Origin of the sequence: Megasphaera sp. AM44-1BH, assembly GCF_003467125.1 — a bacterium.
GTDB lineage: Bacteria > Bacillota > Negativicutes > Veillonellales > Megasphaeraceae > Megasphaera.
The window spans coordinates 57,888-115,558 of sequence record NZ_QSFA01000005.1 but is presented as its reverse complement, the minus strand read 5'-3'; the positions used below and the strand labels follow the sequence as shown (position 1 = coordinate 115,558).

At 52.2% G+C, this 57,671-nt stretch carries 54 protein-coding genes and 1 other annotated feature (2 of these 55 cut by a window edge); of the genes, 4 read left to right on the top strand and 50 right to left on the bottom strand.

Annotated features, from left to right (window positions below; genetic code table 11):
* The 4 genes in view from DW949_RS05590 to DW949_RS05575 are tightly spaced (at most 45 nt apart) and all read right to left on the bottom strand, a layout consistent with a single transcriptional unit that may run on beyond the window.
* Nucleotides 1-1,083: the 5' portion of a DUF445 domain-containing protein gene (locus tag DW949_RS05590; protein WP_118022260.1), read on the bottom strand. Its footprint begins 195 nt before the window's first position; only the first 1,083 of its 1,278 coding nucleotides appear in the window; it begins with the start codon at nt 1,081-1,083; the stop codon falls past the left edge of the window.
* Nucleotide 1,084: 1 nt separating this feature from the next.
* A complete protein-coding gene (locus tag DW949_RS05585) occupies nt 1,085-2,359 on the bottom strand; it encodes a DUF445 domain-containing protein (protein WP_118022259.1) in 1,275 nt (424 codons plus the stop codon).
* Nucleotides 2,360-2,404: 45 nt separating this feature from the next.
* The gene (locus DW949_RS05580) at nt 2,405-3,100 is read right to left on the bottom strand and encodes an MBL fold metallo-hydrolase (protein ID WP_118022258.1); all 696 of its coding nucleotides are present in this window, start codon (nt 3,098-3,100) and stop codon (nt 2,405-2,407) included.
* Entirely contained in the window at nt 3,097-4,206 is a 1,110-nt protein-coding gene (locus DW949_RS05575; protein WP_118022257.1) for an ATP/GTP-binding protein, read from the bottom strand. Before DW949_RS05575 ends, DW949_RS05580 begins: the two co-directional genes overlap by 4 nt.
* 496 nt (nt 4,207-4,702) lie before the next feature.
* On the opposite strand from DW949_RS05575, the gene cysK reads away from it, so the two are divergent.
* Nucleotides 4,703-5,641: a cysteine synthase A gene (cysK, locus tag DW949_RS05570; protein WP_118022256.1), complete on the top strand. Its 939-nt coding sequence runs from the start codon at nt 4,703-4,705 to the stop codon at nt 5,639-5,641.
* Between the two features lie 450 nt (nt 5,642-6,091).
* Here cysK and DW949_RS05565 read toward each other — a convergent pair whose 3' ends face one another.
* The 8 genes from DW949_RS05565 to DW949_RS05530 form a co-directional block, all read right to left on the bottom strand.
* Complete coding sequence (locus DW949_RS05565; protein ID WP_118022255.1) at nt 6,092-7,171, bottom strand: hypothetical protein; 1,080 nt, start codon at nt 7,169-7,171, stop codon at nt 6,092-6,094.
* Nucleotides 7,172-7,417: 246 nt separating this feature from the next.
* Nucleotides 7,418-8,395, bottom strand: a complete 978-nt coding sequence (locus DW949_RS05560) for an ABC transporter substrate-binding protein (protein ID WP_118022254.1) — start codon at nt 8,393-8,395, stop codon at nt 7,418-7,420.
* Nucleotides 8,392-9,120, bottom strand: a complete 729-nt coding sequence (locus tag DW949_RS05555; protein WP_118022253.1) for an ABC transporter ATP-binding protein — start codon at nt 9,118-9,120, stop codon at nt 8,392-8,394. Before DW949_RS05555 ends, DW949_RS05560 begins: the two co-directional genes overlap by 4 nt.
* Nucleotides 9,113-9,883 (bottom strand): ABC transporter permease, encoded by a 771-nt coding sequence (locus tag DW949_RS05550; protein ID WP_118022252.1) that lies wholly within the window; start codon nt 9,881-9,883, stop codon nt 9,113-9,115. The genes DW949_RS05555 and DW949_RS05550 overlap by 8 nt, the downstream gene beginning before the upstream one ends.
* A 15-nt stretch (nt 9,884-9,898) precedes the next feature.
* Nucleotides 9,899-11,311 (bottom strand): GDSL-type esterase/lipase family protein, encoded by a 1,413-nt coding sequence (locus DW949_RS05545; RefSeq protein WP_199595765.1) that lies wholly within the window; start codon nt 11,309-11,311, stop codon nt 9,899-9,901.
* A gap of 141 nt (nt 11,312-11,452) precedes the next feature.
* Entirely contained in the window at nt 11,453-12,706 is a 1,254-nt protein-coding gene (locus DW949_RS05540; RefSeq protein ID WP_118022250.1) for a M48 family metallopeptidase, read from the bottom strand.
* A 13-nt stretch (nt 12,707-12,719) separates the two neighbouring features.
* Entirely contained in the window at nt 12,720-13,016 is a 297-nt protein-coding gene (locus DW949_RS05535) for a GIY-YIG nuclease family protein (protein ID WP_233539502.1), read from the bottom strand.
* Nucleotides 12,997-13,473, bottom strand: coding sequence for a peptidylprolyl isomerase (locus tag DW949_RS05530; RefSeq protein WP_118022248.1), 477 nt, complete (start codon nt 13,471-13,473; stop codon nt 12,997-12,999). The genes DW949_RS05535 and DW949_RS05530 overlap by 20 nt, the downstream gene beginning before the upstream one ends.
* A 166-nt stretch (nt 13,474-13,639) precedes the next feature.
* Here DW949_RS05530 and DW949_RS05525 point away from each other — a divergent pair, with 166 nt between their 5' ends.
* Nucleotides 13,640-14,431, top strand: a complete 792-nt coding sequence (locus DW949_RS05525; protein WP_118022247.1) for a carbon-nitrogen hydrolase family protein — start codon at nt 13,640-13,642, stop codon at nt 14,429-14,431.
* A gap of 122 nt (nt 14,432-14,553) precedes the next feature.
* Here DW949_RS05525 and ilvN read toward each other — a convergent pair whose 3' ends face one another.
* The 20 genes from ilvN to glyA all read right to left on the bottom strand — a co-directional run bounded on the left by ilvN (nt 14,554) and on the right by glyA (nt 35,384).
* On the bottom strand, nt 14,554-15,057 hold the full coding sequence (ilvN, locus tag DW949_RS05520) for an acetolactate synthase small subunit (protein ID WP_118022246.1): 504 nt from the start codon (nt 15,055-15,057) through the stop codon (nt 14,554-14,556).
* A complete protein-coding gene (ilvB, locus tag DW949_RS05515) occupies nt 15,054-16,754 on the bottom strand; it encodes a biosynthetic-type acetolactate synthase large subunit (protein ID WP_118022245.1) in 1,701 nt (566 codons plus the stop codon). Before ilvB ends, ilvN begins: the two co-directional genes overlap by 4 nt.
* Before the next feature lie 105 nt (nt 16,755-16,859).
* Nucleotides 16,860-17,100 (bottom strand) — a binding site (T-box leader).
* Nucleotides 17,101-17,260: 160 nt separating this feature from the next.
* Nucleotides 17,261-18,466, bottom strand: a complete 1,206-nt coding sequence (locus DW949_RS05510) for a PLP-dependent aminotransferase family protein (RefSeq protein WP_118022273.1) — start codon at nt 18,464-18,466, stop codon at nt 17,261-17,263.
* Between the two features lie 175 nt (nt 18,467-18,641).
* The gene (locus DW949_RS05505) at nt 18,642-20,111 is read right to left on the bottom strand and encodes a sodium:alanine symporter family protein (protein ID WP_118022244.1); all 1,470 of its coding nucleotides are present in this window, start codon (nt 20,109-20,111) and stop codon (nt 18,642-18,644) included.
* 216 nt (nt 20,112-20,327) lie between these two features.
* Nucleotides 20,328-21,665 carry a gluconate:H+ symporter gene (locus tag DW949_RS05500; protein WP_118022243.1) on the bottom strand — a complete coding sequence of 446 codons (1,338 nt, stop codon included), beginning with the start codon at nt 21,663-21,665 and terminating at the stop codon, nt 20,328-20,330.
* Between the two features lie 41 nt (nt 21,666-21,706).
* The gene (locus DW949_RS05495) at nt 21,707-23,059 is read right to left on the bottom strand and encodes a D-serine ammonia-lyase (protein WP_118022242.1); all 1,353 of its coding nucleotides are present in this window, start codon (nt 23,057-23,059) and stop codon (nt 21,707-21,709) included.
* Nucleotides 23,060-23,097: 38 nt separating this feature from the next.
* Nucleotides 23,098-23,595: a 2-amino-4-hydroxy-6-hydroxymethyldihydropteridine diphosphokinase gene (gene folK, locus DW949_RS05490; RefSeq protein WP_233539501.1), complete on the bottom strand. Its 498-nt coding sequence runs from the start codon at nt 23,593-23,595 to the stop codon at nt 23,098-23,100.
* The gene (gene folP / locus DW949_RS05485) at nt 23,585-24,454 is read right to left on the bottom strand and encodes a dihydropteroate synthase (protein ID WP_118022241.1); all 870 of its coding nucleotides are present in this window, start codon (nt 24,452-24,454) and stop codon (nt 23,585-23,587) included. Before folP ends, folK begins: the two co-directional genes overlap by 11 nt.
* Nucleotides 24,444-25,739: a folylpolyglutamate synthase/dihydrofolate synthase family protein gene (locus DW949_RS05480; protein ID WP_158570642.1), complete on the bottom strand. Its 1,296-nt coding sequence runs from the start codon at nt 25,737-25,739 to the stop codon at nt 24,444-24,446. Before DW949_RS05480 ends, folP begins: the two co-directional genes overlap by 11 nt.
* Before the next feature lies 1 nt (nt 25,740).
* Nucleotides 25,741-26,616, bottom strand: coding sequence for a bifunctional 5,10-methylenetetrahydrofolate dehydrogenase/5,10-methenyltetrahydrofolate cyclohydrolase (locus DW949_RS05475; protein WP_118022239.1), 876 nt, complete (start codon nt 26,614-26,616; stop codon nt 25,741-25,743).
* Nucleotides 26,613-27,224 (bottom strand): cyclodeaminase/cyclohydrolase family protein, encoded by a 612-nt coding sequence (locus tag DW949_RS05470; protein ID WP_118022238.1) that lies wholly within the window; start codon nt 27,222-27,224, stop codon nt 26,613-26,615. The genes DW949_RS05475 and DW949_RS05470 overlap by 4 nt, the downstream gene beginning before the upstream one ends.
* A gap of 14 nt (nt 27,225-27,238) precedes the next feature.
* A complete protein-coding gene (locus DW949_RS05465; protein WP_118022237.1) occupies nt 27,239-28,909 on the bottom strand; it encodes a formate--tetrahydrofolate ligase in 1,671 nt (556 codons plus the stop codon).
* A gap of 120 nt (nt 28,910-29,029) precedes the next feature.
* Entirely contained in the window at nt 29,030-29,320 is a 291-nt protein-coding gene (locus tag DW949_RS05460) for a hypothetical protein (RefSeq protein ID WP_118022236.1), read from the bottom strand.
* The gene (locus DW949_RS05455; protein WP_118022235.1) at nt 29,298-29,501 is read right to left on the bottom strand and encodes a hypothetical protein; all 204 of its coding nucleotides are present in this window, start codon (nt 29,499-29,501) and stop codon (nt 29,298-29,300) included. Before DW949_RS05455 ends, DW949_RS05460 begins: the two co-directional genes overlap by 23 nt.
* Nucleotide 29,502: 1 nt before the next feature.
* Nucleotides 29,503-30,057, bottom strand: a complete 555-nt coding sequence (gene folE, locus DW949_RS05450; protein ID WP_118022234.1) for a GTP cyclohydrolase I FolE — start codon at nt 30,055-30,057, stop codon at nt 29,503-29,505.
* Nucleotides 30,058-30,365: 308 nt separating this feature from the next.
* On the bottom strand, nt 30,366-31,061 hold the full coding sequence (locus tag DW949_RS05445; protein WP_118022233.1) for a response regulator: 696 nt from the start codon (nt 31,059-31,061) through the stop codon (nt 30,366-30,368).
* A 19-nt stretch (nt 31,062-31,080) separates the two neighbouring features.
* Nucleotides 31,081-32,589, bottom strand: a complete 1,509-nt coding sequence (locus tag DW949_RS05440; RefSeq protein ID WP_118022232.1) for a histidine kinase — start codon at nt 32,587-32,589, stop codon at nt 31,081-31,083.
* 12 nt (nt 32,590-32,601) lie between these two features.
* Nucleotides 32,602-33,183: a 5-formyltetrahydrofolate cyclo-ligase gene (locus tag DW949_RS05435; protein WP_118022231.1), complete on the bottom strand. Its 582-nt coding sequence runs from the start codon at nt 33,181-33,183 to the stop codon at nt 32,602-32,604.
* A 46-nt stretch (nt 33,184-33,229) separates the two neighbouring features.
* Nucleotides 33,230-34,042 (bottom strand): formate/nitrite transporter family protein, encoded by an 813-nt coding sequence (locus DW949_RS05430; protein WP_118022230.1) that lies wholly within the window; start codon nt 34,040-34,042, stop codon nt 33,230-33,232.
* A gap of 85 nt (nt 34,043-34,127) precedes the next feature.
* Nucleotides 34,128-35,384, bottom strand: a complete 1,257-nt coding sequence (gene glyA, locus DW949_RS05425) for a serine hydroxymethyltransferase (RefSeq protein ID WP_118022229.1) — start codon at nt 35,382-35,384, stop codon at nt 34,128-34,130.
* A 282-nt stretch (nt 35,385-35,666) separates the two neighbouring features.
* Between glyA and hcp the strand changes: the two genes are divergently transcribed.
* Nucleotides 35,667-37,232 (top strand): hydroxylamine reductase, encoded by a 1,566-nt coding sequence (gene hcp / locus DW949_RS05420; RefSeq protein WP_118022228.1) that lies wholly within the window; start codon nt 35,667-35,669, stop codon nt 37,230-37,232.
* Between the two features lie 223 nt (nt 37,233-37,455).
* Here hcp and DW949_RS05415 read toward each other — a convergent pair whose 3' ends face one another.
* From DW949_RS05415 to queC, 5 genes are all read right to left on the bottom strand, one after another.
* The gene (locus tag DW949_RS05415; RefSeq protein WP_118022271.1) at nt 37,456-38,778 is read right to left on the bottom strand and encodes an S-layer homology domain-containing protein; all 1,323 of its coding nucleotides are present in this window, start codon (nt 38,776-38,778) and stop codon (nt 37,456-37,458) included.
* A gap of 677 nt (nt 38,779-39,455) precedes the next feature.
* Nucleotides 39,456-41,201 (bottom strand): pyruvate kinase, encoded by a 1,746-nt coding sequence (gene pyk / locus DW949_RS05410; protein ID WP_118022227.1) that lies wholly within the window; start codon nt 41,199-41,201, stop codon nt 39,456-39,458.
* 14 nt (nt 41,202-41,215) lie between these two features.
* Nucleotides 41,216-41,608 carry a methylglyoxal synthase gene (gene mgsA, locus DW949_RS05405; protein ID WP_118022226.1) on the bottom strand — a complete coding sequence of 131 codons (393 nt, stop codon included), beginning with the start codon at nt 41,606-41,608 and terminating at the stop codon, nt 41,216-41,218.
* Nucleotides 41,609-41,812: 204 nt separating this feature from the next.
* Complete coding sequence (locus DW949_RS05400) at nt 41,813-43,804, bottom strand: M13 family metallopeptidase (protein ID WP_118022225.1); 1,992 nt, start codon at nt 43,802-43,804, stop codon at nt 41,813-41,815.
* A gap of 30 nt (nt 43,805-43,834) precedes the next feature.
* Nucleotides 43,835-44,524, bottom strand: a complete 690-nt coding sequence (gene queC, locus DW949_RS05395) for a 7-cyano-7-deazaguanine synthase QueC (RefSeq protein ID WP_118022224.1) — start codon at nt 44,522-44,524, stop codon at nt 43,835-43,837.
* Between the two features lie 140 nt (nt 44,525-44,664).
* Between queC and DW949_RS05390 the strand changes: the two genes are divergently transcribed.
* A complete protein-coding gene (locus DW949_RS05390) occupies nt 44,665-45,522 on the top strand; it encodes a DMT family transporter (protein ID WP_118022223.1) in 858 nt (285 codons plus the stop codon).
* An 86-nt stretch (nt 45,523-45,608) separates the two neighbouring features.
* On the opposite strand, the gene DW949_RS05385 is transcribed toward DW949_RS05390, so the two are convergent.
* The 13 genes from DW949_RS05385 to yqeB all read right to left on the bottom strand — a co-directional run.
* Nucleotides 45,609-47,588, bottom strand: a complete 1,980-nt coding sequence (locus DW949_RS05385; RefSeq protein WP_118022222.1) for a YjhG/YagF family D-xylonate dehydratase — start codon at nt 47,586-47,588, stop codon at nt 45,609-45,611.
* Between the two features lie 270 nt (nt 47,589-47,858).
* A complete protein-coding gene (locus tag DW949_RS05380; RefSeq protein ID WP_118022221.1) occupies nt 47,859-48,797 on the bottom strand; it encodes a dihydrodipicolinate synthase family protein in 939 nt (312 codons plus the stop codon).
* 253 nt (nt 48,798-49,050) lie between these two features.
* On the bottom strand, nt 49,051-49,656 hold the full coding sequence (locus tag DW949_RS05375; RefSeq protein ID WP_118022220.1) for a nucleotidyltransferase family protein: 606 nt from the start codon (nt 49,654-49,656) through the stop codon (nt 49,051-49,053).
* Complete coding sequence (gene yqeC / locus DW949_RS05370) at nt 49,647-50,444, bottom strand: selenium cofactor biosynthesis protein YqeC (protein WP_158570641.1); 798 nt, start codon at nt 50,442-50,444, stop codon at nt 49,647-49,649. Before yqeC ends, DW949_RS05375 begins: the two co-directional genes overlap by 10 nt.
* Nucleotides 50,425-51,513, bottom strand: coding sequence for an XdhC family protein (locus DW949_RS05365; RefSeq protein WP_118022218.1), 1,089 nt, complete (start codon nt 51,511-51,513; stop codon nt 50,425-50,427). The genes yqeC and DW949_RS05365 overlap by 20 nt, the downstream gene beginning before the upstream one ends.
* A 20-nt stretch (nt 51,514-51,533) precedes the next feature.
* Nucleotides 51,534-52,574 carry a sulfate/molybdate ABC transporter ATP-binding protein gene (locus DW949_RS05360; RefSeq protein ID WP_118022217.1) on the bottom strand — a complete coding sequence of 347 codons (1,041 nt, stop codon included), beginning with the start codon at nt 52,572-52,574 and terminating at the stop codon, nt 51,534-51,536.
* Between the two features lie 15 nt (nt 52,575-52,589).
* Complete coding sequence (gene modB, locus DW949_RS05355) at nt 52,590-53,246, bottom strand: molybdate ABC transporter permease subunit (protein WP_233539500.1); 657 nt, start codon at nt 53,244-53,246, stop codon at nt 52,590-52,592.
* A 9-nt stretch (nt 53,247-53,255) separates the two neighbouring features.
* A complete protein-coding gene (gene modA / locus DW949_RS05350) occupies nt 53,256-54,098 on the bottom strand; it encodes a molybdate ABC transporter substrate-binding protein (RefSeq protein WP_118022215.1) in 843 nt (280 codons plus the stop codon).
* A gap of 35 nt (nt 54,099-54,133) precedes the next feature.
* Nucleotides 54,134-55,069, bottom strand: coding sequence for an MOSC domain-containing protein (locus tag DW949_RS05345; RefSeq protein WP_118022214.1), 936 nt, complete (start codon nt 55,067-55,069; stop codon nt 54,134-54,136).
* A 1-nt stretch (nt 55,070) separates the two neighbouring features.
* Nucleotides 55,071-56,039 (bottom strand): GTP 3',8-cyclase MoaA, encoded by a 969-nt coding sequence (gene moaA, locus DW949_RS05340; protein WP_118022213.1) that lies wholly within the window; start codon nt 56,037-56,039, stop codon nt 55,071-55,073.
* Nucleotides 56,032-56,529, bottom strand: a complete 498-nt coding sequence (moaC, locus tag DW949_RS05335) for a cyclic pyranopterin monophosphate synthase MoaC (protein WP_118022212.1) — start codon at nt 56,527-56,529, stop codon at nt 56,032-56,034. Before moaC ends, moaA begins: the two co-directional genes overlap by 8 nt.
* A gap of 9 nt (nt 56,530-56,538) precedes the next feature.
* Complete coding sequence (locus DW949_RS05330; protein WP_118022211.1) at nt 56,539-57,558, bottom strand: molybdopterin-binding protein; 1,020 nt, start codon at nt 57,556-57,558, stop codon at nt 56,539-56,541.
* Nucleotides 57,555-57,671, bottom strand: the final stretch of a protein-coding gene (yqeB, locus tag DW949_RS05325; RefSeq protein WP_118022210.1) for a selenium-dependent molybdenum cofactor biosynthesis protein YqeB. The gene runs 738 nt beyond the window's last position; the window shows 117 of its 855 coding nt (coding positions 739-855); its start codon lies beyond the right edge, outside the window; its stop codon occupies nt 57,555-57,557. Before yqeB ends, DW949_RS05330 begins: the two co-directional genes overlap by 4 nt.

Here is a 57,671-nt window from a genome sequence, read left to right as displayed (position 1 = left end):
GACGCCGATGAGGGAGTGTTCGTGTTCCAGGATGACTTCACAGCCCCGGCGGATCTGATCGTCGATCCAGTCTTTGATTTCCGGATACTGGCTGCAGTAGTCGAGGTAATGCATGAATTCCCCTTCCAGGAGGTTCTGCAGCTTGTCTTTTCCTTCTACGCCCGTCGTAAAATAAGCCTGACTGGCGCGCTGGGTCGATGTGAGCCACATTTCTACCGGCAGGGAATCGACAAACTGGTCCTGCCAGCGCTGTACCGTGTAGGTCAGCTGGCCGTTCATGGCATACATCTGCAGTTCCAGCTTCTGGCACAGCCACTGCCGTTCTTTGCCGCCGGCGTGTTCCCACCGTTCCAGCCAGATGATGATGCCTTTCTGCACGTCTTTGGCCACTTTTTGGGTATCGACCATGCCGGTAAATTTATTCAACGTCATGATGAGGTGCGGAGCCGTCCGGGATTCGGCCATCCATTCGTCGAGAGCCTTGACGAGGACGGCTTCAAATTCCTTGCTGCGCACGCAGTCCTTGATGAGGCCGATGATGTCGGTCAGCATCTGGCTGTCCGGGTCTTCCAGCATGGTGATCATGCGGTCCTGGAGAAAGCTCAGGAGAGGCTGCCGCTTGAGGTAGGCCCGGATATGGGCTGCGATATACTGCTGATTCTTGCTCTGGCGGCCATATTCATAGGCCTGCTGGGCGACTTCATACAACAGGGCCCGGAATTTTTCCCGGCCGCCGCTGGCCAGCCAGTTCGTAAATTTATCTACGAAGGAGACGGTATACAATTTGTCTTTCCACATGCCCGGCTGCAGAAGTTTTTCTGATACGACATGGGTCATGCCGTCTATGATCTGCGTGCGGTGGCTGTAGACCAGTTCCGTGTGATAGGGGAATCCCAGAGGCCGTTCGAAGAGGGCCGTCACGGCGAACCAGTCGGCAATGCTGCCGATGAGGGCCGACTGGATGACGAAAAACAGAAGTTCTCCCAGAATGCCCACTTCATGGCTGTACCACCACCAGAATACCAGGACAAAGCACAGGAAAGATAAGGCCAGGATGGCATTTGCCCGCTGACGGTATGTCATATTACCAGCCTCCTTTCAACGCGTACATGGCAAGGAAGATGCAGGCCCCGAGGACGGCGCCTACCAGCGACCCGTTGACGCGGATCATCTGCAGGTCGTACCATACGCGGCTTTCCAGTGCATCGGCCAGTTCCTGGGCATCATAGGCCAGGATTTCTTTTTCTGCCGTCGCGCCGAACCATGTCTGGAGCCGTTTCAGTTCCTTTGCTGCCAGAGCCAGGACCATGCGGTTCATCTGTTCTACCTGCAGGTCGCTGCTCTTCCAGCCTTCGAGGCGTTCGATGGCATAGGTCGCAGCGGTACGGCAGATCCGGTTCTGCCGGTCCGGGTCCTGTACGTAGCGCTGCCACGCTTCTTTCATGTCCGGACGGGAAACGACATGGTGGAACAGGCGCATCTTATAGCTTTCCAGCCGTTCCTGCCATGCCGGATTGACTTCCAGCTGTTCAGCCTGACGCCAGATGAACTGCATGGCTTTTTTGCGTTCTTCCGAATCGGGTTTCTTCGCTTCCTGCAGCACCGCCAGGAATTTTTCCTGCAAGTTGGCTGCCACCCGTTCGGGACTGAACATATCACTGGCCAGTGCCGCCTTGACGATGAGGGCATAGACGAAATTCCGGTGTTCATACTGGCGCAGGGATTCGCGGTAAATATCGGCGATGTACCGTTTGGCCGTTTCGCTTTTTGTCATCGATTCCAGGGTGCAGATGAGAAAATCCAGGAAATCATTTCCCGATTCCCCGACCAGGCCGGTCTGGAGAGCCTTGCCCATAATCGGTGCTACGCGGATTTTTTCAATGGCATCGGCGCCCATATCGGAAAAGGCTTCGACGATTTTTTTCATGTCCAGGGTATACAAAAACGTGTTGAGGACGTGCCCCAGGACGCGTTCTGCCGACTGGAATCCCTTTTCCGTGTGCAGGTACGAAAGGCCTGCTTCCAGGACGGGATGATGCTTCAGTACCTGGTACATATTGGGGACGGTCAGGATTTCACTCTCGATCATATGCCGGGCCGTTTCGGCGATCCGTTCCTTGCTGCTGGGGATCAGTGCCGTTTTGAAAGAAATCCCCAGGGGCCGGCGGAACAGGGCCGTCACGGCATACCAGTCGGCCAGTCCCCCGATGAGGGCCGCACCGGACAGGTGCATGATGAGGCCTCCCCAGAACAAGTCCCGGAAAGGATAGGAAAAAAGCAGGAGCAGCGCCGCGATAATCAGTATATAATTGGCAATATGACTCCGCGCCTGCCCTGTCGTTGTCTCAAATTGGGTCATTATCGTTCCTCCTCCGGCTCATGCCGGTCGTGTAGTGTACCTGTGTTACCACAGTATTTTTGTATCTCCGCTATGGACAGGAATCCACAGTGGCTGATCCGGCCAGGCCTTACGGAATGCCTCCGACGGCTGCCAGGGAGCGCCAAAATAGTGCATGGGGACCAGACAGAGCTTGACCGTCACGTGCTTCAGAAATTCCGACACGCCCCATTCCCGGGCCCGTTCGAGGCGGGCATCGACGGGGAAAAAGGCCACATCGACGGTGAGTCCGTCCAGTTTCTGCATTTCGGCGTCAAACATGCGTTTTGCGTTTTCGTTATTTTCATCGGTATCGCCATCCCAGTGCCACCAGTTCAGATCTCCGGCATGGAACAGGCTCAGCCCGTCCGTGCGGACCAGGAAGGAACCGCCTTCGTCGGTCGAGCCGAACTGGGTCACGATGGCATCGTCGATGCGCCGCGTATCATAGACTTCCATAGAATACAGTTTGTCTTCCGGGGCCTGCCGGAACGGTACGTCCTTATTGACGATATAGGCCTGTGCTTTATGGGAAAAATCGATGATATGGCGGTTGAAATGGTCGCCGTGCCAGTGGCTGACAAAGAACCACAACGGCTTTTCACCGTCGGCATAACGGCGCACGATGCGCTGTTCATCCTGATAATAATCAAATACGAGCACTTTCGTCGCTGTCTCCACAGCAAACCCGCTGTGAGCCAGATAGGTTATCTGTATACTCATCGTACCGCCTCCTGAAACGGGTATGTATTGAATTCTCCTTTGATGTATGCGTCATAGAGCCGGCGCCGTTCACTGCGCAGATGATAGGCACTGATGGGCCACATCTGCGTCCTGCCCTGAGGGCCGCGCCGGGCGATCCAGAGCTGTTCCGGATGGAACAGGTCGTTATCCAGGAGCAGCAGGTCATGGGTCACACCCAGCAGCTGGCCCCTGTTTTCTTTCTGATGGACGAAATCGCGGATGAGATGCTGCAGGACCGGTGTCATCCAGTAGGCATCGAGGTCATCGATGATGACCGTACTGCCCTGCCGCATCTGGGCCAGTCCGGCTGCCAGGGCCGCCATCTTGCGCAGGCCCGCCGCTTCATCGGAAAGCCGGCAGGGACGGGGCTCGCCGTGACGCCATAGCAGGACCTCGGCCGTATCGCCATCTCCCGTATAGGAAATGCGGCAGATGGACGGGTCGATGAGCTGCAGCAGAAACAAGATATCCCTTTCCTCTGACTGCCAGTATTTCCATTCTACCTCAGACAGGCGCATGGGCATCTGCTGCCAGACCGTCATGTCCCGTTCCCGCACGATGTGGACCGCTGCCGCCATCCTGCGCAGGCCTTCACTTTCTGGCAGAAAGGCCGCCGTCTGGGCGAGGATATCTTCGCTGCTGCTGACGCGCGGGGCATCTCCCGGCCCATGCCATTCAAGCACACCCCTGCTGTAGGCATACAGCACAGCGCCTCCCAGAGAAAGGCTCTCTTCCTCTATGCCCTCTGCCGTATAGGACAGGCTGTAGTCATAGGATCGGGCACTGGTTTCATCATACAGAGAAATGGCAAATGACACGGGGCCGTTTCCTGAAGGCAGAAGCGCCGGCGTCCACCCTTCGAGGATGGTGTCCAGCAAAAACTGCAGGGCAATGAGCAGATTGGTCTTGCCGGCGCCGCTGGGGCCGAATACCAGCAGGGAGCGCATGATTTTATACTCCGACACGGCAGAAAAACAACTTTCATACCGCGTACCTTTGATACGCCTATGGTCGGAAGGCACGAGGCGCAGTGTCACCGTATCAGAAAACGACAGACAGCCCCGTACAGAGAATCGAACAAGCATATGGTATTTCCTCCCTTAGTATTAGTCCTATTATACCACACATCTATATCAACTTATATATACAGCTGAATTTATACACAAAAAATCTGTCCATAAAATAAAAACCACCTTTTTAGTGATTTTTTGGTTTTTTCTATTGACAAATCAAAATGGAAAGTGTACTATAATCGTAAACATTGAGATAGCGATGAGCAAACCAAGTACCTGTAACAACGGTCGTCAGAGAACGCAGGCCATAGGCTGAAAGCCTGCCCGGCACGTATTGCAGCGAATGCCTTTGCGAGCTGAACAGGGGAACTGTGAGTATCCTGTTCCGGCAGCCGCCGTTACCGGTACCGAGTGGCAGTTATACTGCAACCAGAGTGGAACCACGGTCCGCCGCCTCTGAACGAGACGGCGGATTTTTGCATCATCGGGGGGGGAAACCGTATCCACGTCTGCAGGCACGCGCTCAATGTATACTATTTTTGTCCAATTTTTATGGAGGGATGTCATTATGGGTAAAATTTATAAAAGCTCTTTGGAATTAGTAGGTCATACACCGCTCTTAGAACCACAGCGTTTCAATAAAAAATCCGGCGTCAAGGGAAAAGTCCTGGTCAAACTGGATATGTTCAACCCGGCCGGATCTGCCAAGGACCGCATCGCCAAAGCCATGATTGAAGATGCCGAACAGAAAGGCATCCTCAAAGAAGGTTCGGTCATCATCGAACCGACCAGCGGCAACACGGGCATCGGCCTGGCCGCTGTCGCCGCTGCAAAAGGCTACCGCGCTATCTTCACCATGCCGGAAACCATGTCCGTCGAACGGCGCAACCTCATTGCCGCCTACGGTGGTGAAATCGTCCTCACGGAAGGCAAAAAAGGGATGCAGGGAACCGTTGATAAAGCCAACGAACTGGCAAAAGAAATCCCCAACTCCTTCATCCCCGGCCAGTTTACCAACCCTGTAAACCCGAAAGCCCACAAAGAAACGACGGGCCCGGAAATCTATGAAGATACAGACGGCCAGGTCGATATCTTCGTCGCCGGTGTCGGCACAGGCGGCACCCTCACAGGCGTAGGCCAGTACCTCAAAGAAAAGAAACCGTCCGTCCAGATCGTAGCCGTCGAACCGGCTGATTCTCCGCTCCTGTCCGAAGGCCATGCCGGCCCGCACAAACTCCAGGGCATCGGCGCCAACTTCGTACCGGAAACACTGGACACCAAGATTTACAACGAAGTCTTCACCGTCACGACGGACCAGGCCTATGACACAGCACAAGCCTTCTCCCAGGAAGAAGGCTTGCTCATCGGTATCTCCGGTGGTGCTGCACTCTACGCAGCCACCCAGATTGCCAACCGCCCGGAAAACGCCGGCAAAACTGTCGTAGCCTTCCTGCCCGATAACGGCGACCGCTACCTGACCACACCGGACTTCATCAAACAAAAGTAAAACCACCTCATATACTCTACTCCCAGAAAATGGGCTGTCCCAGGAAGCAACACCCGGGACAGCCCATTTTCCATATACGGGAAGAGATAGTTTGGAGTTTGAAGTTCGGAGTTTGGAGTTTGATGTTTGATGAAGAAACCGGTTCGTCGAACCGGCTTTTCTATATAAACTTAGCAACAAAGGACCCACGACCGGGGACGGGAAGGGATAGTTTGAAGTTTGGAGTTTGGAGTTTGATGAAGAAACCAGTTTGATGAACCGGCTCTTTTCTCAAAAATCAGCATACAGGACCCACGACCGGGGACGGTTTCCATCCTGAATCGCCCGGGATGGTGCCAGATGCGAGGCGGAAGAAGGAGCCATAGCGGGGCTATGGTGACTGATGACAACGAAGCAGATGGCGCCATACCGGGCGAGGCAGGGGGAATAAGGCCCCGGCCGTGGGTCCGATTACCAATCTATCAATATCCTCTTTTTATAATCCCTGTACCGCTTGAGCACGGTCTCATTTGTATTGACCGCCCGTTTCAGCGACTGATACGCCAGGGCCCGTTTTTCTCCGTAATGGTTGGCCAGGCGCAGTGATACCGACGTGACCGGGGCCAGCCACCATGTGTGGGTAAAGACCGCCGCCGTGACGCCCAGGGCATGGCACACGTAGGAAAGGACGGACCGGCGTCCAAATTCGTTTCCTTTCCGGTAGTCGGATAAGTCCGCTTTCCGGGACACGGAATAGGCAATGAGGATATAGGGGATCAGCGACGGGAACAGGCTGTCGCTCTGCACTGCCTCTGCCGCATCGACGTGTTCCAGCACATACTGGGACAGTTCTTCATTGGAAATGCCACTGTTGATCAGATGTGCCGACATATCCCCCATGGTCACCTGGCTGTAGACTTCATCTGTAGAGACAATATCGATATGGGGATACCGTTCAAAGGCATTTTCTATGTACTGGGCCGATTCTGTCGCTTTGAGCTGCAGTACGTCATTGATACTGCCATCGCTATTATAAATCGCAATATCCCACCCGGGCTGCGTCGCCGACTGGGCCATTTCAGCATGACACCCGGCTGGCAGATGGCCGTCGTTCAGATAGTCCGTATAGCGTATTTCAAATAACTTTCCCTTCAGCCCGTTTACAAATCCATCGAGCTGGTCTTCATCCATTCCTTCTATGGCACTGCGGAAATCCATATCTGCCGCCTTGTCGGGATAGGCCAGCTCATAGGCCTGCTGCAGGTCATCGGGGATTTTCCAGCCCAGCAGGCGCTGCCAGAAATTCGGCAGGCTAAGGCCAATCGAATCGAGGATCATATCCCGCTTCGTTTCCCCCTGCAGCTGGCTTTTCGCTATCAAATGCTGGATATCCTGATATTCCAGAGACTGGTCGCGCAGCCTGGCGATGAGCGCGTCAAAATCCCGCTGCCGGTACGTCAGTCCCCGGACATTGCGCACCATGCCCACACTGCCCTTTGCGGCACCTACGACAACGCCGCCGGCCAGTTTTGCCATCTTTTCCTTTTCCATGGATACACTCCCATCACAGATGCACCACCTCAGCACATCTGTCTGAATTATTTTCATAACGTGCATGCTATGTATGCATTATACCATAGAAATGAAATGGCTGCACGATAAAGAAAGGGAGCCCTTTACCTTGACGAGGATATTGACGAACCTGATTGTTTTCCGTATTATAGACATAGAAAAAGGGGCTGTAACAAAATGAGCTTTTAACCCATTTTGTTACAGCCCCTTTTTGTATATATCTCTTTATTCAACGGGCTGGCAGAGCGCTTTGATGTCTATCTTGCGGTCTTTTTCCAGCATGCCTGTTTCGATGAGGAAGTCCTGTGTCTTTACGAGGTCTTCTATATCGGCATCGGTGATGGCCGGGTTGAAATCGTACCATCCAGCCATGGCCTGTACCTGGTCTTCCGTAAGGCCTGTTTCTGCGGCGGCTGTGCCGTAGTATTTCTGCGGGTCTGCCAGGTAGTCTTTGACGACTTTTTCATGGGTCTGCATGAATTTCTTTGCTGTATCGGGATACTGTTTGATGAAATCGCTGCGCATGGCTATGACGATGGTGGCATCGAGGAGGCCCTTGCCCGTCGTCAGGGTGCGTGCACCGTCATTTTTCATTTTCAGTGTCGCCGGTCCTGCCAGCAGTGCCGCATCAGCACTGCCGCCGCTGAGGGCCGCCGCTGCCTGAGGAATGCCCATGGATACGAACTGGACGTCATCGGCGCTCATCCCTTCTTTGGCCAGTGCCGCCAGGAGCAGCTGGTGCAGGATGGTGCCTTTCGGCCCGGCAATTTTCTTGCCTTTCAGGTCTTTGACCGACTGGATGGATGGGTCTTTGGTCATGATCATGAACGCTTCCGGTGCCCGGCTGTAGACGCCGACAACGGTCAGGTCGATGCCGTTGGCCTTGGCCAGGATAGCACTGGTCCCGCCCAGGGCATGGCAGACGTCGATTTTGCCGGCAGCCAGGGCTTCTGTCTGTTTCGGGCCGGCATCGAGATCCGAATAGGTGATGGAAATGCCGTCATCCTTGAATGCCTTTTCAAATACCTGATCTTTCTTTTCTATAATGGAGGGAATATTGAGGGGGGATTTGACATAGGTCATGTTGATCGTTTCCGGTTTCTTTGCCGTCCCGCCGGCCTTGTCCTGTCCACATCCGGCAAGACCTGCTACGGCCATGACGACGGCCAGGCCTGCCAGTACGAGTTTTACGCTTCGTTTCATATACGATTCTCCTTTTCTTCATTAAGAATATGCAAAATGTCTGTTTTCATTGCCAGCCGTCCGGCAACAGACGGCCGGGGATATCCTTCGTCGTTTCTCACACGGCTGCCACAGCATCCCTTGTGCATGACCAGGATGTCCTGTCCCAGCCGGACCGCTTCATCGAGGTCATGAGTGATGAATACGATAGTCATGGGCTGCCGTACATACTGGTCCATGAGCTCGTCCTGCAGTTTTTCCCGGGTAAAATAGTCCAGGGCCGCAAAGGGTTCATCCATGAGCAGCAGCCGTGGCCGGCACGACAGGGTACGCACCAGGGCGGCCCGCTGGGCCATGCCGCCTGACAGCTGATCCGGATAGGCTTGGCGGAATGAGTCGAGGCCGAAATCTTTCAGATACTGCCCGGCCAGTTCTTCCGATCCGCCCATGCCATGCTGCCAGATGCATACGTTTTCTTCTACGGTCAGCCAGGGAAGCAGGCGCGGCGTCTGGAACATGACCCCTGTCCGGGGACGAGGCCCGCCGAAATCGAGGATCCCTTCATCGGGTTGTTCCAGCCTGGCCAGCAGGCGCAGGAGCGTCGTCTTGCCGCAGCCGCTCTTTCCTACGATGACCGTAAACGAGCCGTCCCGTACAGACAGGCTGCAATCGTGCAGGGCGGCGACCCGTTTCCCATCGGGCAGGGTATAGAACCGGGACAGGTTCTCTATGCGGATATCACTCATGATGCCATTTCCTTTCTGTCCAGAGATAGCGCCGGCCCAGGAATCTCATGAATGCATCGGCGGCGATTCCCAGGATGCCCAGAGTCAGGATACCGGCCAGCACGATGTCGGGACGAGCCATTTCTTCCCCGTCGAGGATGAGATACCCCAGTCCTGCCGCGGCGGCAATCATTTCCGCCCCGATGAGGGACCGCCAGCTGTATCCCAGGCCGATGCGCAGTCCCGTGTACATGGCCGGAAGGGCCTGGGGAAGGCGGATATGCCAGAAAATGGCCCGGGAAGACAAGCCATAGACGCGGCCCATTTCCAGCAGCTGTTCATCGGGATGGGACATGCCATCGAGGGTATTGAGGAATATGGGGAAAAATGTCGCCAGGACGACGATGATGATTTTGCTGGCCTCGCCGATGCCGAACCACAGGATGAGCATGGGCAGCAGGGCCAGGGGCGGCACGTTCCGCAGAAATTCCAGGAGGGAATGACAGACGCGGCGGGCCGCCGGGTGCAGGCCCAGCCATATGCCGCCGGGCAGGGCCAGTGCCGATGCAATGGCAAATCCCGTAAGGACCCGCATCAGACTGGCCCCGACATGACGGGCCAGCTGTCCGGAAGAGGCCAGCTGCAGCCAGCTGGTCCACACCCGTTCCGGCGGCGGGACGATATACGACCCCCACCAGTGCCACGTGCTTCCCAGCTGCCAGCATATGCCCAGAAGCAGTGGCAGGGCACCGATTGTCAGTATTTTCGTTAGTATTCGTTTCATGGCATTACCTGATTTCTATTCATCCCAGGCGCTGTCCGGAAGGGCTTCGATATCCGGCCAGGCCGCGTTGATGGCCTGCGCCATGAGCTTCTTTCCCGAAGGGTCCAGATGGAGGCCGTCGAGGGCCAGTTCCGTCCGCAGACGCCCCTCATTATCGTACATTCCCGGCGTAATATCGATGTGGACCCGGGAACGGACATAACGGTTGACGCGGCCAATCTGCCACTGCCAGTCGGAAGCCGTTTCATCGTCAAAAGTCTGTTTGATATTGTCGGGATTGACTGGCGGCACTGTCAGGAATACGGGGCGGATGCCGTGCTCCAGGGATTTTTTGCGCACCTCTTCCATATCGGAAATGACGACGTCAGCGCCCAGACCGTTGCGCAGGCTGTTCGATCCCATGAGGATCAGGAGGTATTTCGGCCTGAAGGGCAGGACATCGGCTTCAAACCGGTCTTTGGTCATGGTGCTCGTATCGCCGCTCTGAGCCAGATTGACCACAGAAAAATCGAGATAGGACAGATAACTGAAATCCCAATCGGTCGGCGAATAGGAAATGCTGCCTCCACCGTGACTGATGCTGTCACCCAGGGCCGCTGCTTCATAGGGCGTATCGGGGTCGGTCAAAAACGGCTGGGCATCGGACCAGACACCGACGGGACCGCCCTGTTCATCCAGGGCCCGGACACGCCAGTAAAAGGGATGATTCCCATACCGCGGCCGGGGATCGTACTTCTGGGCCGCCTCGGTCCGGTACACGTCGATGCGGTGCTGTGACGCTTCTACGCCTCCGGGATTTTCCGGCGCCGCGTCCAGTATTTCCACTTCATACTGGCTGGCCCCGGGTACAGGGAGCCAGTCGTAGACGGGATAGAGCAGGACCGTCCCTTTTCCCGTATTATACGAGGACAACAGCTCCGGCTTTTCCACGAAGGGAGACATGCGGTCCAGGGGCACTTTTTCTATCGCCGAATAGTCGCTGACCCGGTGGCCTTCCATATCGAGCCCATAGACGCGGTAATAGAAACAGTCATCCTGGAAATCGTCCGGCAGGGCCAGTTCGATGCCGTTCGTATAAGCCCGCTGCTCCGGCATGACCGGTTCGTAGGCAATGTCCCCCGTCTTTTCATCCGCTTCCAGCTGGCGCAGGACCTGGACGTCGTACATGACGGCTCCATCTACGCGGGTCCAGCGCAGGATAGGATGGACCGGAGCCGGCGCTGCTTCAGAATAATGACGCAGGAGGAGAGGCTTTTCCAAATCTTCCCCGGCACTGTGGGAGACATACAGCTTCTGTGCTTTTTCCAGAGGCGGGGACACGATGGGCCCGTGATGGGCATTCTGCCGCGCCGTCGTAGCCAGGACACCATAGCCCAGGGTAAATGATAAGAGTAACAGTAAAATCAGCATACTTTTATGGCGCATCATCCCGCCTCCCTTTCTAATGAAATCGCGAATCATTACTTATTATATACTATTTACAGACATCATACAATACGGTGCACACAGAGAGAAAAAGAGGCGCCGCATCGTGCAGCGTCCCTTAAAACAATTTATACATATCCCCTTTCAGGAATGATCTTCTGTTTTCTGTGCTCCGGCCTTATCTTTTTTAGCCGGCGCCTTGTAGCCGTACTGGCTCTTCCATTTCTTGTCCAGCTTCTGGATTTCTTTGTCAGAGAGCATGGCCGGTTTCGCCCGGAATGCCTGGTTCAGGCTGCGGACAATGGCCGCGCCGTCATCGCCGGGAGCACAATCCATGATGTGCTGGCCCTGAACGGAAATCTCACTGCCATTCTGCAGGATCTGCCAGTCGTTGCCCGTCAGGTCCATGCCTTTGATCTTGCCAGAAGCGACGGGAGTCGTCTGGACCTTCTTGTCATCCTGGGCTTCCCCGTAGATCGTATGGGTCACACGGGACAGATTCCCGGCGACGAGGAAGGCACGGCGACGCCGCGAGTAATCCCCATAGGGAGCAGGGCTTACTACGGGCTGGGCGTTGACGTAGACCATGTCGCCCCCTACCTGGACGTGATTGCCGGACCAGCGCGTCATGCGGCGGCCCAGCTTTTCAATGCGCTTTGTCATCTGGGGGTGGTTATTGGGATTGATGACCCGTTTGAACCCTTCCTGATAGAGGTCGCCGTACTTTTCGTAGACGAACTGCATCGACGACGGGGCACCGCCCACATTATAGGGCGTATTTTTCATGACCTCGAACCCGTAGGCATCGGCTTCTTTTTCCTGGTTCATGGTCACCATTTCGTTGTCGATATAATTGATCACGATGCCGCCGAGGAGCACGTCGAGCATTTCCGCATGGCCGCCAAAGGCAAGGTCTACAGCAACGGAGACGCCGATGCTCTTCATGACGCCGTTGATGGCATGGTGTCGTTCGCCATGCTGCATTTCATGGCACAGGGTAAAGGCCAGTTCATCGTCATTGAGCGTATCCATCATGCCCTGATTGACGGAAATGACGCCGCCCACGGTTTCAAAGGCATTCAATTCCTTGCTGGGATTGGCATAAACATCGTAATTGCGTTTGATCATGCCCGTCCGGACGAGGTTGTCAGCAATCCGTTCCAGCCGGTCTTCATATTCATAATTGTCCACTACGCCGGTCTTGGCCTGTGTCTGGGCCAGCATCTGCGGCTGCATCTGCGTATCCATCCTGACCAGCTGCTGCTTGATGAGAGCCGCTGCAGCAGCGCCATAGAGCACCGTTTCCACGGCAGACGCTGCGGCTGCCATCCCCACGGGCAGCGTCACCAGGGACGTGCCCAGTACCAGCGTAGTCATCCATTTTTTCCATGTTTTCACACGAATCCATCCCCTATTCTTCTTCGGGCAGCCTCTGCTGCGTCTGAATCAGGTCTATTTTCTTCGCGCGGGGCCATTGTTTGATTTCCCATTCCCAGTGCATGGCCGCATGCTGCGACGCAAAGGCCTGGCTCCAGACTAGGGTCACGGGCTGGCGGCTGCGGGTGTACCGGGCTCCGCCCCGGCCATTGTGAGCGGCCAGCCGGCGCTGGATGTCACAGGTCCATCCCGTATAGTACGAACCGTCGGCGCAGCGCACGACATAGGTATAATAGGCCCGGTCTGTCTGATTATTTTTCAACGATTTCAATGGTGTCGAGGACGACATCTTCCAGCGGTTTATCCCGGAAATCCGTCGCCGTCTTGCTGATGGCTTCTACGACATCATAATTTTCTACTACTTTGCCAAAAATGGAGTGGTGATTCTGGAGCCACGGTGTCGGAACGACGGTCACAAAGAACTGGGAACTGCCCGTATTGGGGCCGGCATTGGCCATGGCCAGGACGCCCGGTTCACTGAAATCGAGACCGGGGCCGAATTCATCGGGAATCATTTCATCGGAACCGCCAAATCCCGTCCCTTGGGGATCGCCGCCCTGGATCATGAAATCGGCGATGATACGATGGAATATGGTGCCGTCATAGAACTTGCTGTCTGCCAGTTTCTTGAAATTGGCGACGGTAATCGGAGCTTTGTCGGGAAATAATTCGACCGTGAAGTCCCCGTGATTGGTCTTAAACAATGCATACATTTTTTTATCTGCCATAGTGCTGATCCTCCTGGAATAGTTCTATTGTTTTTCTTCTATTATATACTATGTGTTCTCCAAACTGCAAACCATTCTGCCCTTTCAAAAGGTATATGTTTCCCTTCTGTTCTATGATATACTAGAATTAAATTCAGTTATTGTATATCAGAGGGGGATGAAGGTCATGCGATTAGGAATGGCTCAGATGTCCATGTCGAAGGATATGGACGAAAATTTTGCGAAAACACTAGATTTCTGCGATAAAGCGGCGGGCTGCAACCTGCTGTTTTTCCCGGAAGTGCAGTTCTCTCCGTTTTTTGCCCAGTATGAAAAACAGGATGCCACAGGGTATCTGATGGAAGATACGGACCAGAAAGTACAGGCTATCCAGGCAAAATGCCGGGAGCACGATATGTATATTTCTCCTAATTTCTATCTGAAACAGCAGGGAAAGCCCTATGATGCCAACCTGTTCCTCGACCGCCAGGGCCGCATTGCCGGCATTTCCAAGATGGTCCATATTTTCCAGGCGCCCCAGTTCTACGAATGCGATTACTATACGCCGTCGGAAGAAGGCTTCCAGGTCTTTACGACGGAGTTTGGCAAAATCGGCATCGTCATCTGCTTTGACCGCCATCTGCCGGAAAGCATCCGCTCCTGTGCCGCCCAGGGCGCCGATCTGGTCATCGTGCCGACGGCCAACACGAAAGCCGAACCGCTGGAAATGTTTGAATGGGAAATGCGCGTCCAGGCCTATCAGAACCAGACCTTCGTCGCCATGTGCAACCGCGTCGGCAAAGAAGGCGATATGGACTTTGCCGGCCAGTCCCTCATCATCGACCCCTGGGGCAACCTGCTGGCCAAAGGAGACGATCAGGAACGGCTTATCGCCTGCGACCTCGACCTGAGCCTGGCCCGCAAAGCCAAAGAAGAACGGCCTTTCCTCAAACTGCGCCGGCCCGATATGTATCAGTAAGAAAGCAAAAAACAGAATAGGCCAGACAAACGGAGCTGCCACCCCTGAGCCGATAGACTCATAGGAGGCAGCTCCGTCTGCATCTGTCCGGTACAGCCGGCCCTGCATAATCCTGCCGTGCTTTACATCTCCTTGACCGGCACGAGCCCCCGGGACAGGGAAATGGTCCCGGTACGCACGATTTCCAGTACGTCGTATGGCGAGAGCACTTTGATCAGGGCATCGACGTGGTCTTCCCGGCCAGTCACGCGGAGAATCAGGGAATTCAGGTTGACATCGACGACTTTGGCATGAAACAAATCGGCCAGACCAGATAGTTCCTCCCTTATCTTGGGAGAATCATAGCGTACTTTGATCATGGCCAGTTCATAACTGATAAAGGGCTCCTCATCGAGGTTGACGATTTTGATGATGTCAATGAGTTTTGCCAGCTGGCTCATAGTCTGCTTCAGTTCCTTATCGTCTTCGATGCTGATGACGATATTGAACCGGGTCACATTCCGTTCTTCCGTGTACCCTGCCGTCAGTGATTCGATATTAATAGCCTTGCGGCTGATGAGTCCGGCAATATGGGTCAGGACGCCCGGTTTATTGTCACATAATATAGCAAGATGCTGTGTCCTCATCGTGCCTCACCTCCCAGTATCATATCACAGAGCGCTTTGCCACCGGGAACGGTCGGATAGACCCGTTCGTCTTTGGAAATCGCAATGTCGATGAGAGCCGCCCCTTCACAGGCAAGAGCTTCCCGGAGCACGGGGAAAAGGTCGTCTTCCCTTTCTATGTGATAGCCCCGGACGCCCATCGATCCGGCCAGCATGGGCAGATTTTTGCGGCTGTTCAGCGTGCACTGTGTATAATGCTTGTCGTAAAAGAAATCCTGAAGCTGGACGATCATGCCCAGGGTATCATTGTGGAGCACGATGACTTTGACGGCAATGCCATACCGGGACAAGGTAGCCAGTTCCTGGCAGTTCATGAGGATGCTCCCATCGCCGGAAAAGACGAGGACGGTCTTTTCCGGGAACGCGACTTTGGCTCCCATGGCCGCTGGCAGACCGTATCCCATGGTGCCCAGTCCACCGGAAGAAATAAAATGGCGGGGCTGCTCCGTATCAAAAAACTGAGCCGCCCACATCTGATGCTGGCCCACATCGGTAACGGCAATCGTATCCTCCGGTCGTGTCAGCGCCCGGACAGTTTCAAAGACAGACTGGGGAGAAATATAGCCCGGTCTCGGCGGCACGGCAAAGGGATGAGTCTTTTTCATAGAGCGGACGTGGTCCTTCCAGAGAGCATAGGCCATCTGATAATCAAAGGACTGCTCCCTGATTTTTTCTGCCATGAGAGGCAGGGACCAGCGCAGGTCCCCTTTTACGGCCAGATCGACGTCGATGATTTTGCCGATTTCCACATCGTCGATGTCGAACTGGATAATCTGTGCTCCCAGAGCAAAGGTATCGGCCCGGCTGGTCAGGCGTTCATCGAAGCGCACGCCCATGGCGATGAGCAAATCGCATTCAGTAATGGCCATGTTGGACGCATAGGATCCGTGCATGCCACCCATGCCGAGATGAAGGTCATAACTGTCCGGGACGGCGCCTTTTCCCATGAGAGTCGTCACGACGGGTATCTGCGTTTCCCCGATGAACTGCTGCAGCGCGCCGGTCGTCTCCGACAGGATGACACCGCCGCCTACGAGCAGCAGAGGCCGCTTGCTCTGCTGTATGGCGCTGACTGCCCGGTCGATGTCATAGACCTGCCCTACCAGTTCCAGCTGATACCCCGGCAGCGATACAGTTTCCGGATAGGTAAAATCAATCTCTGCTTCCAGAGCATCCTTGGTAATATCGACCAGGACCGGTCCCGGCCGGCCGGTGGAAGCTATATAAAAGGCTTCTTTCAGGACCCGGGGAATCTGCCTTGCGTCTTTCACCAGATAATTATGCTTGGTAATAGGCGACGTAATACCGGAAATATCTGCTTCCTGAAAGGCATCGCGGCCAATGAGACCGGCCGATACCTGTCCGCTGATAATGACCATAGGAATAGAATCCATATTAGCCGTCGCAATGCCCGTGACCATGTTGCAGATGCCCGGTCCGGATGTAGCGATGCAGACACCGGGCCTGCCTGTCACGCGGGCGTAGCCGTCGGCGGCATGGACGGCACCCTGTTCATGACTGGTCAGGATGTGACGGAACCCATCCTGATACATAGCATCATAGAGAGGAAGGATCGCTCCGCCGGGATAACCGAATACAACGGGAACGCCCTCTTTCTTCAAGCAGGCCAGCACAGCCTGCGCGCCTGTCAGTTTCATCATCATCACCTCATATTTCAAACTCTCTTCCCTTTACCATAAAAAAATAATCTTGTTGGAATGCAGAGCTGTCAAAAGAGGTAACAAAAAAACTCCGCCCCTTCTGCAAGGGACGGAGTATAATCCGCGATACCACCCTGATTCCCGGAGCATTTCTGCAACCGGGCTCTCTACAACGTACCAACATACGCGTTTCCTGTAACGGGGAACAGCCGTAGGCGCCTAATCTGATTCAGCACCGCTCTTCGGGGAGGACCTTCGTCTGCCAGCCCATACCGGCTCACACCAGCCGCCGGCTCTCTGTCATGGGACCAGACACACTACTTTCTCCCGTCATCAGATTTCCGTTATGCATAGTTGCTTATTCTACTTCGTTATAGTAACGAGGTATGGGCATATTGTACGCAATAGAGAGTCGCCTGTCAAGGGCATTTTCCGCGTTTATTTAAATGTTATGTGAGTTAAACGTTACATCTTGTGGATTATTGTTTAATTTTTTAATTCTGTTATAATTTCGTCTTGATATAATCGCCCAGGCGTTTGATGCCCGTGTAGATTTTATCCGGCGGTACGGCGCCGAAGCTGATGCGCATGCAGTTCTTGCCGGCATCGCCGCCTTCGACGTAAAAGCCCCGGCCGGCGACGAAGGAAATATGGAGTTTGTCCATCGTTTCTTTTAAGAGCTCCGTCGTATCGATATCGCCGGGAAGTTCGGCCCAGGTAAAGAGGCCGCCGTCGGGATGGGTATGTTTCGTCCCTTCCGGGAAATAGGCGTCCAGGGCTTCCATCATGGCAGCGCAGCGCTGTCGGTAAATGGCGCAGATTTTCTTCAGGTGATCCGGGAAATAGCCGCGCTTGAAAAATTCCGCTGCCAGGACTTCGGAAATCTTGCTGGAATGGGAATTGGTCGCCACCTTAGCATAGGCGATTTTTTCCATGATATCATCAGGCGCTACGACATAGCCGAGACGGCTGCCCGGTGAAAAAATCTTGGAAAAGCTGTTGGCCAGGACGACTTTGCCGGCTTCATCGAACGTCTTGATGGGCAGCAGGTCTTTCCCCTGGAAACGGATGTCCCGGTAGGGATCGTCTTCGATGACGATGACATCGTATTTGGCCGCCAGTTCTGCCAGTTTCTGCCGGCGGTCCTGGGAAAGGGTCACGCCCGTCGGGTTCTGGAAGGTCGGCACCGTATAGATCATCTTGGGATGATATTTCTGGATTTTGGCTTCTACGTCTTCCATAACAAGGCCGTCGTCGTCCATCTGGCAGGGAATGCAGACGGCGTTGAAAATCTGGAATATCATGACGCAGTGCACGAACGTCGGCGATTCTACGAGGATGACATCGCCGGGATCGAGGAAGATATCGCACAGGAGCTTCATCGTTTCCAGCCCGCCGGCAGTGATGAGAATATTATCGGCCGAAGTATGCACCCCCTTCGGTGCCAGAAGGTCACTGGCAATGATTTCCCGCAGGTCGCGGATCCCCATTTTGGTGCCGTAGGCCAGTGCTTCAATGCCACGGCCATCCCGGCGGAACACGTCCTGGGAAATTTCCCGCAGCGCATCGACGGGAAGCGCTTCGACAGCAGGCGAACCGATACTGAAAGCAATGCCGTCTGCCGCCGTCATGGGCTGGAATAAGCGGTCCATGACATCGCAGGTCGCCACCAGTGCCGGATCCGACCAGCGTTTTGAAAATTGTGTCATATCAAACATCCCCTTTTCTCTCGTTTACATACATTAGTATACTACACAAATACAAATGACAAAAGAAGTTTTATCTGCTCCTTTGCTATAGCATAGAAAAAACTGCAGCTCCTGCCCGGATAGGAGAAACTGCAGTCTTTTCTGGGAATATGGGGAGATTCAGGTAAAAGAATGATTACGAAATTTTGACGCCTTCCCGCAGAGACGATGCGTCTTCCGGTTTTTCCATCAGGCCCAGGCGTTCGACCGCATCAGCAGCCGTAGCGTCCCAGGACTGGGTGAGCAGCCGTTCTTCATAGTCCCGGACGAGGAGGACGATTTTGTCGCGCATGACGAAGATGACGACCAGATTGCACAGGACACAGACGCCGAAGAAGAAATCAAAGGTGGACCAGACCGTATTGAGGGCCCCGACGGCGCCGACGATGCCGAAAATACTGGCCAGCGCATAGAATACCTTGACCGATGCCCCTTTAAAGCCCAGGGCGTTGAGGCAGATGCCGCCATAGTAGGCATTGACGACAGCCGTCGTAAATCCGAAGAAAGCGATGACGACGGCGATGAACATACCCGCTGCTGCGGCGTTGCCGCCAAAACCTTCTCCAAAGGCCGCTGCCGTAAGAGCTGCCCCGGTAGCGCCGCGGTCCCAGACGCCGGAGGTCATGACGACCATAGCCGTCATGGTGCAGACGACGATGGTATCGAAGAATACTTCAAAAACGCCCCACAGGCCCTGTTTGACCGGATGATTGACTGCTGCCGACGAATGGACCAGCGGTGCCGTGCCCGTACCGGCTTCGTTAGAGAAAATACCCCGTGCCAGGCCCCAGCGGATGCCCAGCATGACCGACGAGCCAAGGAAACCGCCCGATGCGGCCGTACCGGTGAAGGCATCGTGGAAAATCATGGCAAAAGCTGCCGGGATGGCCGATGCATTGACGATCATGACGACGACAGAAACAGCAATATAAATGATAGCCATAAAGGGAACGACGGCATTGGCAAAGTTAGACAGGCTTTTCAGGCCGCCCACCAAGACCAAGCCCATGAGGACAGCGACGGCAATGCCGATGTACAACGGAGAGATACCGAAGGAACCGCTCAGCGACTGGGCAATGGCGTTGGACTGTACAGCCGGGCCGACCATCATGCCCAGGCCCAGAGTCACCGTCCAGATGAGGGACAGCCATTTCCATTTCTTTCCCAGGCCATTTTTGACAAACCAGGGAAATCCGCCGTGCCATTCGCCCGTGTCGGGATCTTTTTCACGATAGGCTACGGCCAGTGTCACTTCCGAGAACTTGACGATGAGGCCCAGCATGGCGATGAACCACATCCAGAATACGGCACCGGGACCGCCGGTGGCAATAGCGACGGATACGCCGGCAATATTGCCGACCCCCAGAGTAGACGCCAGGGCCGTGCAGGCTGCCTTGAAGGGATTGATATTGCCTTCGCCAGAGCCTTTATCAAAAATCTTGCCAAAGGTTTCTTTCATAATCAGGCCAAAATGGCGGAACTGGAAAAACCGGAGCCGGACTGTCATGTAAACCGCTACAAATGATGTCAGTATCAGAATCGGCCAGCCCCAGATGACATCGGCGATGGCCATCATGCCACTTATGATACTATCGATGATAAACATACATATTCCCCCTTTTGCGGTACAAAAAAGGCCTCCTGCAGAGTTTACCCTGCAGAAGGCCTCGTTGCCCGGCATATAGATGTTCATCCCGCCATCAATACGATGAATGAGATGGTCATACTATACCATTTTATTTTTAGTATGTCAATGTTTTTATTATATATTTTTAATTATTTTGACTGTATTATTTAAATAATAATGTATTTGTTCTATTGTTTAAAAAACGAAGGTAACAACCATGATAATGGTCAATGACACAAAGGAAGCAATCATACAAGCCATCGTAAAACTTTTGAACATATCTGGCAGCGATATCCCCAAAAATTCTTTAATAAACCAGAAACTGGAATCGTTGACATGACAGGGACCAATAGCGCCTGATCCGATAGCAAGGACAATGATTTCAGGGCTGATTTCCGGGAAGGATGCCAACATAGGCAGAACCATACCGGCCGAGCTGATCATGGCGACGGTTGCTGAACCAATCGCGAGATGGAGAAGAAAAGCAATCAGCCATGCCATAAATACCGGATTCATATGAAGTGAAATCAACGTATCTGCAAATGTTTTTCCCAGTCCGCTGTCAATAAGAAGCTGGTTAAAAGCTCCACCGGCACCAATAATCAGAAGGATGCCTGCAATCGGCCCAAAACAATTATCCGTCAATTTCTGCAGCTCATTTTTCGTCTTGCCCCGGGCAAACCCCAAAGTATAGTACGCAAAAAATACAGAAATCAACAAGGCAACAAGAGGGCTCCCAAAAAATTCAATTGCCGGGAGTGCGGGAGAGTCTGGTGGCAAAATTAATACACTAAGTGTCTTGCCTACCATGATAAAAAGTGGCAGTAATACCGTAAATAAAGTGATACCAAATCCAGGAAGCTGATCATAAGGAGTCGGTGCCTCAACATCCCGTTCCGGCAAATGTCCGGATTGGCAGCGGGAACTGATGAACCCAGACCAGACAGGACCAGCTATCACTGCACTGGGAGCACCAATAATAAGGGCATATAAAATGACTTTTCCTACATCAGCACCTAAGATAGATGTAATAGCAAATGCGGCCGGATGCGGTGGCACCATACAGTGTACTACCATCAGCGAGACGGCAAGCGGTACTCCAACATAAAGCAGAGACAGTTTTGCTTCTCTGGCAACAATAAAAACGAGGGGAAAAAGCAAGACAAAACCCACTTCAAAAAACACGGGAATCCCAGCAATGAGTCCTACTAATGTCATGACCCATGGAGCTCGTTCTGGTCCCATGCGGTCCAGTAATGTACGGGCCAGGCACTCTGCTCCGCCAGATACTTCAAGCATTTTTCCCAAAATAGTACCAAATCCGACTATAGTTGCTAAAAATCCCAGAGTACTAGCCATACCGGCTTCAATAGATGTAACAATCTTCGGCAATTCCATTCCGGATGCCATGCCTACAAAAATACAGGTAACGATTAGCGCCACAAAGGCATTAAGCTTAGCCTTTATAATCAATACCAGCAATAAAAGCACCGCTGCAATAAGTACTAACAGCATGACTGAACTGGATTCCATTAGGGATACACCTCTCTTCAATTGATTACATACCAGAAAATCTATTTATGCGCTCCACGCTGATAAAAGTCTTTCATTATATTTTCCGGTACCATTCCGCCACCAGTTGCCCATACGATATGGACAGCCTGGTCCATATGCTCTGTCAGATGATGTCCCTGCAGATATCGTTTTCCTGCTGCTGTATGCTGAATCAGTACAGGGCCCCGCATTCCGGCCAATGCTGACGGTTCCAGATAGATATGTTCCGTATCAGCCAGCAGGTGAAGCAGTTGATACAACGGCTGGTCCTGTACTGTAAAGTCGCCACTTATATCATGCTCTAATGTTTTCCCTACAAAACCCGATGGCCGGCCGACTGCCAGCCCGTCTGCTTCGGTTATATTATCAATTCCAAAATTCTGTACAGAGACACCGTTATGCTTACCCGTCATAAGGCCCAGGAGCATAGCCGGAGCATGAGTCGGTTCAGCAAAAAAACAATGAACCAAATCGCCAAAGACAGTCCGTAGTCCAAACGTAATGCCACCCGGTGCGCCCCCTACACCACAAGGGATATACACGAATAGCGGATGGTCCGCATCAACAGGAATATGTTTTTCCTGCAGCTGTCTTTGAAGCCGTTTTGCTGCTACAGCATACCCCAGGAACAATTTCGTCGAATTTTCATCATCGACAAAATAACTCATCGGATCGCCCTCACACTGCTTCCGCCCTTCGGCAACGGCTTTGCCATAGTCACTCTTGTATTCAATGACGACAGCACCTTTCTGTCTGAGAAGATTTTTCTTCCATTGTTTTGCATCTGCCGACATATGCACATGTACCTTAAATCCGAGCTGGGCACTCATGATGCCAATGCTCAGGCCCAGATTTCCTGTAGAACCTACAGCAATCGTATACTGGGAATAAAGCTGACGAAAACGGTCGCTATCAATGATGGAATAATCATCTTCATAAGATAGCATGCCTTTTTTCATGGCAATTTCTTCTGCCACTTTCAGTACTTCATAAATGCCGCCTCTGGCTTTGACAGAACCAGAAATAGGAAGATGGCTGTCTTTCTTCAGATACATCGCACCCTGAATATCTTGCCCGTACCATTCCGCCATTGCCTGCTGCATAGCCGGTATAGGCATTAATTCCGATTCGATGATGCCTTTGGCCGGCCGGGTTTCAGGAAATACCTTTGACAGATACGGTGCAAAGCGTTCCAACCGCCGTTCTGCATCTTCAATATCGGCCATCCCCAAGGCCTGATGAATGGTCCGTCCTTTGACGGACTGCAATTCCGGATTCACCCAGAATACTTCTTTCAGATCTACTACATCCTGCAACAATGGTATTTGGGCTATCCATTCTTTTTTCGTTTTTCCTGCAATTACTGTTTCCATATTACCCTCCATGAATTTATTCCAGGATACATGCCTGGTCATTCTCTCTTGAAAAGGCCGGTACAACGTATATTCTCTCTATCCCGCGTCTTTTCCAGCCATACATCGATAGCTTGTCCATCTATTACCAGATCTGGTGCCAGCTCCTGTAGCGGTATAAGAGCAAAAGCCCGCTCTTTCAGATAAGGATGAGGTATCGTCAGGCGTTCATTATGACAGCATACGTCATCCCCCCATAGAATATCCAGATCAATCGTACGCGCTCCCCATTTTTCCTTGCGTACTCTCCCCAGCATCTGTTCAATATGCTGACATGCTGAACAAAGTTGTTCCGGCTGCCAGTCCGTCCTGATTTTCACAACGGCGTTCAGAAAGGGAGGCTGGTCGGTCTTTCCCCATGGCGGTGTTTCATACATATGACTGACAGCCTGTATCTGTATTTCCGGCAGGAGGCCCAGCTGGCGGACTGCCTCCTGCAATAAATTCTGCCGTTCTCCCAGATTCGAACCCAGACCGATGTAATACTTAGTCATCATCCAACGGCTCCTGCAACGGATTTTTCCCACTGAGCACATCAGCCATACGGCACATCCGTACCACAGGGCGTACATCATGGACCCGTACAATATCACATCCTGCCAGGGCACCAGCTACACAGACGGCACAGGTTTCTTCCAGTCTGTCGGTAACATCCTTTTTTAAAATCCGCCCAATAAAACTTTTCCGGCTGGCTCCCAGTAGCACAGGATATGGCAGCATAGTCAGCTCGTGAAGATGACGCAGCACATAGATGTTCTGCCTCGCCGTCTTGCCAAACCCGATGCCAGGGTCCATAATCAACCGTCTTTCATTAATCCCAGCATCGGCTGCAATCCGGGCCGATACCGAAAAAAAGCCTTTCATTTCATCTATCATGGATGTATAATTAGTAGATTTCTGATTATGCATGACGATTACCGGCGCTGTATAAGGCGCAATGGCCTCTGCCATGCGTCCTGGTTCATCGGCATATTGCAATCCCCATATATCATTGATGATATGAGCACCTGCCCGAAGCGCATAGGCAGCCGTTTCTGCTTTAAAAGTATCAACGGAAACGGGCACAGAGCTCATTTTCAGCAATGGCTTCAATATATGCGATAAGCGTCCGATTTCTTCACTGGCCGGAACAGGCGTAAAGCCGGGTCTTGATGACTCTACGCCCAAATCAATGATATCGGCTCCGTCCGCAATCATTTCTCTGGCATGGTTCAATGCTTTTTCCACCGTATTCCAGCATCCCCCGTCAGAAAAAGAGTCGCTGGTAAAATTCAGGATTCCCATGACCAGCGTCTTTTTTCCTACAACAAGCGACTTTCCATCAATCCAGTGGTATTCCCGTATGTTACGTCCCATTATGGTCACCTGCTTTCAGGCAATAGGCCCGTACCTGGCCAATATAATACAGAGAACCAAAGGCACAGATTACATCTTCCCGGAATTCTTTCCGGCAATACTCCACAGCCTCTGCTATGGAAGAAACCGATTGGGCATCTACACCGTCTTTCCGCAACAGAACTGCAAGCGTATCCCCTGAAAGAGCTCTTTCTGATGCCGGTGTCACCGTCAGGGCCCGCCGCATCAATGGCCGCATGATTTCTATCATCGACGAATAGTTCTTATCTGCCAGCACTCCCATGATAAACGTACATTTCTGCTGCGGGAAAAGTTGTTCCAAACTCTGCCGCAATGCCCGGACGCCATGCGGATTATGGGCTCCATCTATGAGAATCAGCGGGTTCTTCCCAACTATTTCCAATCGCCCCGGCCACCGCGTCTTCGCCAGCCCATCCGAGACAGCCTGAGCTGAAACGGCATATCCCAGCCGCTGCAGACAGCGGGCCGCCGTTATAGCCGTCGCCGCGTTATACACCTGATACGTACCCAGAAGAGAAACATGATAGGTATCATCGGTCCCATAGGAAAAATCCTGCCCTTCCAGAGTTTGTTTCTTTATGCAGATTCGGGACAAATTAACCATGTCCAGAGAAGCCTGCTGTTCCTGGCATCGTCTCTGAATGACCTGCGCCGCTTCTGGTCGTTGTTCATACGAAACAACGTGCCCATCCGGCTTGATGATACCGGCTTTTTCCCCTGCAATGGCTGCCAGTGTATCTCCCAGGAGATTTGTATGATCCATATCAATGGCCGTAATGACCGAAAGGACCGGGCAGGGAATAATATTCGTCGCATCGAGCCGCCCACCCAGTCCGGTTTCCAGGACGACAAAATCCGCGTGTTCTTCGGCATAGTAAAGGAATGCGACAGCCGTAATCAGTTCAAAAGCAGTCGGCAGCAGCTGTTTTCTGGCAGCCATCTGCTGTACGGCTTCATAGACCCGGCTAGTGAGGCGGGCCAGACTCTGCGGTGATATTTCCCTGCCATCACAGCGGACACGTTCTGTAAACCGTTCAATATATGGTGATGTATACAACCCGGTCTTGTACCCGGCACATTGCAGAATCTGGCTGATATACGCTGCTGTCGAACCTTTCCCATTTGTACCGGCAATATGGATGATACGAAGAGAATCCTGGGGATTTCCCAGCAGATCCATCAGATGAATCATCGGTTCCAGCCCTGGCCGTATCGTATTGTATTTAGGTGCGTCGAGAAAGGCCACCGCTTCTTCATAATTCATATCAATGAGCTCCCATCTGATTATCAAAAGGGTCCTGCCGTTCCTGCTGCAAAACGGCCGCTTTGATGACATGTTTGGCAAGAACACTCGTCGTGACGCCCCCTACGCCGCCGGGAACAGGGGTGATATAGCTGGCATGCGGGGCTGCCGCGTCAAAATCCACATCGCCACACAGAGTCCCATCATCGTCCGTATTGATGCCGACATCAATGACAATACAGCCGTCCGGCACATAATCCCCTTTAATGAGCCGGCGGACACCAGCACAGGAAACAAGCACGTCGGCAGTGGCGCACTCATCCTTCAGGTCCTGTGTAAATTCATTGCATACCGTAACCGTGGCCATACGATTGAACAGGAGCACCGATAAGGGCTTGCCTACTACATTGCCGCATCCGACTACAACAACTTTTTTCCCCCGTACATCGTAATGAATGCTATCAATGATTTCCAATACGGCTTCTGCCGTGCAGGGAGCAAATCCTCTTTTATCGTCGAGATAGACCCGTGCTGTATTCTGTGGACTGATAGCATCTACATCTTTCAGCGGATCTATAATCTGTTCCACGCCGCAATCACGGAGGTGTTCCGGCAACGGGCGGAATATCAGTATGCCATGGACATCCGGATCCCGATTGACACGCCGGAACTGTTTTAAAAATTCTTCTTTACCAATGGTTTCTGGCAATGCCACTATCTGACACTGAATGCCGATTTTTTCCATCCGTTTCCGTGCTCCCCGTTCATAGGCCAGGTCATCGGGCCGTTCGCCCACGCGGATGATCGCCAGACAGGGGGTAACCGGCAATTGATTTAAAGCTGACCGCATAGCTACAGCCATGCTGTCAGCTACCGCTTTTCCTTTCAGTACATTCATTGTAATCGTCTCCTTACAGTATCATAGATATGATCAGCCAGGACTATACTATCTTTTTCGATGAGTTCTGCCATTTCTTTGAGTCTGGCGGCTGCCTGCCGATCTTTCATTGTCCGTGTATTAATATAAACGTTGAGAGATGCCGCTAATATGGCAGAACGGAACAGCTGTACTCCGGCGCCGACATCACTGACAGCCATAACCGTCCCTTTTTCGGCCAGCTCCTGCTGCAATGCCAGTCCTTCCAATCCTTTGCGCATAATCGCAAGAGGAGCCTGACACGCTTCTTCCTGCGCTTTCTGCAGCAGAATATCCCTGTTTTCCCGGGTCCGGGGAATCTTATAAGCATCTGCCAATGGCTGGAATCCTTTGGCATCCGCTTCGATAAGGTCCATCATTTCTGTTCCAAGAATCCTGCACTGTCCCTCCAGCCGTTCTATATCGTCCTGGACAGCAGCATATTTCTGCTTCCCCAGTGTCAGATTGGCTACCATGGCTCCCAGAGCTGCCCCCAGGGCACCGGTGAAGGCAGCTGCGCCGCCTCCCCCTGGAGTCGGCGCTTTGGACGCGAGAGCCTGTAAAAACGTCGAGCATGTCATGTCCTGCATTCTTCACACCTGCCTTAAAATAAGCCAGTAATTCTGCCGTTGGCATCAATATCAATTTTTTCAGCCGCCGGCACTTTAGGAAGCCCCGGCATCGTCATGATATTTCCGGTATAAATGACGATGAATCCTGCACCGGCCGATACCTTTGCATCTTTGATTGTAATACGGAATCCTTCGGGCCGGCAGATTTTGCTGGCATCATCCGAGAAGGAGAATTGTGTTTTGGCCATGCAGACAGGAAGATTACCAAAGCCCAGTTTTTCTAATTTTGCAATTTCTTTCGAAGCTCCTTTTGTATAATCGACACCGGCACCGCCATAGACTTTCCGGACGATTGTCTCTACTTTATCTTTAATGCTCATCGTATCTTCATAGAGATACTGGAAATGATTCGGTGTATTGGCAAGACGGATCACTTCTTCTGCCAGTTCGATACCACCGGCTCCCCCTTTGCCCCAGACATCGGACAATGCGACATGGACACCGGCCTGCTGACAACTCGTGCGGATAAGATTCAGTTCCTCTTCCGTATCCTGGGGGAATTTATTGATGGCTACTACAGCCGGAAGTCCGAATACGCGGGTAATGTTTTCAATGTGTTTCAGAAGATTGGGCAGGCCTTTACGGACCGCTTCTACATTTTCTCCATTCAGCTGTTTCTTATCTACACCGCCATGCATCTTAAGCGCCTTTACAGTCGCAACGATTACGACGGCATCCGGGCGGATACCAGCCTTGCGGCATTTAATATCGAGGAATTTTTCCGCTCCCAGATCAGCACCAAAACCGGCTTCCGTAACGACGTAATCGGCAAGTTTCAATCCTAATTTAGTCGCCATGATGCTGTTGCAGCCATGAGCGATATTGGCAAAAGGACCACCGTGGATAAATGCAGGATTATGTTCCAGTGTCTGCACCAGATTTGGTTTGATGGCATCCTTGAGGACTGCTGCCATAGCCCCTTCTGCGTGCAGCTGGGCAGCTGTAATCGGTTCTTCATCCCGCGTATATCCTATGATGATTTTTCCCAGCCGTTCTTTGAGATCTGCCAGACTGGTAGCCAGGCAGAGGATTGCCATGACTTCTGATGCAACGGTGATATCAAATCCGTCTTCACGGGGAACGCCATTCGTTTTGCCCTGCAGGCCACAGGTAATGTGCCGGAGTTGCCGGTCGTTCATATCAACAACACGCTTCCATGTAATACGCCGCGTATCAATATGCAGTGCATTGCCCTGGAATATATGATTGTCTATCATAGCCGCCAGCAAGTTGTTCGCAATGCCAATAGCATGGAAATCACCCGTAAAATGAAGATTGATATCTTCCATCGGAACAACCTGGGCATACCCGCCGCCGGCTGCGCCGCCTTTTACGCCAAACACGGGTCCCAGAGACGGTTCCCGTAAGGCCAGGATGGTTTTCTTGCCCAGTTTATTCAATGCATCTCCCAGGCCGACTACGGTTGTTGTCTTGCCTTCACCGGCAGGGGTCGGTGTAATTGCCGTCACCAGAATGAGTTTGGCTTTATCTGGTCTGTCCTTAAAGTCTTTGTAATCAATCTTAGCCTTATATTTGCCGTATAATTCCAGTTCGTCGGCATCCAGTCCGATACGTCCGGCTACTTTTACAATCGGTTCCATTTCTGTCTGCTGTGCAATTTCAATATCTGTCATGATAAACATCCTTTCCTATGACGAAATAACATATTTATTTTTCTATGTATTCATAGTATCATTTCATTTTCTATAGTGATATGCTGATATTTGCTTCATTCTATATGGATTTTGATATCGTATCCTGTATTAATATCGTATTTCCTCGTTCCGTTTTTCTTCAGGCCATTTGCACTGACTCCTTACGGGACACTGAAAACACAGGCGCGCTTCCTTATCACACTGGATGAGCAGCTCTGACAGTCTGCCCGCCGGATTTTCTCCTTTTCTGCGATGACAGGCAATGGCCTCTATCATCAGCCGTTCTTCGTCAGCCGTATACCGGTCCGCCTGCGGAAGAGTCATAAGTATCTCCCGGGCAATGCGGGCACCCGCTATGTCATGCGGTTCGCCATAATCATATTGCATGATCCGTCCCATAAAGGACATCTTTTTTCTGATGCCATCCATTTTCGAGAGTATACATCCACATAAGCCGTGCCACGGATAAAAAATGTTCCATATCATGACGACAGAACAGGCGGTCTTTTTCACGCCATTGCAGCGCCGTATACAACTCCTGATATACAGGATGATGCCAGATCAAATTTACCCGGTCCATATTACTTCACCATCTGAAAAAAGAGCTGTGTCAATTCTGGTTTTTCTTCAAATACGCCGCGTTTGACAATACTGACCGTACGGCTTCCCGGTTTCTTTATGCCTCTCATGGTCATGCACAAATGCTCTGCTTCTATCATAACCAGTACACCCTGGGGCTTCAGATACTGCATGAGAGCATCAGCAACCTGCACGGTCAATTGCTCCTGCAGCTGCAGACGCCGGGCGAAGGCTTCTACTGTACGGGCCAGTTTACTCAGACCGACTACCTTTCCATCTGGTACATAGGCAATATGGGCTGTACCAAAAAATGGCAGGATATGATGTTCACAAGTAGAATAAAAGTGAATATCCTTTTCTACGACCAGTTCATTCTTTTCTACAGCAAACGTCTTTTCCAAATATGCAGCTACATCCATTTCTTTACCGCCATATAACTCATCACACATGCGGGAAACCCGGTCTGGCGTCTCCCGCAGGCCTTCTCTTTCTATATCCTCTCCAATGCCTTCCAAAAATAACCGGACAGCCTGCTTTACTTTTTCATGGTCAATCATATTTATCACCTCATCATAAACAAAACACGGTAAATACTAACCGTCTTTATTGTAACCTGCCATTTTTTACCAATATATGCTGAAGATTGACAACTCTTATATCAAAATTGATACAAACGGCCTTCACAATTGCCAAAACTGGCTAATGACCAGCAGGTTGGCTCATACGGGAAAATTATCAGCCGGTTACACAGCAGTATCAGCACATATCCGGCTGGATTGTATGACTGGAAAATAAAAAACAGGTATCGTACCTGCATAACGGGCGCAGGTACGATACCTGTTAAAAATACGGGTATATCTAAAAATCAGGATTTGTGTTTTTCTATCTGGGAACAATAGGCAGATGGAGTCATATGCATATGAAGCTTGAAGTATTTATAAAAATTATTAAGGCTTTCATATCCAGTCATTTCAGCGGCCATCTTTATGCTGCATGTACCGGAATCGAGGAGTTGCACGGCCCGTTCAATCCGTACCTGATGGACATAGGTAATGATACTCATCCCCATGTGTTTTTTAAACAGACGCGCAATATGGCTTGGAGTCGCATAAACAATTTCTGACAGCTTATTTAATTCTATTTTTTCCGCGTAATGTTCATTAATATATTCGAGCAGAGTGTTAATCGTCCCATTATCGGTAAATTTCCATCCCACAGCCCGGATAATAGCCTGTGTCAGTTGCTTATGATCAATTGGTTTTAATAAAATATCCCTGGCACCCAGGCGCAACGCCTGTTGTGCATAGGAAAAAGATTCAATGGCCGTAATAATGACATATCTTGTATCCGGTGCCTCTTTCATTACTTCAAATCCATTCATAATGGGCATCTGGATATCCAGAAAAACCAGCTGAGGGTTGTGGCGCCGGATATAGTTAAGGGCCTGTTTGCCGTTATTGGCTATATAATCGATTGTCACAGGCATGCAGTCTTTTTCTATGAAATGCTTGATAATAGCAGCTACAGCCGGTTCATCATCAACAATGATCGCATGCAGCATATAGCGTCATCTCCTGTCATTACTCACTACCACTAAGCCCTTGTGGTGAAGAAGATTGTGCCGTAAAAGGAAGGCGGATATATGCTACAGTGCCTCCATCCTCCGGCAGATAATCGAGAACAAAATCTTCCCCGTATGCCGAATGAAGCTTTTCATAAATAAAAGACATCCCGTGCCCGGTCTGGCTGCGCATACTGCGCAATACGCGTTTACGTGTCGCTTCTTCAATAGGCGTACCATTATTATATATCTTGATTTCCACATAGGGAGCAGTATAAAAAGACTGTATACGGATGATCCGCTTATCGCTGACTAAATTTTTAAATCCATGAGTAAAGGCGTTTTCTACAATAGGCTGCAGGAAATTAAACGGCACTGCCGTCTCCTCTGTATGATCGGCAATATCATAAGTATAAGTCAGCCGTTCCTGATAACGCAATTTCTGAAGATCCAGATACGTCTGCAGATATGTAAGTTCTGATTTAAGTGGTACAAACCGCAAATTATCTGTCATCGTATAGCGGAAAAATTTTGCCAGATTCAATATGGCATCATACAACGCTTCCCCAGACTCACTGACAGCCATGCTTGCCATGGAATTCAGCGTATTAAAGAGGAAATGATGATTGATTTTCAGATTCGTCACCGTGTCATTGACCTCTCCCAAAGCCTGTCTGGACTGGGTCAATTGTTCATTCTTCTCCAGAAGTTCCTGCCGCGATACGTAAAACTCACACATATCGTGTATATTCTGTACGACCTGTCTTAAGAGTCCCCGCAGGCTCATGACTGAGCTCAGTGGCATATCGTACAATTTTCCCATGGCAGAGGTTCCGGAACGTTCCGAAAAAAAGATATGTCCTCCTGTAACAGAACCTATATACTGCTGATGAAACAGGACAGGGACATAAAATACGGTCAGACCATACGGGCAGGTATACTCTTTTTCTTCTCTTCCATTGCAGATAACATGTTCCGTTTCCAGACAGGGACAATGCTTATTTTCATCACCAATATCGCAATGATAGCGGCAATACTCAGAAAAATGGTTACCCTGCCAGATCAACTGCCCGTTTTTATCTGTCAGGGTAACCGGCATCCGCAGCGGTTCCAGCACAGTAGAGCGGATGATTTCTACTACAACGGAAAGGATATTGTCAAAAAGCCTCTGTTCCACATCGGCATCATGGCTCTGTTCATAAAAACCTGCCGGATGATACATGACAGAGTTATAAATGATCAGTTCCCGCAAAGGTTCATTGCCCATGGTCTTCGTTTCATGTTCGGCATTTGGCGGGAAATACACAGAATCGCCGGCATGACATATGCGCGGAGTGCCATTGATGGTATACTGGCATGTTCCCTGCAGTATATAAATGAACTGCTCTTGTCCGTAGTGGACATGGCGCAGCTGATGCTGTCCCGGCAGAATTTCCGAAATACCTACAGAAAGAGACTGGCTGCTACGGGCCTGTGGGGTATGCAGCCAGTAAATCTGACCCCATTTCGTTTTCTGTGTTTCCATCATATCACCTGATTCCTACGTCGTTTTTAAACGGATAACCCCTGTTTCTGAGACGACTACATCCATCTGTTCATCGTGTGCTTCTACAGGAATGACTTCTGTCATAATTTGTTCCCGGCATAAAATAACACGGGTAAACTGGCTGGCATGGAGATAGATATCATAGAATCCGCCGCCAAACCCCAGGCGCTGGCCTTTTTTGTTGCACGTACAGCAGGGGATCAGACCCAGGTCGATGGTGTCCGGTGCCATAACGGGACAGTCATCTCCCGGTGCCAGTATGCCATACCGCCCGGGCTTCAGGTCGGACAGGGAACGGATCTGCCGGACTTCCATGTTCCCTAAAGAAATACAGTAAGGCACGCCAACCTCTTTGCCGTCCGAAAGCATCTTCTCAATCAGGGGCAGCGTCTGAATTTCTGAAGCTGTACCGGCATAGCAGAAAATACGGCGCGCCTGCTGGTATTCCGGCAGGGACAGGACATACGCCCGGATAGTAGCATCAGCCTTTTGACAGTAGTCTTCCGACAATTGTGCCACCCGTGTTTTGATTTCCTTCCGAAGTTCTTTTTTTCGTTCCATCAGGTCTTGTATCATTATAGTATTCCTCCTTTGTTTTGTATAATAAGCTTATCATATTCATTTACTTTTTGGATACATAAATTTTCCAATATATAGCACCGACCAGTCCAGTACCACCCACAATATTCCCTATCGTCACGGGCAGTAAATTAGACAAGAAAAACCGGCTCCAGGACAAAGAGCTGCAATTAATCCCTGCTGAAAGAGCAGAAGCTGTATAAGAAGAATCCCAACTGGCAAATAAGCCTGCCGGTATATAATACATATTTGCAACAGAGTGCTCAAATCCTGCCAGGACAAAGAGAAAAATCGGCAGATACAGACCGGCCAATTTCTCTGTCGCGGTTGATCCGCCCATAGCAATCCATACGGCGATACAAACGAGAAAATTACAAAAAACTCCATCAATACAAGCAGAAAGAAACGAAAGATTCGTCTTGGCAGCCGCTGTCTGAATCGTATACACAGCCACAGCGTTGGAAAAAAGTGAAAACTGATGACAGGAAAACATCAAAAAGGCTACTGCCAGTGATCCTGCAAAGTTTCCAATATATACGATACACCAGCATCGTAACAACTCGCGCAGTCGGATCCGTCCCGACCAGACGGACATAGCCATCAGGCAATCACCGGTAAATAATTCCGATCCTGCCAATACGACCATGGAAAGGCCGGCCGGAAAAATAAGAGCTGAAATGAGTTTGGCAATTCCTGCATTTCCAATCAGGCTCGCACCTGTATTAGCCCCTACAGCGGCCAGTGCAATAAACATTCCAGCAAGGATGCTGAGAAGCAGCATGCGTACCATCGGTATGGTACTCTTCTGCTCTCCTGCCTGAATATAGGCAGCCGCTATTTCCTGGGCATTACGCATAAGTACCTCCTATAAATATACCCGCATTAAAAAACGCGGGTATATTCAAAACAATATGGATTATTTATGGGATGGATTGACACAATTAGTCATCAAAACTGCCAGCCGGGTACAGGGGGAAGCGGGAAATGAGTGCTTCTGCCCGTTTCTTGCAGGCCGCCAGATTAGCTTCATCTTCCGGTGCTTTGCAAACCTGATCCATGATTTCTACGATTTCATGGATTTCCGGTGCTTTCAGGCCGCGCTGTGTAATAGACGTAACACCGATGCGGGCACCACTAGTCACAAACGGGGACGCCGGATCAAAGGGAATCTGGTTCTTGTTTACCGTTATGCCTACCTTATCCAGGGCATTCTGGAAAAGTTTTCCTGTAATATTTTTCGGACGCAGGTCCACAAGAACCAGATGATTATCCGTTGTGCCACTAACGACACGGAAACCATGATCAGCCAGTTCTTTGGCCAGTGTCTTGCCATTGACAAGGATTTGTTTCATAATGGCCTTGTATTCATCGCTCTGAGCATGTTTGAAGCACCAGGCTTTTGCTGCCATCGTATGCAGCTGGATAGAACCCAGGCAGCCGGGGAATGTACCTTTGTCCAGTGTTTTGGCATGTTCGGCTTTGCAGAATACCATACCGGAACGAGGTCCGATAAAGGTTTTCGTAGTCGAAGATGTTACAAAATCAGCATACGGAATCGGGCTCGGAATAACGCCGGCTGCAACTAATCCCGCTACGTGAGCCATATCTACCATAAAATAAGCACCTACTTCTTTGGCAATTTCGCCAATCCGCTTATAATCAATCAGCCGGGGATAGGAGCTGGCACCTGCTACAATCAGTTTCGGCTTATATTCTTTGGCTTTTTCTTCCAACGCATCGTAATCAATCAGCTCTGTTTCTTTGTTTACACCATAAAATTCAAAATGATACATTTTGCTGACCCAGTTGGCAGGAGATCCATGAGTCAGATGACCACCCTGATCAAGGCGCATACTGAGAACCTTATCACCGGGATCAAGAATGGCTGCATAGACAGTATAGTTTGCCGTGGAACCAGAATAAGACTGAATATTGACGTGATCTGCATGGAACAATTCTTTAGCCCGTTCATTTGCTAACTTTTCAACTTCATCGGCAATTTCTGAACCTGCCTGGAATCGTTTTCCCGGATACCCTTCGAGGGTCTTATTGGTAAAAACGGAACCGGTCAACTCCATGACTTCTAATGGAGCCGTACTTTCAGAAGCAATCATTTCGATGTTTTTTTCCTGACGATGTAGTTCATCTTCCAAAAGCTGATACAGTTGCGGATCTGTTACGCGCGTGTGTTTTAACATACTTCTCTCTCCTTTTCAATGTCTTAGAACTTCTCATTTTTTCGATGTCTATTTGACATATCAATCGTACCATACGCGCAACATCAATTGTATGATGCAAATTGTACTTCTTTTTATCAATTTTGATTCTTTCCACATAAAAATCAGATTTTTTCCGTTCCGTTGCATATACAACAACATTTTTTCTATTTTTCGGCTATACTATAAGAGCAGTCAGGAACTGCAGTAATCAAGAGTTTTATTTACTATTGTAAAGGAATAGATATTTAGGAGGTAATCAAGATGGAAAATCAGATGTTTTGCTTTCAGTGTGAACAGACGGCACGGGGTACAGGATGTACAGGCTGTGCTGGTGTCTGTGGTAAATCCGCTGCCGAAGCAGGCCTGCAGGATGCTCTGACAGGCGCTCTCGTCGGTCTGGCACGTACCTGTCAGAAAGCTGCTCCCACGGCTAAGACCTATCGCACGATTCTCGAAGGAATGTTCACGACCATTACCAACGTCAATTTCAATACGGAAACGACACAGGTCATGATCGACAAGGTCCACGGCGAAGCCGCTTCTCTTTCCAGCACACCCGCTGCTGATTATGACATGAACCAGGTCTGGGACGCCGATGAAGATATCCGTTCCCTCAAATCCCTCATCCTGTTCGGCATGCGTGGCATGGCAGCTTATGCTTATCATGCTCTGATGCTCGGCAAATCGAGCGATGAAGTCGGCGCTTTCTTCGTCAAAGGCCTGTCCGCCCTCGCTGAAGACTGGGGCATGGACAAACTCCTGCCGATCGTCATGGAAACAGGTAAAGTCAACCTGTCCTGCATGGCTCTCCTCGATGAAGCCAACACGTCCACCTATGGCACACCGGTACCGACAACGGTTCCTCTGACTGTAGAAAAAGGACCGTTCATCGTCGTCACCGGCCACGATCTCAAAGACCTGGAACTGCTCCTCAAACAGACCGAAGGCAAAGGCATCAATATTTACACCCATGGCGAAATGCTGCCGGCCCACGCCTATCCGGAACTGAAAAAATACAAACACCTCAAAGGCAACTTCGGTACAGCCTGGCAGAATCAGCAGAAAGAATTCGACGGCGTTCCCGGCGCATTCCTGTTCACGACAAACTGCCTCATGCCGCCACGCCCCAGCTATAAAGACCGCGTCTTCACGACAGAAGTCGTATCCTTCCCCGGCGTTTCCCACATCGGCGAAGATAAAGACTTCACACCGGTCATCGAAAAAGCTCTCGAACTGGGCGGCTACAGCGAAGACCAGCACTTCACCGGCATCAACGGTGGCAGCACGGTAACGACTGGTTTCGGTCATGGCACTGTCCTCTCCGTAGCTGATAAAGTCATCGATGCCGTCAAAGCCGGCGCTATCAAACACTTCTTCCTCGTCGGCGGCTGCGATGGTGCCCGTCCCGGCCGTAACTACTACACAGAATTCGTCAAACAGACTCCGGCTGATACGGTCATCCTGACCCTGGCCTGCGGCAAATACCGCTTCAACGACCTCGATATCGGCTCCATCGGCGGACTGCCCCGCATCATGGATATGGGCCAGTGCAACGATGCCTACAGCGCTATCCAGGTAGCCGTAGCTCTTGCAAAAGCCTTCGACTGTGGCGTCAATGACCTGCCGCTCACGCTGGTTCTGTCCTGGTACGAACAGAAAGCCGTCTGCATCCTCCTGACCCTCCTCTATCTGGGAATCAAGAACATCTATCTCGGACCGACACTGCCGGCATTCGTCTCCAAGAATGTCCTCAACTACCTCGTAGAAAACTTCCAGATCACTCCGACCAGCACACCGGAAGAAGACCTGAAAAAAATCTTAGGATAATTCCCCTATCCGAAGCGATCCACCTCTCCTATATACAAAAAGGACTGCCTCCCCCAGGCAGTCCTTTTTGAGTTTTAAGTCAGCAGTTTGTAGTGGGTTAAACAGTCTAACTCATCTTCTATAAACTACACAATACAGAAAAAGGACTGTCGCATGATGACATAAGCCATCATGCGACAGTCCTTTTTTCGTTTGCAGTTTTACGGTTGCAGCAACCGCTGTATTAGAAGACGAATACGAATTCGGCCCGTGTCTGTTCTTCCGGATCGGCAGCGTTCTTCTTATGGTCCTTCCACTTGGAAGCGAAGGTCTGATATACGTTGAACTGAGCGTTTTTCGCTACAACATAGCTGCCGCCGACACCCCAGGATTCGATGTTGCCCAGAGCCTTTTTGTCAAAACGCCAGCTGTTCGTCGAACCGCCGAGGTAAGCGCCATCTTCGACATTGAGGTATTCCACCCAGGCACTCCATGTACCCGGCTGGGATTTGATGGCTTTGCCATAGGTCAGCTGGGCAATCCAGAGGTTTGCGTTGTCGTCGTTATTGATGGTCTTGTATCCGTTTGTCAGGTTGACCTTTTCATAGTTGACGAGGAGATTCCATTTGCTTCCGAAATTGTAGGATACGTAAGCGCCCCAGAGGTCATCGCCCATGAAGGAATCGCCACTGTTTTTGCCACCGGCACGGGTGAAGTCGTTGTAGTATACGCCGACTTTAGAACCATTGCCGAAGAAGCCTTCGATTTCGCCATAGCCGGTCTTTACGCCATCGATTCCCTTATCATCATCACCAGCAAAGGTCTTATCCGAGCCATTGATCTTAAATTTACCATAGCCGGCAGTGACGGCGAAATTGTCGTTCTTGTATTGTAACTGGGCACGGTCGAAGACATCGCCGTAGTTGAGGCCGTAGGCATTACCCATGATATATTTTTCCGTACGACCGGCATTGATCTTGAAATTCCCCAGTTTCGTTTCTACTTCTGCCCGGTCGGTATAGACGTCACCATTGTCACTGCTGGCCGTTTCATTATCCGAGAATGCGACAGAGTCCGTGCTGAGGCCGTATTTGACCGTCGTCTTGTCATTGACCTTGGTCGTCGCGCGGAGGCGTACACGATAATCCCAGGAATCGTCGTTTTCCTTACCGCCCTGCTGGTAACGGTAACGGACACGGGCATCACCAGTCAGTTTGACGTTGCCCACTTTCTTTTCCAGATTGGAAACGCGGACGCCGAGGCTGTTGAGTTCATCGGCATATTCATCAGCCAGTTTATTGATGAGGGCACGCTGTTCGACCGAAGCTTTGTCCATGTGAGCCATAGCCTTGGCTGTCATTTCAGCAGCTTCATAACGGGTAATATTGCGTTCCCCCTGGAAATACGAGCCATCGACGCCCTGGATAACACCGGCATCAGCCAGTTCGACGACGGACTTATAGGCCCAGCTGTCGGTCGGTACATCGACAAAGGGATTGGCGGCAAAGGCACTGGCAGCGCCCAGTGTCAGAACGGCTGCAAAGGCAGTGGCAATTTTCGATTTCATCATGATATATTCCTCTCTTTCCTAAAGACACAGGCAGGACCTTTGTCTCCGGAGAGGCACTTGCTGTCCAGGCGAGTTTTCCTTGTTTCCTCTCTGAATCCACAATCTGCCCTCTCATGACAGTCCTGCACAGGCGGTTATCCGTCTGCATGGCTAGTATAGAGGAAATCCCTTTTTGTTGTCAAAAGCGCTATAAACGGCGTAGTTAAGCCATTTATAGCATCTTTTTACAGAGTGCTTACCCATATTTTTCCCTTTCCATCCCAAACTTTTACATTGCCTCCGTTTTTCATTATATGTCTTTTATCAAGAGACATTTTAATTTTTACAGTTTTGTTACGATTACAAGACGGTTTGTTTACGATACAGTTATAGTATGATGAATAGAAGCCCTGAAAGCAGAAATCCAGGCTCTCAAAGCCCGATAATTCCTGCGGCAGACAAACCGGCTTTTTACCGAATTTCTCTGCTATGACACATCGGAGCCATTCGCCGTACTGAATATATCCTGACCGGTCTGCCACGCAGATTGTATACAAAAGGGACTGCAGCAGCAGAGCTCAAAATGCTCATGCTGCTGCAGTCCCTTTATCTATCGTCAATCGTAAAACAGAAGATGCCCCATTACGCGTCTTTTTGCGTAATAAGGCATCCTCTGTCTGTATTACCGGTTCACATTACCGGGCATTGGCTTTGCCACGGAAAATCGTGCCACGGCTGGCATCTACGGTCACGATTTCGCCATTTTCCAGGACGTCGGCTGCATGTTCTGCCCCGACGATGGTGGGAATGCCGAAGGTGATGGCTACGATAGCCGATTCACTCGTAAGGCCGGCTTCTTCCGATACGATGGCACTGGCCCGCTTCATATAGTCTACGTATTCCGCACTGGCTGAACGCATGACCAGGATAGCGCCGTCGGTGAAATGGTTCTTCAGATCATCGAGACTGGCGGCTACGCATACGGGGCCGATAGCCGAATTGCGGCCGATACCGGTACCGCGGAGGAGGACATCACCTACGACCTGTACGCGCACCATGTTAGTCGATCCGGCTTTGGCCACCGGCACCCCTGCCGTGAGGACGACGAGGTCGCCGGCATTGATGAGCCCTGCGTCGAGAGCCGCATAAATGGCATTATCGACGACTTCATCGGTCGTATTGCTTTCTTTCCCCAGTATGGCCTGGACGCCCCAGTTCATCTGCAGGCGGCGGACAATATTTTCATGAGGAGAAACGGCGATGATGGGGCATGCCGGACGGTACTTGGCCACCATCTGTGCCGTGCCACCCCGTTCGGTCGATGCAATGATGGCCGCTGCATGGAGGTCTTCGGCGATTTTGACGGTCGCTTTGCCGATGGATTCGGTCGTCGTCGCCGGCGCCTTATTTCCTTCCTGATGAGCCTGGGGCGGGAACTGGCTTTCCGTAAAGACCGCCACCCGGGCCATGGTCTGGACGGCTTCTACCGGATAGAGGCCGCCTGCCGTTTCGCCGCTGAGCATGACCGCATCGGTCCCGTCGAGGATGGCATTGGCTACGTCACTCGTTTCGGCCCGCGTCGGCCGGGGATTGTTGCACATAGATTCCAGCATCTGCGTTGCCGTAATGACTGGTTTGCCTGCAGCCTGACATTTGCGGATCAGGAGCTTCTGCAGCGTCGGCACTTCTTCGGCCGGCACTTCTACGCCCAGATCACCGCGGGCTACCATGATGCCATCGCTCATACTGATGATTTCATCAATATTGTTGACGGCGGCCTTGCATTCGATTTTGGAAATAATCTTCATGTGGCTGTCGTGATTTTCCAGAATCTTGCGGATGGTCAGTACGTCTTTGCCACGCTGGATAAAGGAAGCGGCAATCCAGTCCATATTCATGTGGATGCCAAATTCGATATCGGCTGCATCACTTTCCGACACGGCCGGCAGATTGATGGGGATTCCCGGTACGGCGACGCGCTTGCGGTCGCTCATCTTGCCACTGTTGAGGATTTTCGTATGGATATCGTCGCCTTCCACGGACGTGACTTCCAGATTGACCAGGCCATCCGACAGGAGGATGTGATCGCCGGGCTTTACATCCTGCGGTAATTCTTTGTAGTTCATGGAGGCAATGGTTTCATCACCTTCTACATCCCGGGCCGTCAGGGTAAAGTCGTGACCGGCTTCCATCATGATGGAACCATTCTTAAACTTACCCAGGCGGATTTCCGGCCCCTTTGTATCGAGCAGCAGGGCAATGGGCGTCCCTAATTTCCGGGAAACGGCACGGACCATTTCAATCCGCTTTTTATGTTCTTCATGACTGCCATGGGAAAAATTGAACCGGGCTACATTCATGCCGGCACGGACCATGCCTTCCAGGATTTCCGGCGTATTCGAACTGGGGCCCAGAGTACATACTATTTTTGTTCGTTTCATCGTTTATGCTCCTTTTACAGGTTAAACAGATCAGGCTTTTCATCCAGTGCCGAAAGCAGGATACGGGCACTGGTCACATTGGTAGCAACAGGCACAGAATGGACATCGCAGAGGCGCAGGAAAGCCGACACATCCGGTTCATGAGGCTGGGCCGTCAGGGGATCGCGCAGAAATACGACACCGAGGACTTCATCGGAAGCAATCATGCCCCCGATCTGCTGGTCGCCGCCCATCGGGCCGGGCTGCATCTGTTTTACCGTAAGTCCTGTTTCGTTTTCGATGCGGTGTCCCGTTTCACCCGTCCCTACGAGGGGATGCCGGGATAATACGTCCTTAAACTGTGTTGCCAGTCTGACAATGGCATCTTTCTTGGCATCATGAGCGATGAGTGCAATGTATGTTCGCATAATGTACCTCCTTGTACTGAACTCCTTAATGTGCCTGTGATAGCTGTTACATTTTTGTTCCCAGTGGTACAAAATCCGTCCCACTTGGGGAACATACCATAAAAACTATGGTATGTCCTTCTTCTGTGATTGTATCGTATCGACTGTAATAATGCAAGGAAAAAACCGTTTCTTTACCCTGTATCTTCTATATTTTCCGATAGTTTACCAGAGTTTTACCCTGTCTTTTTCTGCTATATACATTCCGTCCCCTGTTGCGATGTCATAGGCGCCATAGAAGCCGTCCGTAGAGGACAAGGCTCCGTTGACCCGGGCCCGTCCTTCCGGATGGGGATCGAGCATGAGCAGCTGATGGAGGAGCTGGTCCGTATACTTAGAGGCAAAAATAGACGCGAAATTCCGATACAGGTCCTGCAGGGCCGTCTTGTCGCCTGCGGCGATTTCCGTCACGGCTGAAAGGCCGCCGCAGTCGGCAATGGCTTCATTCATGACGAGTTTGCCGTTTTCATACTGCCCCGGTGCCAGCTCATAGCGGCTGTAATAGGGAGCAAAAGCGGCAGCCCGTTTCTGGAAGGCTTCGTAATCGGCCTTGGTCCACCAGTTGCGGACATTGCCGTCTTTATCGGTATGACTGCCATTCGGGTCAAAGGCATGGGATATTTCATGACCGATGACGGCGCCGATACCGCCCAGATTCGTCCCCCGCGAGGCATTGGCATCGTAGAACGGGGGCTGCAGGATTCCTGCCGGGATGGTAATGCTGTTGTTATCGGAAATATACGCCGCATTGACATCCTGCGGATCGAAGGCGTACCACTTATCGGGGTTGAAATCCGTCCCGATCAGGTTCTGTTCCTCCCGGGCGGCCCAGGCAAGGCTGGCCAGGATATTACCGAGCAGGTCGCCTCCTTCGGATTCGGGCACGACGACATGCATGTCTTCGATGAGCGGTTTGTCATCGGCTGCCGGTCCGCCGACAAAAACACGCAGGGCATCGAGTTTTTCTATAGCCTGTGCTCTCGTACGGGGACTCATCCAGGCATTGGCTTCCAGACGGGAGCGGTAGACCTTCCGCACTTCATCAGTCATGGCCCGCACGTCCTGTATCATATGAGGGGTGCAGCGTTTTTTCAGGTAAATCTGCCCCGTTTCGTAAGGCAGCAGGTCCTGCAGCAGGTAGGAAGCCCGTTCCCGTTCCGTCCGGTTCTGTTTGATGCCATAGCGCTGGTTATAATAGGCTTTCGTTATGTCGCGCAAGGGGATGTCAGCAAAAGGCGCCACCATGTCGTAGGTGCGGGCAATGAAATAATTCCGCATCAGTTCCAGGTTTTCTTCTGTATAGGCTGCATCGATCTGACAAAGATAGTCCGGATTGGAAAGGAAAAAGACTTTTTCCCGGGAAAGTCCCCAGTCTTTCAGCAGGCGTTTTCCATCCAGATGAGGCGTCATCTCCAAGAATTCCTTACGCGTTACCATACGGTTCTGGACCATAATATCATTTTCTTCTTCGCTGGTCAGCATATGCGGCGCCAGGGATTTTTCATAGGCCAGGATGGACGCAGCCATCGTATCGGCTTTGTCTTTGGCCATCCCGTCTTCCTGGAGCAGCCGGGATATATAGTCTGTATGGCGTTTCCATGCGCCCGGCTGGGGTTCCTTTTCCAGGTCATACCGTGACAGGAAGGGATCATGGGGCTCAAAGCGTGCCACATAGCGCCGGCTGTCGGGAAGACGCTGTTCGTTCATGCTCATGAGCACATCGATGCCATATGTCTGATGGAGCTCTCCCACTGCCGCCGTCAGTTCCTGTGGAGTCCTGGCCGCTTTGATGGGAGCCAGTACGTCCTGGATATGCTTCCGGGCCGTGGCATTGCGCGTTTTCTGGTCGGTAATGCACTGATACAGGTCGGCTATTTTCTGTTCCGGCGTCCCCTTGTCATAGGTTCCCTGATGGCTGGCAATGTCTTCAATTTCCCCGGTCAGGAATTCTTTGTTTTCCAGATTCCGTTCGTGGAACCAGGACCACGAGGCTTCTGTCGGTTTGATCTGCTTTTCCGCCAGCGTCTTTTCATTGACGGCCTGATAAAAATCGTCTTTTTCACTGGCTGCCAGGACGACTGCATGGCCCGGGAACACTCCCAGTACGGCCGTCAGAACCAGAGCGGCACACAAAGCCGCCGTTTTCTTTGCTATCACGTCGCACGTCTCCTTTCGTCGTATACGGGATTATTTTTTCAGTGCCGGATCGGGTACGCCATTGGCCGCAAAGGCAGCCGCCCGGTCGCGGCAGGTACCACAGACGCCGCAGGGTCTGTCGCCCCCTTCATAGCAGCTCCAGGTCAGTTCATAGGGAGCGCCGAGGCGCAGGCCTTCTTTGACGACGCCGGCTTTATTCCACAAAAGGAGCGGCGCTTCCAGATGGCACGTATGGCCGGACCCTTCATAGATAGCCGTATTCATGGCCTGTTCAAATTCCGGCGTGCAGTCCGGATAGGCTCTGCCGGCGGCATCATCGGCATGGGCGCCGTAGTAAATGACTTCGGCATGGACACTGACAGCCACGGCGGCGGCAAAGGACAGGAACAGACCGTTGCGGAAGGGGACGTATGTTTCTACAGTACCTTCTCCGCCGGCCTGGGCCAGCTGCTCTGCATAGGACATATGGGCAATCTCTTTATCGTTATTTCGTTCCAGGAGCGGGCAGTCACTGTGCAGGAAAGCCTGGGCCAGATTGATTTCCTCCTGCTGCACGCCATAATAGGCCGCCACGTTACGGGCAGCCTGTAATTCCTTTTCATGGCGCTGTCCATAATACGCCGTCAGGGCCAGTACATTTTCTTTTTTATATTTTTCTACGGCTATAGCCAGACACGTCGTCGAGTCTACGCCGCCACTGAGTAATACGACACATTTCATGTTTATCATCCTCCTCGTCGGACTAACATATCTATTATACTACATTACCCGGTGCGGCTAAAACGCCAGGAGCGGATTTTTCTTACCGGCTTCTTCCCGTTATGCTATAATGAAGTCATCTGACAAAAGGAGCCGATGGTATGGTCAAAGCATTGATTCTCATATATATAATCTGGGGCTACAACTGGGTCGTCATGAAGGTATCGACGGCCTATTTCCCGCCGGTCCTGTTCGTCGCCTGCCGGGCCCTGATGGCGGCCGCCGTGCTGCTCCTGGTCTGTGCATTCCGTCACAGATTCTGGCCGGAGCGCAAATACTGGCCCTGGATATTCCTGACGGGATTTTCCCAGATCGTCATAAATAATGCGGCCATGCAGATTGGCATCGTCACCCTTTCAGCGGGGCTCGTGGCCGTACTCAATTACACCATGCCGGTCTTTATGGCGATCCTGGCCCATTTCTTTCTGGGAGAACGCCTGACAAAGCGCAAACTCTTTGGCATCGTCCTGTCCATGGCCGGGCTCTGCCTGCTCATGAATATCCATTTCGACAATCACATCGGCGCCATGGTCATCGTCCTCGCCGGCGCCCTGGGCTGGGCCGTATCGGGCATCATCCTCAAGCTGAAACTCGGCGGCTGCGACATGATAACCTGCACGGCCTGGCAGATGGCCCTGGGCGGCCTGGTCCTCGCCGTCTGGGCAGCTGCAAGCGGTCAAACCGCCGTCATCTGGAACGTGACGAGCGTATCGGCACTCTTGTATAACGTATTTCTGGCCGGTGCCGCCGGATTCTTTCTCTGGAACTACATCCTGCAGCACATGGAAGCGTCCAAAGCCGGCACGGCCATCCTCGTCGTCCCGGCCATCGGCGTCCTGAGCGGCATCCTTTTCCTGGGTGAAACCCTCACCTGGAACATCGCCCTGGGCATGGCCCTCATCCTCACCGGCGTCGTCATCATCGTCAGAAAACACAGCAGCCACATCCTGCACCGATAAGAAAAGGCAGGCAGAAAGGGCGCTGCATGATAGCGGAAATGCTTCATGCAGCGCCCTTTCGTTATACCGCAGGCTGCGCCTGTGGCTTATTTATTTTTCTTTGCCAGTGCTTCTTTGCCGGCTTTCAGTGTTTCGATGATCTTATCGACATCGTAGACAGTACCTCTCCATGTACCGCCGCTGACATCCTGCAGGGCAGCCCAGAGACGGGTATCATCGGGCAGATCGTCGTCTTCGTGGATGGCCGGGTTCGTTTCCCGTTCGGCCAGGACTTTGGCGCCTTCTTCATAGGTCAGTTTATGGTCTTTCGTACCGATGAAGTTCAGGCTGCCTTTGAGGTTTACCGTATCGACAATGATTTCTACGACGTCGCCGTCACGGAGTTTGCCGATAGGACCGCCGGCCAGTGCTTCCGGTCCTACGTGGCCGAAGCATGCGCCCGTCGATACGCCGGAGAAACGGGCATCGGTGATGAGGGCTACGTGTTTGCCAAAGGACAGGTGTTTCAGGGCGGAAGTCAGCTGATACGTTTCTTCCATGCCGGTGCCCATGGGGCCGCCAGCCATGACTACCATGATATCGCCGGCTTCTACGCCGCCGTTCTTGAGGGCCGTAATAGCCGCTTTTTCAGACGGATAGCATTTGACCGGTGCCGTATGACGGTATACATGGTCGTCGTCGATGACAGACGGATCAATAGCCGTAGATTTGACGACCGAGCCTTCGGGAGCAATATTGCCAGTCGGGAAGGTAATGGTCGAGCCGATACCTTTGGCTTTTGCCTGTTCCGGGCTGAAAATAACGTCGTCCACGTTGAGGTTATCCAGTTCTTTCAGGCGCTTCTGGCAGGATACACGGCGCTGGGACTGTTCCCACCAGTCGAGGTTTTCACCAAGGGTGCTGCCCGTAACGGTCATGACATCTTCGTGGAGCAGACCCATCTTGCGCAGGTGCAGCATGACTTCCGGAACGCCGCCAGCCATGAATACGTCAACTGTCGGGTAGTTGATCGGGCCCATAGGCAGAACGCTGACCAGACGGGGAACTTCTTTGTTGACACGTGCCCAGTCGTGAACGGTCGGTACGTGGCAGCCAGCCATGAAGGCGATAGCCGGGAGATGGAGCAGGAGGTTGGTCGAACCGCCGAATGCGGCATGGATGACCATGGCGTTTTCGATAGCTTTATCGGTAATGATATCTTTCGTCGTAATGCCGGCTTTGTACAAATCCATAGCGGCAACAGCCGATTTTTTAGCCATATCGTACCAGATCGGTTCACCAGACGGAGACAGGGCAGCGTGAGGCAGGCAGAAACCGAGGCCTTCGGCTACGACCTGGCTCGTGCCGGCTGTACCGAGGAACTGACAGCCGCCGCCACCGCTGGCACAGGCGATGCAGCCCAGACGGCAGGCACGGTCGAAGGATAATTCTTTATTGGCATAGCGTACGCTGATGGTCTGTACGGTACCGAGGTCTTCCCCGTCGTTCGGCATGAGGGTAGCGCCGCCGGGGATGAGGATTGTCGGAAGGTCATGCATGTTGGCCAGGGCCATCATCATAGCCGGCAGGCCTTTATCGCAGGATGCGACACCGATGACGGCTTTGCGGGTCGGCAGGGAACGGATGAGGCGGCGCATGACGATAGAAGCGTCATTGCGGTACGGCAAGGAATCGAACATGCCCGTCGTGCCCTGTGTACGGCCATCGCAGGGGTCGGTAACGAAAGCGGCAGTCGGGACATAGCCCATGCCTTTTAATGTATCGGCCGCTTCTTTCAAGAGGCCGTCCAGTTCGAAATGACCGGGATGGAGGCCGACGGCAATGGTCGTACCATCATCTTTTTTGAGACCTCCATAGGTGCTGATCATCATGACATCGCCGTTGGCCAGGGCCTTGGGGTCCCAGCCCATACCGGCGTCAATGGTCATGCCGAAAATATTGCCGCTCGGGGAATTACGCAGCGTTTCCGGAGTCAACGGCAATACGCCATCCGGTCCGTCTGCATGTGTGCGCGAACGGAGGATTAAGTCCGATGCATCATTAGCATACAATTCTTTTACTGACATTGAAATCTCTCCTTTTCTTACAAAGCATTCACTAGTCAATTCTTTAAACATAAAAATCAATCTGGAACTGTAGTATACCAGTTTGGATTGATAAAAGCCAGACAAAAAAACCTGGTGAATGTACGTTCATAGTACCGTAAAAATCCCCGGCTGTCAATGAATCCGGGCTTGCAATTATAGGTCGTTTTTCCTTTATCCATGCATATATGGCATAAAAAAGTCGTCTGATCCATTGCTGCTATGAATCAGACGACAGGAGCGTACCATATATTATTTTGTTTCTTTCTTGACAGCCTGCTTGTTGTTGCGTTTCATGAGGTTATCCAGATCGATGCCGTCGATAAAGGCCTGGAGCTTTTTCACCGTCGGCGGTCTCTTGGAGAAATGCATGCAGTATTCGCTGACCGGGACCCCCTGGAGATTGAGGGCTTTCTTGGCCACCTGCGGGAACGGCGTCTTGGACGAATAGATGTACATCAGGCCATTGACTTTTTCCTGGCAGTCAAACATGTATTCCCAGTTCTTTTCATTGATGGCCCGGCACCATTCGGAACAGAGTTTCGGAGCGAAGTTGGACAGGCCGCCGATGCAGCCGTTGCCACCGCTGAGCATGATATGGACGAGGTTTTCATCATAGCCGGAGTACACGATGAAGTCAGGGAATTCTTCCTTGGTGACTTCAATCAGCTTACGGGTATGAGAGAAGAGTTCAATCGTGTCTTTGTAGCCGACGAGGTTTTTATGTTTGCGGAGCAGATTGAGGGTGATTTCCGGTGTCACATCATCACCGGTCGCACCGGGATAGTTGTAAATGAATACCTTGCCGCGTACCTGGGGCAGGACCGTATCATAATAGGCTTCAATATCTTCCGCGCTGAGCGGGAAATAATAGGGGCAGACAATCATGACGGCGTCTGCACCGGCATCGCAGGCATAGTTGGAAAGTTCTACTGTATCGCGGACGCTCATGCAGCCCGTACCAATCATGCATTTGACTTTGCCTTTGATATAGGGTACAGCAATGTCGATGAGGCGTTTCTTCTGTTCCATAGACATAGCAAAAAATTCACCTGTGCTGCCCATAACGACGATGCCGTCTACACCGCCTTTTATGAGGAAATCATAGACCATTTCATTGCCTTTCTGGTCTATATTGCCTACGCGGTCAAAAATGGTGACGACAGGCGTTAAATATTCTGCTTTTTTCATGCGTATCCCAATCCCTTCTGCACTGTAATCTGTTGTTTATTCGTATATGCTAACTTGGTCGTTATTACGAACCATGCATTTATTCTACATGAAATCTGCTGAATGTCAAGACTAAAAAACCGACATTTTTCTTGTATCCTGCATACAACTATATCCCTTTTTTCACATAACAGGCCTTGTTTCATGAAGACAAAAAAAATATAGAGTATGCTGTTTTCGTCAGCATACTCTGTACATATATATAATAGGTATTTTATTTTTTATTCATCAACGGCAGCAGATACCGGGCATCGGCCTCTGTATCGATATCGGCGAGCTCTATTGACGGTACGTCATATAGCCAGCACTGCTCCCGGTATTTCTTCAACAGGGCTCCGGCGCCGCGGTCACCACGGAGAGACATAAGTTCCTGGCAGAACGTACTGCAGAAAACAGCCGGGTTTCCTACGACGCCCGATGCCCGCATGGCCCCAACAGACTGTCCTGACCGGACATAGCCCAGCAAAAACCGGGCAATGGTCCGTGCCTGCAGCAAAGGCCGGTCGGCCACAAAAAATCCATAGGCGTCACCATCGAGAGCCGCCGTGCCAATGCGGATAGAAGCGGCTATGCCTTCCTTACTGGCATCATTGGGCCAGACCAGTGCTCCCTGTTCCCGGCACCACTGGCGCAGTGTTTCATAGGGCGAAATGACCGCCAGATCACACGAAATCCCTGCCTGGTGCACGTATTTCATTGCCCCGGCCAGCTGGAGGAATCCGTGCTGATACAGGGGTCTTCCGGCAAAAGGAGTGAGAAGTTTATTCCGGCCAAACCGGCGCCCCTGCCCCGAAGCCAGATATATGAGGTTTATATGCATGGAATCCCTTCGTTTCCCACAAAAGACGTGATGAGCCCTGCCGGAAGATCCATTTCCTGTAATATCAGGCTGGCAGCAATGCGGTGCTGTGGCGTATCCGCCTGATTCAGCACGGGAAGGACAGGAATATCCCGTATTATGCCGGCAAGGCAGCAGTTCTGCCAGAGCCGGGCAAACAACTGGATAGATAGCTGTATTTCGCCATCAGCCGCTTCAGGCGGGCAGGATCGTCCAAACCGCCGGGCCGCGTCGGACGCTTCATCCCAGCGGAAGCAGACGGCCTGCAGGGGCTGTCCCAGTGCCGACAGGCCGGCAATACACAGCACGGCATCACACCGGGACGGGAGGACCGGCTCGTTCTGCCCCATTATTTTAAAGGGACGCTGCCGCGATCCGTCAGCTTCGACCAGGACGACATCGGCATGACGCGATGCCGCTTCATAGGCATCATCGCCAATATACGAAATTTTACCGTTTTCACAAAAAAGCCCTGCGACGGCAATACCTGTTTCCTGCAGCTGCCGGATGATCATGGCGGCATCACCGGTCAATACGCCATACCGTTCCGGCCGGTACATATGAGTCGTCGTCACGACGAGGATCCGTTTCCCCTTTTCTGCCAGTTCCTGTGCCAGAGCAGCAATGCACGATGTTTTGCCGCCGGCCCCGGTAACGGCCAGTACGACAGGGGAATCTTTTCTTTTCAGTCCCGGCAGGATCCGGCATATGCCATCCCACAAAGACGGTACACGTTCATCCGACTCTTTTTTATATACGATAATGTTCATTCCTATACGCTCTCCAGACTTTGGCATCCTTTTTTTCGCGCCCTTCACGGCGGGCCCGGACAGCAATGAGTTCGGCAGCGATACTGACGGCGATTTCTTCCGGCGTCGCCGCCGAGATGGGCAGGCCGATAGGCGCGTGACAGGCGTCGATAGCATCTGCAGAAAATCCATCGGCCAACAGCTTGGAACGGACAAACGCTAATTTTGCCCGGCTGCCGATGACCCCGATATAACAGGGATGGCAGGAAAGGGCATATTTCTGTGCGTCATAATCCCCCAGATGGCCACGGGTCATGATGCAGACATAATCATCGCCTGAGACCGGGACGTAGTCTGCCAGATGGTGGAAATCGGCTGTAATCCTGGCTGCCGCATCAGGAAACCGGCTGGCAGATATAAATTCGCTGCGGTCTTCGACAACAGTACAGGAAAAATCCAGCCCTGTCAAGAGTGGAACCAGCGCTTTTGCTACATGACCACCCCCGAAAACGATGACATGCCGGGGATGAGCCAATATTTCTTTATACAGGGAATGACCGGGAAGGGATACCATCCCCGGTATCTTCCGGTCCCGCCCAGGTTCTTCCGGAAGATGCTGCAGATACGATGACTGACCGCAGCAGACCGGTCCGTCGTCTGTAAAAAGAGCCATTCCCCAGTGAGCCGGATCCGTCAGATCCCAAAAAAGCCGGCAGGCCTGCTGCTCGGCCAAACACTGTGCCGTCCGGTCCAGCAGGGGCATCAGGGACGGGACAGACCGGTCGAAATACTGGCAGAATACGCGCAGCTCGCCGCCGCATACAGCCCCGATATCCGCTTTGGGATCTTTGTGCAGGACCAGCGGCAGAATGAACGACGTCTTTTCCCTGAGAGCTTTTCTTCCGGCTTCACAGGCCAGGTGTTCCTGATATCCTCCCCCGACAGTCCCCGGTGCCGAGCCGTCTTCCAGAATCAGCTGATGGCTGCCGGCACCACGGGGAGTCGAACCCATCGTATCAATGATGGTCAGTAACACGACACTGCGGCCGGCAGAAAGTTCTTCTAACAGTTTTAAAAACAGAGATTTCATCGTATACAACGTTCCTTTCTTTAGGTATGCAGAAGCAGGATATCACGGGAGGATACGGAAAGAAACGCTGCCTGTGGCGGCCTCTGTCCATTTTTATCCACCTGCCACCAGAGAGACGGCGATTCTGCCGCCTGTCCCCGGTAGCGGAATTGCACCAGCCAGGAAAAGGGCCGCTCCAGGACCGTCTCTATCAGAACGGCCCGGCCATTGTCTTCACATGCCGGCACAAAGGACTGTTCCCGTATAGCTACGGCACACAGGTCCGGCGGAGCTGGCCGGTCCGGGTGAAAGCGGAGATTCCAGTCCGGCACGAATACGTCACCGCCCATAAGGCGGGCCGGCGCCATATTCCGGCATCCCGTCAGGACAGCTGCCGCCCTCGTAGGCGGTGCAGAAAAGATGTCCTGCACCGTCCCGGCTGAATCGACGTGCCCGTCTTCCAGAACGACTATATGCTGGCACAACTGATAGGCCTCATCCCGGTTATGGGTGACGAGCAGGACATCTTTGTCGTAGTACGTCAGAAGCTGCTTTAAATCGGCCAGGAGCTGCTCTTTGAGCCACGTATCGAGGGCGCTGAACGGTTCATCGAGAAGGAGGATATCCGGTTCGTTGATGAGGCAGCGCGCCAGAGCCGTCCGCTGCTGCTGTCCACCTGAAAGCTGCCCCGGCCGCTGGTCCGCAAGACCGGTCAGATGCATCCGTTCAATCATATCACCGACCCGTTGCCGCCGCTTTCGTTTATCCCTGATGTGGCGGATACCGCAAGATATATTTTCCGCTACCGTCATGTGGGGAAACAGGGCATAATTCTGGAACAAATATCCTATATGACGGTTCTGGACGCTCACATCGGTGCGGGAACGGGAATCGAACAACACGCGGTCATTTAGTACGATCCGTCCGGCATCGGGCGTCTCGATACCGGCAATGCACTGCAGGGTCTTGCTCTTGCCGCTGCCGGAGGCGCCCAGGATGCCGAGGACGCCGCCATTTGTCTCTAAGTGGACGGACAGCGTAAAGGCGCCCAGCTTCTTTTCTATATGGACAGACAGGCTCATACGGGACTTCTCCTTTCACGGCTTCTTTTTTTCATATATATTGATGGTGAGCAGCACGACCGCGCTGATGGCGATATTGATGAGGACCCAGATGAACGCATGGTATTCATCGTTGATACGCCAGAGCTGATAGACCGTCGTAGAAATCGTTGCCGTATTGTGCGGGATATATCCGATAAGCATGGTCGTCGCCCCATATTCCCCCAGCGCTCTGGCAAAGGCCAGCACCGTACCGGCAATGATACCCTGACGGCAGCAGGGCATGCGGATATGCCAGAAAATATACGTGTCGGACAAGCCCAGTGTCCGGCCACTCCAGGCCAGTGTTTCATCAAAACTTTCAAAGGCCCCGCGGGCCGTACGGTACATGAGCGGGAACGCCACCACTGCCGAAGCGAGGACGCCGCCATACCAGGTCATGACAAAGCGGATGCCCATATCATTGAGGAACATGCCGACGGGATGTTTCAGGCCGAAGACGAGGAGGAGCAGCCAGCCGCATACCGTCGGAGGAAGGACCAGGGGCAGCGTGAGGACGACATCGAGGATTCCCTTTAAGACACGGGGCAGACGGGCCACGTAATAGGCCAGGCAGATGCCACTGAAAAAGACGAGGACGCAGGAAATCCCGGCGATGCGCAGGCTGTTCCACAGAGGATACCAATCCATCATATCCCTTCCTTACGATACGGGGCTGAAGCCGACACTCTTGAAGACCTGCATGGCCGCATCGCCTTTCAGATAATCCAGGAAGGCCTGAGCTTCCTGCTGATGCTGGCTGTTTTTCATGACAGCAGCCGGATAAATGACCTGGCCGCACATATCTTTCGTCGCTTCATCGACGGGCTTCAGCTGGGCACTAAAGGCATCGGTCGCATAAATGATGCCGCAGTCGGCGCTGCCTTCCTTGACCTGGGTCGTCACTTCCTTGACATTGGAGCCATAGGTGATGTGGCCGGCACTGGCAATCGCGTTTTCATCGAGACCATAGAATTTCAGGATTTTCTGCGTATACTGGCCGACGGGCACATCGCTGTTGCCCATGACCAGACGGATAGAGCCGGCTTTCAATTTGGCAGCCATGTCATTGAAATTCTGAATGCCTCCGGGATTTCCTTCCGGTGTGACCAGGACGACTTTGTTTTCCAGAAGATTGACCCGGCTGTCGCTCTTGACGAAATCGAGGCCGTCGGGATTGGCTTTTTTATCCTGGGAGCCATCGAGCTGGTTCATCTGCTTCTGGGCAGCAGAGATGAATAAATCACATTCAGCCCCGTTCTGGATCTGCGTTTTCAGCGTACCGGATGAATCGAAATTGAAAGAAATTTCTACGTTGGGATGTTCCTTCTCGTATGCTTTGGCAATCTGGTTCATCGTTTCTGTCATGCTCGCCGCAGCAAATACAGTAAGATGGACCTTGTCTTTTCCTCCCGATGCCGTTTCCTTCTGCCCGGATCCACATCCGGCCAGGGCAAACACCAATGTTCCCGCCATAATCGCTGCCATTACTTTTTTCCATATCATGTACATCAGCACCTTTATTAACGATTGATATATTGTTATTTCCGGGCACAATCCCCGCTTTCGCCGCGCAGCAGATCGAGGCCGTGGGGAATCGTATCCAGAAAGACATCCATGCATTCCTGACAGGCTTTCTCACTGCCCGGCAGGTTGATGATCAACGTTCCTTTGCGTATGACGCTGACCGCCCGGGACAGCATAGCCCGCGGCGTTATCCTGAGAGAGGCCGCCCGCATGGCTTCGGCAATGCCCGGTGCTATCCGGTCAGCAACTGCCATCGTCGCTTCAGGCGTGATGTCCCGGGGAGAAAATCCCGTACCGCCCGTCGTCACGATGAGGTCCACCTGACGCTGGTCTGCCAGCCGGCAGAGCTGCTGCCGGAGTGCTGCCGCCTCATCGGGGAGGAGCAGCGTTTCCACGACATCATACCCTGAATCCTTCAGTCTGGCTGCAATAGCCGGTCCGCTCGTATCCTGGCGTTTTCCCTGACTCCCCTTATCGGACAGGGTAATGACCGCCGCCTGATACGGACGCCGCTCCCGGCGTTCTGCCAGGACCAGTTCGTCGCCAGTCCGCGCGATGCCGCCGCGTATGACCCGGGCAAACACGCCTTCCCTGGGCATGATGCAGTCCCCTACGGCCTGATAAATGGCGCAGTGCTGATGACATTCCTTGCCTATCTGGGTCAGTTCCAGCAGGACATCACCACTTTTAAACAGTGTCCCTACTGGAAAGGTAGAAAAGTCAAATCCGCGGACGACGAGGTTCTCCCCGAAGGCCCCATTCTCTACCTGGGCCCCGCGGGCACGGAATGCGTCGATCCGGTCTGCTGAAAGCAGACTGACCTGACGGTGCCAGTGACCGCCATGGGCATCGCCGCGGATGCCCCAGTCAGCAACGAATTCTGCCGACCCGACAGGCCGTTTCTGCGTCCCCCGGGCTGTACTGATACATATGGCTTCTATGCGTCCCATATTATCCTCCAATCTGATTCATCGTTTTATGTTCTGTAATCCGGTCTGCATCAGCAAACTGGTGTTGTTCCGGCTTTGCCAGTACGGCTCTGGCCACGGCCTGCCGCAGCCGCTCCTGACGGTCTGTACGGCCGCCTCTGATGATGTCTTTTACAGATACGCCCTGTTCATAGCACAGACAGGGCTTCAGTATTCCCGTGCTGGTAAGGCGCAGCCTGTTGCAGCTATGACAGAACCGGTGTGTATTGGCCCCGATAAAGCCAATATTCCCCGTAAGGGATGCACTGCCGTAATAGACGGCCGGTCCGTTGCCATGGCGTTGGCACGGGGTCAGATCGGGCCAGACCTGTTTCAGCCGGGAAAGGGCCTCACCGGTAGCAATTCCTTTCATCTGCCGGCCGCAGCCAATAGGCATGAGTTCAATAAACCGCACATCCAGCGGCCAGTCACGGGCCAGCATTGCCAGAGGCAGGATCTGTGATGCCGTTTCTTCCAGAAGTACAGCGTTCAGTTTTATCCGGATTGGCAGCGTCAGAGCCTGCCGGACAGCAGACAGGACAGTGTCGAGCCGTCCCCCGCCGGTCAGAGCCGCATACTGACTGGCCAAGAGCGTATCCAGACTGATATTGATACTGCTTACCCCGGCCTGCATAAGAGCAGGAAGCGCATCCTGAAGGAGCTGTCCGTTAGTGGTCAGCGTCACATCACGGACTCCCGGAAGCGACGTGAGCCGGGATATAAAGGAAAGGGCGCCCTTGCGCACGAGCGGTTCTCCCCCGGTCACTTTGAAGCGGTTGATTCCCAGCGACACGGCGGCTTCACAGATTTCCAGTATTTCTTCATAGCGCAGGATATCATCGTGGCTGACAGACGGCACATCAGAAGGCATGCAATAACGGCAGTGCAGATTGCAGCGGTCTGTCAGCGAAATGCGCAGATAGTCAATGGTACGGCCCCAGGTATCACGCATGATGGGTCTCTCCTGTTCCATAGATAAAATGACCGCTTTTGCCGCCCTTCTTTTCTATCAGGTGCACCTGTTCGATGTGCATGCCCTTATCTACGGCTTTGCACATATCATATACCGTAAGAAGCGCAATAGAGACGCCGGTAAGCGCTTCCATTTCGACGCCCGTCCGGCCCTGGCAGCGGACCAGGCACCGGGCTTCGATGGCGCGTTCCTCCGGTATGAGGGAAAAAGTCACGGCACACTTGGTCAACGCCAAGATATGACACAGGGGAATGAGATCGCTCGTTTTTTTTGCCCCCATGATGCCAGCTATCTGAGCCACTGTGAGTACGTCGCCTTTTTTCATCGTCCCGTCCTGTACCATGGAAAAACAGGTATCGCTCATATAAATCCGCCCCGCAGCCACGGCTTCTCTGGACGTTATCTCTTTCTGGCCAACGTCCACCATGCGGGCATTGCCCGCTTCATCCATATGAGAAAAATGTTCCATCAGTTCCTCCTATTTGCCAAATCCGCAGTTCGGGAAGGTACAGACCGGGCAGTTCAGGCAGTATCCGCCTTCGCCCAGAGACGCCAGCTGATCCGCCGTAACGGGGACGCCGGCAATGAGGGAGGGCAGGACGAGGTCAAATATGGTCCGGCGGGCATACATGACACATCCCGGCAGTCCTATGACAGGCCGTCCGTCCGGCATATAAGACAGGAGAAACATGGCCCCGGGCAGGACCGGCGCCCCATAGGAAACGATACGGGCGCCCGTGTTTTTAATGGCCAGCGGCGTCTGGTCGTCAGGATCGACACTCATGCCGCCTGTACAAAGCACCATATCCAGCTGCTGTTCCAGCATGCCCTGGATAGCCTGTGTAATCGCCGCCGGATCATCGTCAAGGATCTCATGGGCTTCCATCACAGCTCCGAATTCTGCCATTTTGGAAACGATGACATCGGTAAACGTGTCTTTGATACGGCCGTGGAATACTTCACTGCCTGTCGTCACGACGCCATAACGAATTTTCCGGAAAGGAACGACCTGCAATAGCGGTCTGGGGCCGGCGGCCTGTTTTGCCGCTTCCATCTTTTCTTTTTCAATGACCAGGGGGATGATCCGCGTCCCGGCCAGACGGTCTCCCTTCTTGACGGCGAATCCGCCGTGCCGTGTGGCAATCATCATCTGTCCCAGGGCATTGACCCGGTACAGTCCCTGCGTATCGACGAGAAACAGGCCGTCGCAATCTGCCGTCAGTTCAATTTTTCCTTCTTTGGGTTCGCCGGCAGCAATATGACTGCCCTGACAGATATCCCGCAGGATGACCGCTGCATCATTTTCATGAAGCATGTGTTCATTATTTTCCCAGATATAAATCTGTTCTTTTCCCACAGAAAGCAGGACGGGAATATCTTCAGGCTGTATGATATGGCCCTTGCGGAATACCGGGCCCTTGCTCACGCCGCGGATAATCTGTGTAATATCATGGCAGAGTACCTGCCCGACAGCATCGACAGTACGCATTTTTTTCATCGTTCCTGCACTCCTTTTTTCTTCTGGTCCATCAGGACAGCCGTCAGCACGGCCCCGCCCAGGCAACGGGCTTTATCGGAAATAGTAAAACAATTTTTGAATTCTTCTTTTCG

Coding starts and splice junctions, on each gene's coding strand:
- DW949_RS05585 (WP_118022259.1), bottom strand. CDS start 2,359: ATGACCCAATTTGAGACAACGACAGGGCAGGCGCGGAGTCATATTGCC.
- DW949_RS05580 (WP_118022258.1), bottom strand. CDS start 3,100: ATGAGTATACAGATAACCTATCTGGCTCACAGCGGGTTTGCTGTGGAG.
- DW949_RS05575 (WP_118022257.1), bottom strand. CDS start 4,206: ATGCTTGTTCGATTCTCTGTACGGGGCTGTCTGTCGTTTTCTGATACG.
- cysK (WP_118022256.1), top strand. CDS start 4,703: ATGGGTAAAATTTATAAAAGCTCTTTGGAATTAGTAGGTCATACACCG.
- DW949_RS05565 (WP_118022255.1), bottom strand. CDS start 7,171: ATGGAAAAGGAAAAGATGGCAAAACTGGCCGGCGGCGTTGTCGTAGGT.
- DW949_RS05560 (WP_118022254.1), bottom strand. CDS start 8,395: ATGAAACGAAGCGTAAAACTCGTACTGGCAGGCCTGGCCGTCGTCATG.
- DW949_RS05555 (WP_118022253.1), bottom strand. CDS start 9,120: ATGAGTGATATCCGCATAGAGAACCTGTCCCGGTTCTATACCCTGCCC.
- DW949_RS05550 (WP_118022252.1), bottom strand. CDS start 9,883: ATGAAACGAATACTAACGAAAATACTGACAATCGGTGCCCTGCCACTG.
- DW949_RS05545 (WP_199595765.1), bottom strand. CDS start 11,311: ATGATGCGCCATAAAAGTATGCTGATTTTACTGTTACTCTTATCATTT.
- DW949_RS05530 (WP_118022248.1), bottom strand. CDS start 13,473: ATGGCAGATAAAAAAATGTATGCATTGTTTAAGACCAATCACGGGGAC.
- DW949_RS05525 (WP_118022247.1), top strand. CDS start 13,640: ATGCGATTAGGAATGGCTCAGATGTCCATGTCGAAGGATATGGACGAA.
- ilvN (WP_118022246.1), bottom strand. CDS start 15,057: ATGAGGACACAGCATCTTGCTATATTATGTGACAATAAACCGGGCGTC.
- ilvB (WP_118022245.1), bottom strand. CDS start 16,754: ATGAAACTGACAGGCGCGCAGGCTGTGCTGGCCTGCTTGAAGAAAGAG.
- DW949_RS05510 (WP_118022273.1), bottom strand. CDS start 18,466: ATGACACAATTTTCAAAACGCTGGTCGGATCCGGCACTGGTGGCGACC.
- DW949_RS05505 (WP_118022244.1), bottom strand. CDS start 20,111: ATGTTTATCATCGATAGTATCATAAGTGGCATGATGGCCATCGCCGAT.
- DW949_RS05500 (WP_118022243.1), bottom strand. CDS start 21,665: ATGGAATCCAGTTCAGTCATGCTGTTAGTACTTATTGCAGCGGTGCTT.
- DW949_RS05495 (WP_118022242.1), bottom strand. CDS start 23,059: ATGGAAACAGTAATTGCAGGAAAAACGAAAAAAGAATGGATAGCCCAA.
- folK (WP_233539501.1), bottom strand. CDS start 23,595: ATGATGACTAAGTATTACATCGGTCTGGGTTCGAATCTGGGAGAACGG.
- folP (WP_118022241.1), bottom strand. CDS start 24,454: ATGGGACGTAACATACGGGAATACCACTGGATTGATGGAAAGTCGCTT.
- DW949_RS05480 (WP_158570642.1), bottom strand. CDS start 25,739: ATGAATTATGAAGAAGCGGTGGCCTTTCTCGACGCACCTAAATACAAT.
- DW949_RS05475 (WP_118022239.1), bottom strand. CDS start 26,616: ATGAATGTACTGAAAGGAAAAGCGGTAGCTGACAGCATGGCTGTAGCT.
- DW949_RS05470 (WP_118022238.1), bottom strand. CDS start 27,224: ATGCAGGACATGACATGCTCGACGTTTTTACAGGCTCTCGCGTCCAAA.
- DW949_RS05465 (WP_118022237.1), bottom strand. CDS start 28,909: ATGTTTATCATGACAGATATTGAAATTGCACAGCAGACAGAAATGGAA.
- DW949_RS05460 (WP_118022236.1), bottom strand. CDS start 29,320: ATGGGACGGATCATGCAATATGATTATGGCGAACCGCATGACATAGCG.
- DW949_RS05455 (WP_118022235.1), bottom strand. CDS start 29,501: ATGGACCGGGTAAATTTGATCTGGCATCATCCTGTATATCAGGAGTTG.
- folE (WP_118022234.1), bottom strand. CDS start 30,057: ATGATTGACCATGAAAAAGTAAAGCAGGCTGTCCGGTTATTTTTGGAA.
- DW949_RS05445 (WP_118022233.1), bottom strand. CDS start 31,061: ATGCTGCATGCGATCATTGTTGATGATGAACCGGCTGTAGCTGCTATT.
- DW949_RS05440 (WP_118022232.1), bottom strand. CDS start 32,589: ATGATGGAAACACAGAAAACGAAATGGGGTCAGATTTACTGGCTGCAT.
- DW949_RS05435 (WP_118022231.1), bottom strand. CDS start 33,183: ATGATACAAGACCTGATGGAACGAAAAAAAGAACTTCGGAAGGAAATC.
- DW949_RS05430 (WP_118022230.1), bottom strand. CDS start 34,042: ATGCGTAATGCCCAGGAAATAGCGGCTGCCTATATTCAGGCAGGAGAG.
- glyA (WP_118022229.1), bottom strand. CDS start 35,384: ATGTTAAAACACACGCGCGTAACAGATCCGCAACTGTATCAGCTTTTG.
- hcp (WP_118022228.1), top strand. CDS start 35,667: ATGGAAAATCAGATGTTTTGCTTTCAGTGTGAACAGACGGCACGGGGT.
- DW949_RS05415 (WP_118022271.1), bottom strand. CDS start 38,778: ATGAAATCGAAAATTGCCACTGCCTTTGCAGCCGTTCTGACACTGGGC.
- pyk (WP_118022227.1), bottom strand. CDS start 41,201: ATGAAACGAACAAAAATAGTATGTACTCTGGGCCCCAGTTCGAATACG.
- mgsA (WP_118022226.1), bottom strand. CDS start 41,608: ATGCGAACATACATTGCACTCATCGCTCATGATGCCAAGAAAGATGCC.
- queC (WP_118022224.1), bottom strand. CDS start 44,524: ATGAAATGTGTCGTATTACTCAGTGGCGGCGTAGACTCGACGACGTGT.
- DW949_RS05390 (WP_118022223.1), top strand. CDS start 44,665: ATGGTCAAAGCATTGATTCTCATATATATAATCTGGGGCTACAACTGG.
- DW949_RS05385 (WP_118022222.1), bottom strand. CDS start 47,588: ATGTCAGTAAAAGAATTGTATGCTAATGATGCATCGGACTTAATCCTC.
- DW949_RS05380 (WP_118022221.1), bottom strand. CDS start 48,797: ATGAAAAAAGCAGAATATTTAACGCCTGTCGTCACCATTTTTGACCGC.
- DW949_RS05375 (WP_118022220.1), bottom strand. CDS start 49,656: ATGCATATAAACCTCATATATCTGGCTTCGGGGCAGGGGCGCCGGTTT.
- yqeC (WP_158570641.1), bottom strand. CDS start 50,444: ATGAACATTATCGTATATAAAAAAGAGTCGGATGAACGTGTACCGTCT.
- DW949_RS05365 (WP_118022218.1), bottom strand. CDS start 51,513: ATGAAATCTCTGTTTTTAAAACTGTTAGAAGAACTTTCTGCCGGCCGC.
- DW949_RS05360 (WP_118022217.1), bottom strand. CDS start 52,574: ATGAGCCTGTCTGTCCATATAGAAAAGAAGCTGGGCGCCTTTACGCTG.
- modB (WP_233539500.1), bottom strand. CDS start 53,246: ATGATGGATTGGTATCCTCTGTGGAACAGCCTGCGCATCGCCGGGATT.
- modA (WP_118022215.1), bottom strand. CDS start 54,098: ATGATATGGAAAAAAGTAATGGCAGCGATTATGGCGGGAACATTGGTG.
- DW949_RS05345 (WP_118022214.1), bottom strand. CDS start 55,069: ATGGGACGCATAGAAGCCATATGTATCAGTACAGCCCGGGGGACGCAG.
- moaA (WP_118022213.1), bottom strand. CDS start 56,039: ATGCGTGATACCTGGGGCCGTACCATTGACTATCTGCGCATTTCGCTG.
- moaC (WP_118022212.1), bottom strand. CDS start 56,529: ATGGAACATTTTTCTCATATGGATGAAGCGGGCAATGCCCGCATGGTG.
- DW949_RS05330 (WP_118022211.1), bottom strand. CDS start 57,558: ATGAAAAAAATGCGTACTGTCGATGCTGTCGGGCAGGTACTCTGCCAT.